General features: G+C 59.4%; 47 protein-coding genes and 1 pseudogene. 24 read left to right on the forward strand and 24 right to left on the reverse strand.

Translation table 11 applies throughout. The features are described 5' to 3' along the window. Positions 1–269 precede the first annotated feature (269 nt). From HMPREF2847_RS04975 to HMPREF2847_RS05000, 6 genes are all read right to left on the reverse strand, one after another. Positions 270–2162, reverse strand: coding sequence for a heavy metal translocating P-type ATPase (locus HMPREF2847_RS04975; RefSeq protein WP_048733751.1), 1893 nt, complete (start codon positions 2160–2162; stop codon positions 270–272). Then, positions 2159–2518 carry a Cd(II)/Pb(II)-sensing metalloregulatory transcriptional regulator CmtR gene (locus HMPREF2847_RS04980; RefSeq protein WP_070851718.1) on the reverse strand — a complete coding sequence of 120 codons (360 nt, stop codon included), beginning with the start codon at positions 2516–2518 and terminating at the stop codon, positions 2159–2161. The genes HMPREF2847_RS04975 and HMPREF2847_RS04980 overlap by 4 nt, the downstream gene beginning before the upstream one ends. Before the next feature lie 82 nt (positions 2519–2600). Beyond that, entirely contained in the window at positions 2601–3668 is a 1068-nt protein-coding gene (locus HMPREF2847_RS04985; protein WP_070851719.1) for an LLM class flavin-dependent oxidoreductase, read from the reverse strand. Between the two features lie 314 nt (positions 3669–3982). Next, positions 3983–4525, reverse strand: coding sequence for a DUF488 domain-containing protein (locus tag HMPREF2847_RS04990; protein ID WP_042389435.1), 543 nt, complete (start codon positions 4523–4525; stop codon positions 3983–3985). A 189-nt stretch (positions 4526–4714) separates the two neighbouring features. Beyond that, entirely contained in the window at positions 4715–6427 is a 1713-nt protein-coding gene (locus HMPREF2847_RS04995; protein WP_070851720.1) for a SulP family inorganic anion transporter, read from the reverse strand. A 283-nt stretch (positions 6428–6710) separates the two neighbouring features. Then, complete coding sequence (locus HMPREF2847_RS05000) at positions 6711–7019, reverse strand: hypothetical protein (RefSeq protein ID WP_070851721.1); 309 nt, start codon at positions 7017–7019, stop codon at positions 6711–6713. A gap of 194 nt (positions 7020–7213) precedes the next feature. Between HMPREF2847_RS05000 and HMPREF2847_RS11945 the strand changes: the two are divergent. Then, positions 7214–7309, forward strand: a pseudogene (locus HMPREF2847_RS11945) (YtoQ family protein); the annotation flags it as partial. Between the two features lie 19 nt (positions 7310–7328). Here the strand turns inward: HMPREF2847_RS11945 and HMPREF2847_RS05005 are convergent. Then, on the reverse strand, positions 7329–7652 hold the full coding sequence (locus HMPREF2847_RS05005; RefSeq protein WP_070560080.1) for an amphi-Trp domain-containing protein: 324 nt from the start codon (positions 7650–7652) through the stop codon (positions 7329–7331). Positions 7653–7975: 323 nt separating this feature from the next. On the opposite strand from HMPREF2847_RS05005, the gene HMPREF2847_RS05010 reads away from it, so the two are divergent. Beyond that, positions 7976–8470 carry a 2'-5' RNA ligase family protein gene (locus HMPREF2847_RS05010; RefSeq protein ID WP_070559755.1) on the forward strand — a complete coding sequence of 165 codons (495 nt, stop codon included), beginning with the start codon at positions 7976–7978 and terminating at the stop codon, positions 8468–8470. A gap of 98 nt (positions 8471–8568) precedes the next feature. Here HMPREF2847_RS05010 and HMPREF2847_RS05015 read toward each other — a convergent pair whose 3' ends face one another. The 5 genes from HMPREF2847_RS05015 to HMPREF2847_RS05035 all read right to left on the reverse strand — a co-directional run bounded on the left by HMPREF2847_RS05015 (position 8569) and on the right by HMPREF2847_RS05035 (position 13934). Further along, on the reverse strand, positions 8569–9453 hold the full coding sequence (locus tag HMPREF2847_RS05015; protein ID WP_070851722.1) for a hypothetical protein: 885 nt from the start codon (positions 9451–9453) through the stop codon (positions 8569–8571). A 146-nt stretch (positions 9454–9599) separates the two neighbouring features. Continuing rightward, positions 9600–10739, reverse strand: coding sequence for an MFS transporter (locus HMPREF2847_RS05020; protein ID WP_049189373.1), 1140 nt, complete (start codon positions 10737–10739; stop codon positions 9600–9602). Between the two features lie 153 nt (positions 10740–10892). Then, positions 10893–11417, reverse strand: coding sequence for a CBS domain-containing protein (locus HMPREF2847_RS05025; protein ID WP_070851723.1), 525 nt, complete (start codon positions 11415–11417; stop codon positions 10893–10895). Positions 11418–11712: 295 nt separating this feature from the next. After that, a complete protein-coding gene (locus tag HMPREF2847_RS05030) occupies positions 11713–12585 on the reverse strand; it encodes a patatin-like phospholipase family protein (RefSeq protein WP_070438737.1) in 873 nt (290 codons plus the stop codon). 98 nt (positions 12586–12683) lie between these two features. Continuing rightward, positions 12684–13934: a glutaminase gene (locus tag HMPREF2847_RS05035; protein WP_070438734.1), complete on the reverse strand. Its 1251-nt coding sequence runs from the start codon at positions 13932–13934 to the stop codon at positions 12684–12686. A gap of 152 nt (positions 13935–14086) precedes the next feature. On the opposite strand from HMPREF2847_RS05035, the gene HMPREF2847_RS05040 reads away from it, so the two are divergent. Both HMPREF2847_RS05040 and HMPREF2847_RS05045 read left to right on the forward strand, forming a co-directional pair. Continuing rightward, a complete protein-coding gene (locus HMPREF2847_RS05040) occupies positions 14087–15520 on the forward strand; it encodes a GuaB1 family IMP dehydrogenase-related protein (RefSeq protein ID WP_070438731.1) in 1434 nt (477 codons plus the stop codon). 80 nt (positions 15521–15600) lie between these two features. Beyond that, positions 15601–16137, forward strand: coding sequence for a YchJ family protein (locus HMPREF2847_RS05045; RefSeq protein ID WP_172954619.1), 537 nt, complete (start codon positions 15601–15603; stop codon positions 16135–16137). Here the strand turns inward: HMPREF2847_RS05045 and HMPREF2847_RS05050 are convergent. Then, positions 16134–17087, reverse strand: coding sequence for a DUF808 domain-containing protein (locus HMPREF2847_RS05050; RefSeq protein WP_069359251.1), 954 nt, complete (start codon positions 17085–17087; stop codon positions 16134–16136). The genes HMPREF2847_RS05045 and HMPREF2847_RS05050 overlap by 4 nt on opposite strands. Before the next feature lie 171 nt (positions 17088–17258). Here HMPREF2847_RS05050 and HMPREF2847_RS05055 point away from each other — a divergent pair, with 171 nt between their 5' ends. Further along, on the forward strand, positions 17259–17966 hold the full coding sequence (locus tag HMPREF2847_RS05055) for an isochorismatase family protein (RefSeq protein ID WP_016423140.1): 708 nt from the start codon (positions 17259–17261) through the stop codon (positions 17964–17966). A 62-nt stretch (positions 17967–18028) separates the two neighbouring features. On the opposite strand, the gene HMPREF2847_RS05060 is transcribed toward HMPREF2847_RS05055, so the two are convergent. Then, positions 18029–18583, reverse strand: coding sequence for a gamma carbonic anhydrase family protein (locus HMPREF2847_RS05060; protein ID WP_069359250.1), 555 nt, complete (start codon positions 18581–18583; stop codon positions 18029–18031). A 106-nt stretch (positions 18584–18689) separates the two neighbouring features. Here HMPREF2847_RS05060 and HMPREF2847_RS05065 point away from each other — a divergent pair, with 106 nt between their 5' ends. The 4 genes from HMPREF2847_RS05065 to HMPREF2847_RS05080 all read left to right on the forward strand — a co-directional run bounded on the left by HMPREF2847_RS05065 (position 18690) and on the right by HMPREF2847_RS05080 (position 22324). Next, positions 18690–19013, forward strand: coding sequence for a putative quinol monooxygenase (locus HMPREF2847_RS05065; RefSeq protein ID WP_038629105.1), 324 nt, complete (start codon positions 18690–18692; stop codon positions 19011–19013). Beyond that, complete coding sequence (locus HMPREF2847_RS05070) at positions 19013–19630, forward strand: hypothetical protein (RefSeq protein WP_048732750.1); 618 nt, start codon at positions 19013–19015, stop codon at positions 19628–19630. Before HMPREF2847_RS05065 ends, HMPREF2847_RS05070 begins: the two co-directional genes overlap by 1 nt. 188 nt (positions 19631–19818) lie before the next feature. Beyond that, the gene (locus HMPREF2847_RS05075; protein ID WP_016423138.1) at positions 19819–20685 is read left to right on the forward strand and encodes a 3-hydroxybutyryl-CoA dehydrogenase; all 867 of its coding nucleotides are present in this window, start codon (positions 19819–19821) and stop codon (positions 20683–20685) included. Positions 20686–20965: 280 nt separating this feature from the next. Further along, a complete protein-coding gene (locus HMPREF2847_RS05080) occupies positions 20966–22324 on the forward strand; it encodes an acid phosphatase (protein ID WP_049170684.1) in 1359 nt (452 codons plus the stop codon). 8 nt (positions 22325–22332) lie between these two features. Here the strand turns inward: HMPREF2847_RS05080 and HMPREF2847_RS05085 are convergent, their stop codons facing one another. The 3 genes from HMPREF2847_RS05085 to HMPREF2847_RS05095 all read right to left on the reverse strand — a co-directional run bounded on the left by HMPREF2847_RS05085 (position 22333) and on the right by HMPREF2847_RS05095 (position 27482). Beyond that, positions 22333–23484, reverse strand: coding sequence for a MalY/PatB family protein (locus HMPREF2847_RS05085; RefSeq protein ID WP_049170686.1), 1152 nt, complete (start codon positions 23482–23484; stop codon positions 22333–22335). Between the two features lie 97 nt (positions 23485–23581). After that, positions 23582–25165 (reverse strand): glycerol-3-phosphate dehydrogenase/oxidase, encoded by a 1584-nt coding sequence (locus tag HMPREF2847_RS05090; RefSeq protein WP_070549899.1) that lies wholly within the window; start codon positions 25163–25165, stop codon positions 23582–23584. 622 nt (positions 25166–25787) lie between these two features. Continuing rightward, positions 25788–27482 carry an FAD-binding oxidoreductase gene (locus HMPREF2847_RS05095; protein WP_083295724.1) on the reverse strand — a complete coding sequence of 565 codons (1695 nt, stop codon included), beginning with the start codon at positions 27480–27482 and terminating at the stop codon, positions 25788–25790. A 224-nt stretch (positions 27483–27706) separates the two neighbouring features. Here HMPREF2847_RS05095 and HMPREF2847_RS05100 point away from each other — a divergent pair, with 224 nt between their 5' ends. Then, positions 27707–28666: a diacylglycerol kinase gene (locus HMPREF2847_RS05100; RefSeq protein ID WP_049189386.1), complete on the forward strand. Its 960-nt coding sequence runs from the start codon at positions 27707–27709 to the stop codon at positions 28664–28666. 57 nt (positions 28667–28723) lie between these two features. Here the strand turns inward: HMPREF2847_RS05100 and HMPREF2847_RS05105 are convergent, their stop codons facing one another. The 6 genes from HMPREF2847_RS05105 to HMPREF2847_RS05130 all read right to left on the reverse strand — a co-directional run bounded on the left by HMPREF2847_RS05105 (position 28724) and on the right by HMPREF2847_RS05130 (position 37373). Further along, entirely contained in the window at positions 28724–30640 is a 1917-nt protein-coding gene (locus tag HMPREF2847_RS05105) for an ABC transporter ATP-binding protein (protein WP_070851724.1), read from the reverse strand. Positions 30641–30700: 60 nt separating this feature from the next. Further along, the gene (locus HMPREF2847_RS05110; protein WP_070851725.1) at positions 30701–32053 is read right to left on the reverse strand and encodes a maltokinase N-terminal cap-like domain-containing protein; all 1353 of its coding nucleotides are present in this window, start codon (positions 32051–32053) and stop codon (positions 30701–30703) included. 31 nt (positions 32054–32084) lie between these two features. Beyond that, complete coding sequence (gene treS, locus HMPREF2847_RS05115; protein WP_070851726.1) at positions 32085–33896, reverse strand: maltose alpha-D-glucosyltransferase; 1812 nt, start codon at positions 33894–33896, stop codon at positions 32085–32087. A gap of 107 nt (positions 33897–34003) precedes the next feature. Further along, positions 34004–35323, reverse strand: a complete 1320-nt coding sequence (locus HMPREF2847_RS05120) for a PH domain-containing protein (protein ID WP_168168362.1) — start codon at positions 35321–35323, stop codon at positions 34004–34006. 60 nt (positions 35324–35383) lie between these two features. After that, entirely contained in the window at positions 35384–35872 is a 489-nt protein-coding gene (locus HMPREF2847_RS05125) for a PH domain-containing protein (protein ID WP_070851728.1), read from the reverse strand. A 226-nt stretch (positions 35873–36098) separates the two neighbouring features. After that, positions 36099–37373, reverse strand: coding sequence for a carboxylesterase family protein (locus HMPREF2847_RS05130; protein ID WP_070851729.1), 1275 nt, complete (start codon positions 37371–37373; stop codon positions 36099–36101). 100 nt (positions 37374–37473) lie between these two features. Here HMPREF2847_RS05130 and HMPREF2847_RS05135 point away from each other — a divergent pair, with 100 nt between their 5' ends. Beyond that, entirely contained in the window at positions 37474–39528 is a 2055-nt protein-coding gene (locus HMPREF2847_RS05135; protein WP_070851735.1) for a M3 family metallopeptidase, read from the forward strand. Between the two features lie 75 nt (positions 39529–39603). Beyond that, the gene (locus HMPREF2847_RS05140) at positions 39604–39819 is read left to right on the forward strand and encodes a hypothetical protein (RefSeq protein ID WP_048732712.1); all 216 of its coding nucleotides are present in this window, start codon (positions 39604–39606) and stop codon (positions 39817–39819) included. A 359-nt stretch (positions 39820–40178) separates the two neighbouring features. Here the strand turns inward: HMPREF2847_RS05140 and malQ are convergent, their stop codons facing one another. Continuing rightward, positions 40179–42398 (reverse strand): 4-alpha-glucanotransferase, encoded by a 2220-nt coding sequence (gene malQ / locus HMPREF2847_RS05145; protein WP_070851730.1) that lies wholly within the window; start codon positions 42396–42398, stop codon positions 40179–40181. A 154-nt stretch (positions 42399–42552) separates the two neighbouring features. Here malQ and HMPREF2847_RS05150 point away from each other — a divergent pair, with 154 nt between their 5' ends. The 12 genes from HMPREF2847_RS05150 (at position 42553) to HMPREF2847_RS05205 (ending at position 54805) form a co-directional block, all read left to right on the forward strand. Further along, positions 42553–44385 (forward strand): AMP-dependent synthetase/ligase, encoded by a 1833-nt coding sequence (locus HMPREF2847_RS05150; protein WP_016423122.1) that lies wholly within the window; start codon positions 42553–42555, stop codon positions 44383–44385. A gap of 205 nt (positions 44386–44590) precedes the next feature. Next, positions 44591–45277 carry a hypothetical protein gene (locus tag HMPREF2847_RS05155; protein WP_016423121.1) on the forward strand — a complete coding sequence of 229 codons (687 nt, stop codon included), beginning with the start codon at positions 44591–44593 and terminating at the stop codon, positions 45275–45277. Beyond that, entirely contained in the window at positions 45274–46437 is a 1164-nt protein-coding gene (gene hemW, locus HMPREF2847_RS05160; protein ID WP_070851731.1) for a radical SAM family heme chaperone HemW, read from the forward strand. The genes HMPREF2847_RS05155 and hemW overlap by 4 nt, the downstream gene beginning before the upstream one ends. A gap of 9 nt (positions 46438–46446) precedes the next feature. Further along, positions 46447–47484 (forward strand): heat-inducible transcriptional repressor HrcA, encoded by a 1038-nt coding sequence (gene hrcA / locus HMPREF2847_RS05165; protein WP_070851732.1) that lies wholly within the window; start codon positions 46447–46449, stop codon positions 47482–47484. A gap of 2 nt (positions 47485–47486) precedes the next feature. Beyond that, entirely contained in the window at positions 47487–48617 is a 1131-nt protein-coding gene (gene dnaJ, locus HMPREF2847_RS05170) for a molecular chaperone DnaJ (RefSeq protein WP_016423118.1), read from the forward strand. 41 nt (positions 48618–48658) lie between these two features. Further along, a complete protein-coding gene (locus HMPREF2847_RS05175) occupies positions 48659–49438 on the forward strand; it encodes a 16S rRNA (uracil(1498)-N(3))-methyltransferase (RefSeq protein WP_069359237.1) in 780 nt (259 codons plus the stop codon). 12 nt (positions 49439–49450) lie between these two features. Then, a complete protein-coding gene (locus HMPREF2847_RS05180; protein ID WP_070549896.1) occupies positions 49451–50479 on the forward strand; it encodes a PhoH family protein in 1029 nt (342 codons plus the stop codon). A gap of 16 nt (positions 50480–50495) precedes the next feature. Then, the gene (ybeY, locus tag HMPREF2847_RS05185; RefSeq protein WP_005511056.1) at positions 50496–51029 is read left to right on the forward strand and encodes an rRNA maturation RNase YbeY; all 534 of its coding nucleotides are present in this window, start codon (positions 50496–50498) and stop codon (positions 51027–51029) included. Then, positions 51026–52354 (forward strand): hemolysin family protein, encoded by a 1329-nt coding sequence (locus HMPREF2847_RS05190; RefSeq protein ID WP_070851733.1) that lies wholly within the window; start codon positions 51026–51028, stop codon positions 52352–52354. Before ybeY ends, HMPREF2847_RS05190 begins: the two co-directional genes overlap by 4 nt. Positions 52355–52358: 4 nt before the next feature. Continuing rightward, positions 52359–53300, forward strand: coding sequence for a GTPase Era (gene era / locus HMPREF2847_RS05195; protein WP_052155617.1), 942 nt, complete (start codon positions 52359–52361; stop codon positions 53298–53300). A gap of 4 nt (positions 53301–53304) precedes the next feature. Then, entirely contained in the window at positions 53305–54054 is a 750-nt protein-coding gene (gene recO, locus HMPREF2847_RS05200; protein ID WP_070851734.1) for a DNA repair protein RecO, read from the forward strand. 28 nt (positions 54055–54082) lie between these two features. Next, on the forward strand, positions 54083–54805 hold the full coding sequence (locus HMPREF2847_RS05205) for an isoprenyl transferase (RefSeq protein WP_016423112.1): 723 nt from the start codon (positions 54083–54085) through the stop codon (positions 54803–54805). The last annotated feature ends 48 nt before the right edge of the window (positions 54806–54853 follow it).

A 54853-nucleotide genomic window follows, 5' to 3' on the forward strand; every position in this document is an offset into this window, starting at 1 on the left:
CCATTATCGGGGACACTCACAAGGTAACGGGGAGGAGGTTGAAGAGCGCTGTCTCTAACTCCGGTTTTCGTTCGGCCTCGGTCCATTCCGCTACCTCGTGTGAAGAATTTGCAAGTGGTATCGGGCCGTTGAACTATTAGGTTCACCCACAGTTCCCGTGCCTGCACGCATCGAGAAGGACCAGGTGGTGAACTCGAATGACTCGCCTGGTCCAACGTGTGTGTGCTCGGCGCGTGGTTTAACCCTTATAAGACTTGCCGGTCACAGCCTCAGCGCTTCGCTCGCGCAGCCCGCAGGCCGTTCAAGATCACGATAACTTCAGCGACCTCGTGAACCAATACGACGGCGGCCAGACCCAGCACGCCGCTGATCGCCAGCGGCATCAACACGATGATGATGGCCAGAGACAGCACGATGTTCTGGTTAATAATCCTGCTGCCTCGACGGGCGTGCTGCAGCGCCTGCGGGATCAACCGGAGGTCGTGGCCGGTGAAGGCGACGTCAGCGGACTCGATTGCGGCGTCAGAGCCGGTCGCTCCCATTGCTATGCCCACCGTCGCGCCCGCCAGCGCAGGAGCGTCGTTGATGCCGTCGCCAATCATCGCCGTCGGCGTCTTGGAGGAGAGCTCGGCGACGATGCTTGCCTTGTCCTCTGGACGCAGCTCGGCGCGCACGTCGTCGATTCCGGCGATTTCAGCCAGCGCCCGGGCGGTGCGAGTGTTGTCGCCGGTGAGCATGCTCACTTCCACGCCGTTGGCGTGCAGGGCCTGCACAGCTTCGGGCACCTCGGGCCGCAGTTCGTCGCGGACCCCGATCGCCCCGGCGAGGGCGTCATCGACGGTGACAAGGACGCAGGTTTGACCCTCGGACTCCATGCGCTCAACGTCTGCCTTCAGTGGCCCGGCGTCGATCCACCGGGGACTGCCCACAAGTACCCGTCGACCTTCGACGGTGCCGCCGATGCCATGCCCGGCTTCCTCGCTGATGTCCAAGGCAGCGGGCGCTTCGGGCACCGCTGCCGCGATCGCCGCAGCGAGGGGGTGCGTCGATTGCTGCTCAACTGCCGCCGCGAAAGCAAGCACCTGCGCCGGATCGAATCCGTCTGCCGGGACCACGTCGGTAACCTCGGGCTGGTTGCGGGTAAGGGTTCCGGTCTTGTCCACCGCCAGGTGATGGATGCCGCCGAGTCGCTCGAACGCCGCGCCGGATTTGATGACCACGCCGAACTGGCTGGCCGCGCCGATCGCGGCCACGACCGTCAGCGGCACGGAGATTGCCAGTGCACACGGCGATGCTGCGACCAGGACCACCAACGCGCGGGTGATCCACGTCTCGGGGTCGCCCAGCAGCGAGCCAATCATGCCGACCAGCACCGCCAGGATCATCACCCCGGGCACTAGGGGTTGGGCAATCCGGTCGGCGATCCGGGCGCGGTCGCCCTTTTCCGCCTGCGCCTGCTCGACCAGGTCCACGAGTGTGGTCAGCGAGTTGTCCGTTCCAGCTGCGGTCGTCTCGACCTCCAGCACGCCGGCGGAGTTGATTGCTCCCGCGGGCACCTCGTCGCCGGGCGCAACCTCCTCCGGAATGGATTCTCCGGTGACCGCTGAGGTGTCAAGGCTGGAGCGCCCAGACCGAATGATGCCATCCGTGGCAATCCGCTCTCCGGGGCGCACGAGCATCAGCTCGCCAGCCGCGAGGTCCTTCGCTGCGACCTCAACCGCCGTACCGTCGCGCAGCACGGTCGCGGTTTGCGGTACCAGCTTCAACAGTGCCCGCAGTCCGCCTTGGGCCCGGTCCATCGCCTTGTCTTCCAGTGCCTCGGCGATCGAGTACAGGAACGCTAGCGCCGCGGCCTCTCCGACGTAACCGAGGATTACCGCGCCGACCGCGCTGATCGTCATCAGCAAGCCAATGCCGAGCTTGCGCTTTGTGACAAGGTTCCGGATAGCGCTGGGCGCGAACGTATACGCCCCTAGCAACAGGCCGATCCAGAACAGGACTGTCGCGGGTGTCTCTAGCCCGGACCAATCCAGCGCCAGGCCTATACCGAGGGCTACGCCGGAGAAGATCGGCAGTAGCAACTCGGGGTCCTTCCACCATGGCCGATCGAGATCTTCGATCTCCGTGGCTGGTTCGTGTTCGCATCCACATGCTGAACTCATGCGTCCGCTCCTTTCCCGTCGCAGCCGGGCACCGAGCACTCAGGGTCGATGCACGGGGCGTTTGCGTCGACAGCCAACGTCGCGTTCACTAGCGCGTTGAGCGCTGTCGCAAGGTGCGGATCGGCGATTTCGTAGCGTGTCTTGCGGCCCTCCGGCTCGGCGACGACGATGCCGCAGTCACGCAAGCAGGTCAGGTGGTTCGAGACGTTCGAGCGGGTCAGGTCCAGGTCGCGCGAAAGCATGGCCGGGTAGCTCGGGCCGTCGAGTAGGGTGATCAGGATTCTGGAGCGCGTCGGATCCGCCATGGCCCGGCCGAGCCGGTTCATGACGTCGAGGCGTGAAGCAATAGTCAGCATATGCTGAACTATACAGCAATTACTGAACTTTTCAACACGCACTGAACTGACATTGAAGCGAAGAGCTTGCGAACTGGAGGAATTAGTCGATGGGATAGCCGGTAACTGGGCCTTCGTGATTCGGCTGCCAACCCAACGCGGGGGCGACATGCGTGGCGAAGTTGTCCAAGATCTTCACGTTGACGTCGACGCCCATCCCAGTGGGGATGGTGATGAGCAGGGTGTCGGCGGACATGACGGCGGCGTCGGCTTTGAGTTGCTCAATGAGTTTGTCCGGCTCGGCGGCGTAGGTGCGGCCGAAGGTGGAGGCGCCGACGTCGGGAAGCATGCCCACCTGATCGGAGCCGGAGGCCTGCATGCCGAACAACTGCATGTCCGCGCCGTCGACGATGGGGAAGACGGAGCGGGACACCGACACACGCGGCGTCCAATCGTGGCCCGCCTTCTTCCACGCGGCGCGGTAGCGGCTGATCTGATCCGCCTGGATTTCGCCCAGAATCTCGGCGGTGGTCTCGGAGACCAGGGTGGAGGACATCAGGTTGAGCCCGTCCTTGGCGGTTTGCTCGGCAGAAGCGTGGGTGCCGGAGCCGTAGAAAATGTGCTTACGCAGCTCGGGCACCATGGGGAAGACCGGCAGGGCGGAGCCGGGTTGGAACATGTTGGGGTACTGCCGGTCTAGCGGTGCGGCGGTGGCGAATCCGTTGCCGTCCACTGCAGCCATGAACGCCTCGAGGTGGGCTCGCGCCACGTCCGCGCCGTTGGGCGCTTTACCCTTGTAGCCGAAGGCCTCCCAGCCGCGGTCAGCCACCTCTGGGGCGCCGCGCGAGACGCCCAGGGCCACGCGGCCACCGGAAATTTGGTACAGCGACGCGGCCTCTTCGGCGAGGTAGAGCGGGTTTTCATAGCGCATGTCGATGACACCGGTGCCCATCTCGATGTGTTTGGTGGTGGCCGCGACAGCACCCAGCAGCGGCATCGGGGCGGAGGCCTGCGGCACGAAGTGGTGGACTCGGAAGGACGCGTTGTTCACGCCGATTTCGTCCGCAGCCTGGGTGATCTCCAGATGAGTCTTGGCGATCTTTTCCGCAGATGGCCCGCGCTGGCCACCGAAGGCGTAATGCCCGAAGCTTAAGAATCCGAACGCTTTCATTGGATACCACTCCTTTTCATGGTGCTAACGAGAAAGTAACTTTGCAACGAGATACCGTGGACTTTAAGCTCGACGTCTAGGTCCGTGGCAAGACGGTAGATCGATTTTTCGATTCGGCGCTTTGGGGCGCTACCGGAGTCCCCGGTGGTCTTCTTAGATTGAGCGGTTCAGATTTCCTAACCTAAAGCTCGTTTGAGCGTGCTATCCGCTGGTGCGCCTCCGATACTGCTGCTCATAAGGTGGCGGGCGCTCCATGAATACAAAGCGTAGGTCAGGCCGAGGAGGATGCAGCCCCCTGGGCTCTGGTGTATGCGCTAGCCCCGCTCGGGGTAGCGCACGAGGAGATCGTTGCCGATGACTGCGCCGTCGTTGAGCGTTGCCTCGCTCACCTTCGCCCCGGCTGCACCCAGGCCCATAATGTGGCCAACCTCGTCACCGTGGGCGATGAGGTGGTCGGCGATGATACGCCGGTGGCAGCGCCACCACACCGCCTCGGAGCACATGATCGCGGTGGGAGTTTCGGCTGCGTTCGCCCGTAGCTGCGAGATCGCGTCGGAGAACTCCTCGCCCAGCGCATGGTCGGCGTAATTGTGGAAACTGCGGTTACGCCAGTTGCCGTTAACCTCAAACGGCACCGAGTGGGACACGTTGCGCCGTCCGGTTAGGCCCTCGCTTCTGCTGTAAGTGATGCCACATGTGGGAAGGTGTTCGGCAAGGTGGTCGCCGTTGAACCACGGGTACTTCCTGGACCCGGGCAGCTTGCGCACATCCACGATGGATGCCACACCGGCCGCCTTGATCATTTCAGCGAAGTCCTCGAACTCGAGGTTGGAGTGGCCCACGGTGAAAATGCGCATGTCACCAATGCTACGCGCCAAGCGATTACACTCACATCGGCTTCACGAATGAGAAGGTGACTTTGCAACGACACGTCGTGGAGTTTAAGTGCAACGTGTAAAGGTTTTTCAAGCGTCGCGCGATGGGGATGTGGACCCACGATTGCAGGGTCGACTGCGACGGAGTGACCATTGTCTGGCTCAGCCAAGCTATTGACTCTGCGATGCCGCGGGTGCGCCATCAGACTCTTCATGCTGAATGCGCGAGGCATGCAGTCGGGCGTGGGCGATGGCGTCGAGAGTGTTGTCGAAGACGTGATTCTCGTGCGCAAGCTGGTCGAATACGCCGAGTTCGCGCAACACCGGAATATGTTCGGGCTTCGTGGCTGCGAGCAAGACCCTGGTACCGCGGCGTTCGAGGCGCCCAATCGTGTCGGCGAGCATCTGGGCGCCGGTGGCGTCGATCGTCGTAACGTAGCGCATGCGGAGCACGACAACCTTGACCGACGAGACATCAGCGAGCTCGAGGAGGAAATCGTGCGCTGCACCAAAGAAGAGGGGGCCTTCCATACGGAAGGCGGCGATGTGCTCGTCGAGAAGCTCACGCTCCTTGTCGCGGTGGTCTCCCTCGTCTAGCGGGGCGGCCTCTAATACCGCCGTGCGGGCGGTATCGCGCAGTGCGAAGAAGCCCGCCATAACGAGGCCGATGAGCACGGCGACGACAAGATCGAACACGACGGTGGCGGCAGCCGTGATGAGCAGGGTCGCCCCGTCGCCCTTGGTGGCGCGTATCACCGAGCGGAGGTTCCGCGGGTGGATCATCTGAATCGCAGTGGCGATGAGCACGCCGGCGAGCGCGGCGAGAGGAATCTCGCCCACCCACCGAGCCGCGACGAGTACGGCGACGAGCAGGAGCAGCGAATGGAACACCGCTGCCAGGCGTGTGCCTGCGCCTGCCCGCACATTGACGGCAGTTCGGGCGATCGCGGCGGTCGCGGGAATCCCGCCGAACAGGGGCGCGACGACGTTGGCCACGCCCTGTCCGAAGAGCTCGCGGTCGGGATCGTGCCGGTCGCCAACAGTCATTGCGTCGGCAACCGTCGCAGATAGTAACGATTCCAACGCGCCGAGAGCTGCGACGGCGACTGCTGCCAACAGAAGCGAATCCAGGTGCTCCCACGGGATCTGTGGCCAGCGCGGGGCAGGCAACGTCGACGGGATGTACCCGATTGTCTTCAGGCCGCTGTCTGCCAGCATGTTGATGGCCGTCGCGGCAGCTACCAACACCAGCGCCGCGGGGAAGCCGCTACGAACGCGCGCAGCAAGCACGATTCCAGCCGCCACCGCAATGGTCATCACCGGCGCCTGCCATGCCGGAGCATCTAACCAAGCTTTGATCGAGCCCCACGCCAACCCGAGGACTTTCTCGCCGTCCACGTCAACGCCGAGTGCTGCGGGCAGCTGTTGGAGGCCGATGATTAACGCAATACCGGCGGTGAAACCTTCGACGACAGGTAACGGCATGTACTTCATCGCGCGGCCAGCGCCGGTGAACGCCAGCAAGAGCAGCATGAGCCCCGCCAGCACGCCGACGACGAGCACCCCATCGGCACCATGGTTGGCCACGATGGGGATTAACACGACGGTCATTGCGCCGGTCGGGCCGCTTACCTGGACATTGCTACCGCCGAAGACTGCGGCCAGGATACCCGCGACGATGGCCGTCGTAATTCCGGCCGCCGCGCCGACACCGGACGCAACGCCGAAGCCGAGTGCGAGGGGGAGGGCGACGAGGGCCACCATGAGGCCTGCCGAGAGGTCGCGCCCGATTGTCGCGCGGGACCAGTCCGAGCGGCGCGGTGCGAAACGCAGGGCACGGGACCGGATGCCCACCGTAGAGGCGGCGGAGGAGGGGCGGGTCATACTACTTTCTTGCTCCTTCAGGGCTCAATGACACTCAAAGGATACACAAGGTGCCATCCTCCGACGGTCACATTCCCGGTTCTGGCCGAGGCCTCATGTCGGGGGAATAAAACTTCCTGACCTGGCGGGAGTTCGCTGGAGCGTTGTCGCGGTGCTTGGAGTGACGTGCGTGAGCCGGTGTCCGAAGAGCAGGTAGCCCAGGAGAACCGGTACCAGTGTCATACAGAGCGCGACACCACTGCTCATGGGTCGGGCCTGACGGCGGGCTGGGGGCGAGGGCCGGCTACCGGATCCGGGCTTTCGCAGTGACGAGCAGCAGGGCGGCATGGTCGACTTCGCCGTTTTTGATCTCGCGATTGAGCTTGTGTAGCACCACGGGGCAGCGCAGGCAGCGGATGCCGGATTTGCAGCACTTCTTCTTCGGTGTCATCGCAGCCAGTTTGAAGGGGTCCTTGCCGGCGAGCTTTTTCGCGGCTTTGGCCTCGGCCTTCGAGTATTCGGGCAGACGTAGCGAGGTCGTTGCCGCAGCCTTTTTCGCGGCTTTGGCGGCGTCCTTCTTCTTGCCCTTGTCGCCTTTCTTGCCCTTGGCCATGCGCGTTCCCTTCGTCGCGAATTTTCCTGAATTAGGTTAGCGTCACCTCATGCGATGTGGGGAGGCGTGGGTGCCTGACGGGTGTAATTGGGTGTTGCTTGACGACGGCTCGCTTGTCGGCCAGTGTCGCAGCGGTAAATGACGGCCAAAGGACGCAAAATCGACCAAAACGACTCAGGTCTGTTTACTGTGACCTGCGGAAATGGCGAGCGGTAGTGAGTTGTTTCGGCGACCAGTACAAGCAGTGGAACGCAGCCTTCGATGCAGGTTACTGTGCTGCGCGGAACAAACTGGACAGCAACAAGCCTGCTAGGAGATTGCGAAGCCAGATGCTGGTCCTGGCTTTTCGACGGGCTCGCCAGCCTCGTCGACCATCCAGTCAATTTCCAGCTCCAGCTCGCGCTCAATACCAGCACGCTTTCGAGAGTCGACAACTTCCATCGTGGTATTAAACGATGTCGGCATGGTCATCGTCACCGCGGACTCGCCAGTGCCGAGAGTCATTTCCCCGGCACGGATGCGAGCTGCCAGCGTCTCCAATAAATCAGCGAGCTCATCGCGGCTGAAGCTTGCCTTGCTCTTCACCAACTTTTGATTCTTCGGAGGCGTAGTCTTTTTAGGTTTCGGTGCCATGTCTTTACTTACCTTTCCAGCCGTGTCGGGATTTGTGCAGCGTGGAGAATTGGCCGTCACTCCGCACTGTCTTTGAAGATGGTCTAGAGAGCTTTCAGGGAGCCTGTCCATCCCCATTATCCCAATGAAAAGGTGTTTTTAACAGGAGAAATAATAAGAGGCTAGAAATTCCTATAGGTAGGTTATGAATTGTGGAAAATCCTTACGCTATGCTCTGGAGTGCAAGGTCCTGAGTGCCTTAGGTGAAGAGCTCTAGTAATGGCGCTCTTCGTCAGTGCTTCAAGTGAGGCGACCGACAGCAATAGGGGAGGAGTAAACGTCACATGGTGTCACCCGACAACATCCTGATGTACCTTCTGCCTGAGCAAGAGACGCAAGTAAAAGAAATCTTTGCACAACTCGCAGAGAGTGGCTTTCCGCAGCAAAATCAAACGCCGCACATCACGGTCACTTTCGCGCCGACCATGCGCCCAGCGGCAATTCAACGAGCAGCCGAAATTCTCCCGCCGCTTATGCCAGCGGAGTTTCGCAGAGTGGGAACGGTCATCTTCGGCACCAAGAGTAAGCAGACTGTTGCCTGGTTGCTGGAAACCAGCGACGAGCTGGAAGAAGCTGCTCGCGAAATCAGTCGTCTCAATCCCGACGGTCGTGGGGACCGCTGGATTCCGCACCTTACGATGGGGCTGAGAATTCCACGGGATATTGTGCCGGACTACGTGCACGCACTTGACGAAATAACGAACCCGCACTTTAGAACTCTCAACGCGCCACGAGCTGCATTCTGGAGTCCCAAAGTGCAGGAATTAACGGAGTTCTAGGGAGACTCCAGTACTTGTGTGCTGCTGTTCCTCAGCGATTGCGTCCCGCTATGTCGCAAAAACTGTGGTTTCAGAAAACAGTAGGCTAAGAACAAAAACTAAGCAGCATCCATAATTTTCTTCGCCTGTGCAATGAATACGTCTAACGCACGCTTCTTTGCTGCTTCCTTAGACTCCGGAGCTGCCTCTGGAATCTGCATGGGATCCGTCGTGTTTTCCATGTTGCCAGTTGGTACATCCGGAATCGGGGCAGCGGACACCATCACCATCACGCCATTGACAACGCCGACAATGTCGTAGCTGGTGGCATCAGTATTAGTGCCACCGGAGCTAATGTCCACAACTGTCGCGTGTGCAGTGAGCTCATCTGGCTTGACGGAAAGATCCGGCTCCCACTTTTCCCGGTGCATTTTCATGGTGGTTGTCATATCCATGTCATTGAGCATCTCCTGCGCCTCAGGAGGAAGTTCCTGGCCTTCCATGGATTCGTTTACGAGGTCGGAAGCATCCATCGAAGCGGTCACCTCAGAGCACTTGTTAAGAACATCTGTGTACTCCTGGTAGGTCTGAGGGTTCTTCAATACTGAGACAGCGATGGTGACCTTTTCCGCGTCCAAATTAGCGAAAGAACTGACAGCTCGCTCCAATTCTTCCGTTGGCTTGATGAAAGTGGCACATTCGGCCGGCTCTATATCTAAAGAATCCTCCGAAAACATCTCCATTGCGTCCTTGTACCCATTAATCCTGTTGTTGGAGAAGTCCACACCTTGAACTTCATTAGTGAGCAGGAGCTGATCTTCGGATGCAGCTGGAGCTGACCCGTCTGCCTTCGTCATCTTGCTGGTCGACTCTTTGCCTGCCTCGCCACCGGCATTGTTGCTTTCTTCTCCCGAGCCGCATGCGGTGAGCAGGGCGGCGCTTGTACAACCTGCGACGACGGTTGTCGCAATTTTCTTCCACATTCCAGAGCTGCGCTGCTTCATGATTCCTCATTCCATCGAGCTGAATTTCAACAACCTATGCAACCTGATCAGATGTCCTGAGCCGGAGCCAATCTTTTGTGAAAGAAAGAATACAAGAGCTCGCCTCAGCACGCTTCCCAATATCAAGAATTTCAGTCGCGTCTGCTTCACGACGCTCCGTCGGACCTCACCGCAGACTGTGCAACCTTTGCCACGGGGTACGTGGATACCAACGCAATAATCGCACCGAAGATGAAAACGGGCACGAAACCGAATTTCGGTGCCGCGAAAGAAATAACAAAAGGAGCGAAGAAACCAACATAGGTCAGCGAATAGTAGATAGCAGTCGCAGCGCCCAGCTCGGCTGGCGGTGCGATAATTTGCACTTCGCGGAGGCCGGAGACCATCATTACGCCGTACGCAGCACCGAGGGCCAGAGCAGCGGGGAAAACGCTCCACACATTCTGGGTGAGTACGACGATGAGGCTGAGCAGCATTCCGACCGTCGTTAAGCCAAGACCGAAAATAGCTGGCGGGATAAAGCTGCTGGAACTGATGCGAGTGACCAGTGGTTGCACCAAAACGCCGGTGCCCATCGTGATACAGGCGATGAGCCCGGCGAAGGCGATGGGGTAGCGGGATTCGGCGATTGTTGGCAGGACGACGAAGGATGTGCACGCAGCGCCGAAGACCCACGGTGCCCAAGCGGCGACTGCCCACAGGAACCTCGGGCTAAGCGTGGCGGAGGAGAAGAACCGTTGCGGAGAGTCGCTGTGCGCTGCGTTTGGAAGTCCTCCGGAAGCGTTCCATGTTATTGGTGCGATAAAAAGCAGCAGTGCGAGATGAACAAGATAGGGGATGACATCAGGGCGCGGGGTGAATTCTGCGACCAACCCGGAAGCCAGGGGGCCGAGGGAGAATCCGGCGGAGAGTGCAACGGTTGCGCGCCGGGCAGAAATTTGAGGTGCGACGGGCGCAATTTCTTTGATCCACGAGGCACCGGCGGCCATTACCATGCCCATCGAAATGCCGATGATAAGACGTCCTACCAGAAGTGATGGGAAGTGGAACCAGATGCCGGTGAGTAGGACGGCTGAGCCAACGGCAGAGGTTATGAGTGCAGGCCGGATGATGGCGCGACGGCCGAGCCGGTCGGAAAGTGGGCCGCAGATGAGTAGCGCGGGGATGAGTCCTGCGACGTAGATGGCGAAGAGAAAGGTGACCTGGGACTGGTTGAGAGCATCGGTTATTCGATACGCGGGCAGGAGTGGTGCGAAGAGGTTGGCTCCAAACGCAACCGCGAACATGCCCAGGGCTACCCGAATCCAGTCTCGTATCACGGTTGCCTCCTGAGGGCTCTCATCTGTGGGGATAGAACAGTGTGGTAACAACAATAGGCCAGCTAGCAAACGCTAGCTGGCCTATTGAGTTACTCGGGTCGTCTACCCAAGTTAGTCGCCCTAGTTATTGGCGGCGCCGAAAAACGCGGTAATCGGCGAGAAGAATCCCTTGGACTTCTTTGACTTCTTAGCTGCCTTTGTCCTGCCAAGAATGCGCTCAGAGATGTGGTCGGTGAGGACACCTACCAGCTTGCCGCTGCGGACGACGGGCAGCTCGCTGAGCGGCCCGTCAATAAGCTGGCGAGCCCTGATTGCAGCTGGATCCTCGGGCTTGACAAAGACCTTCACCGGGGCGCCGACGGTGTTCATGTAGGCATCGCGGTCGGCGTACTCACGGAGTTCCTTCAGCGTAATATCGCTGGTCAGGTAGCCTTCATCGTCGACGAGGAAGACACAGGTATCGTCATCGAGACCAGCAAATTCGGCTGCGTAGGTGCTCAGTGCCTCACCGACCGTGATGTCCTCCGGCAGCGCAATGTAAGAATCCGTCATGTGCATGCTTACGGTGTCAGGCAGGAGGCTGTACGGGCTGATTGAAGACTTCGGCTTGAAGAAGTTGGCGATGGTGTTCTGTGTCTGTGTCATTGTGGATCCTTTTCCAGGTATCCCAGCTCCTTTGCTAGGAGGGAATTTCTGTTGATTGAAAAATTATGGCTCCCCGCCTAAGAGTGTTGGCAATGTAATGCCGTAACTAAAGGTGGCCACTTGAGATGGACCCTTGCTTCGAGAGTCTTTCGAAACTCTCGATAAAGTGCAGGGCAGCGGCCTATGTGGATATAGGAGCCTTACCTAACGAGGTTGTTCGCTACGCAAAGGTTAACACAAGGTTACGTACACAGTAAAGAGGAATGAACGAAAAGCTTCCTAAAGGTGGCGGGAGTTATAAGCCCATGAACTCTCGAATTGCTGGCCATTCGGCATCGGCTTGCGCCCGGCCGAGCTCGTAGTTGTGCAGCAGCTTCGACCGCCTCCGCTCCGCCTTTGTGATGCTCATGTTATTGGCGTAGAAAACATATGCTTGGCCTTTTCGTTCAAGCTCAGCAGCCCAATCGAGAGAAGCGTTGTAGCGCTCGTGTCTAGTGATAAGCAGCTCAGCCACCACCGGGTTACTGCGGAAAATCTGGCGCAGTAGCTGTGGGCGCTTAGGGGCGGTGCGACGGAATCCTTTCGGGCGAGTCAGGACGATGAGGAACTTCTTGAAACCATCTGCTTCGGCGGCATTAATGGGAATGCCACCTGATGATCCCAGTGCACCGTCGACGAACGGAACGCCATCAATATAGGGCATACGCATGACACCCGGAATCGTCGAACTGGCGCGAGTGTACTTCATCAGCGTAGGTAGATCTGGGATATCGTCCGGCCCCCAGTTGATGGTCTCGCCCGTATCCGCTCGGACAGCAGAAATCCGGTAGGGAGTTGGATTGTTCTTAAAAGTCTCGTAATCCAGGGGCATGGCGCCGTCGGGAAGTCCCGCGTCTTCGTAGATGTACTCGGCATCGAAATAGCCCCGCCCGCGCAACATTGGGCGCCAGCCACTGCTGTTCGGCTGTGCGATGAAGTCAGTGAAGCTATTTATAGAGCGCTGGATATCCCGGGAAAGGTAATTGACCACGTGAGAGGCGCCGGCGCTTACGCCACCGACCCAGCCGACATCGATGCTCTCGCGAAGTAGCCGCTCGACGAAAGGTGCCGTGTAACTATTGCGAGTCCCTCCGCCCTCGAAGACTAATGCCACATCGCTGACCTGCATTTACATCCCTCCGGTTGTTCTCGCGCTGCTGCCTTTCGAGCGTTACGATCGTTCAAGACTACCCGAACGTCACCATATTGGATTTCGGTTAGCGTAGTTTACGGCGCATCTTGGAGGATGACCGGCAGCAGCCCCTCTCCCATATCTGGGTTCGGCAGTACGCCCTCCGGGTCGTAGAACAAGATCTCCTTGCCCTCGTGGCTCAGACGTCGCATCGCTTCCAGAATCAACGTGCGTCCCACCGGGTTGACAATGCCAACGCGGCTGACGTCGAAGACAACTTCGCTTTCCGACGGTGTGGAAGTCGCCAACCTGTTGAGAACAATCTCGGCCGCAGTGAAGTTGACGGGGCCCTGAATCTCGATGATCGAGCGGCCATTGCTGACGCGTGTACCGCGCAGCGCACGCGAACCAATCGCATCGGCATCCATGAGATGAAGACCCAAATCTTCGGAGAGCTTCCGGAAGATGGCAATGCTGCGGACGCTATTGCCGTGGTCGTTCAATCGCGGCGAAAAGGCTGCGAGCCCCGCCTGTCCAGGCAGCGCTCCCAGCAAGCCGCCGGCGACACCGCTCTTGGCGGGAATCCCGACGTCGGTAAACCATTCACCGGCCTCGTCGTACATGCCGGCAATAGCCATCACGGACAAGACTCTGCGAACAACCGAGCGGCCGAGCACAGTCTGATTGGTAACCGGGTTAACGCCACCGTTGGCCAACACTGCGGTCATCATGGCGACATCGCGAGTGTTGACCAGCACGGAGCACTGTGCGGTGTAGCCGCGGACAGCATCGTGGGGCGTGGTTTCGATGAAACCGTAAGCTGCCAGCATATGTGCGATGGACATGTTTCGATGGGCAGTGTCCATTTCGCATTCATAGGCATCGTAGTCAACGCGAAGCTTACGGCCAGCCAAAGTCGAGAGAAGCTCCACCATGTGCTTCGTGCGAGTCTTCCAGTTGGCACCTGGCTGGCATACGAACTGGTTGATGGCCAGTGCGCCGACATTAATCATCGGATTTTTTGGTCGGTGCGTGCCCTGCTCCAGCGACAGCTCGTTGAAAGCCTCACCGGAAGGTTCGGTGCCCACAATGCTGTCGATTTTGTCTGTGCCGTGCTCGGTGATGGCTGCGGCATAAGCGAAGGGCTTGGACATCGACTGAATGGTGAATTCAGTATCGGTGTCGCCAGCGGTATAGGTGCGCCCTGACACGGTGGTCATAGCAAGCGCGAGGCGGTCGGGATTAGCTTGGGCAAGGGTGGGAATATAGTCCGCTACCTCGCCAGACTCATCGGGGCGGACGGATTCGACGATTTCGGACAAGTAATCTTTGATCGGCGTTTTCATCAGATTCTGCTAAGCATCTTTCCTGGGCTGAAAAATCCCGGTTGAGTCAATGGAGTCCCGTTCGAACCTACACCAGGCGAGGTCAGCCACTGATGCTCACCTCTGTGCACTCTCACCGTGCGCGCCGGAAAAATCGGCATATCCTGGGGTGTGTGAAATTCCTCAACAATCAGTCCGCGCCCTACGAGTTGACCTACAGCGATGTCTTCATGGTGCCGTCAAAGTCATCCGTCGGCTCTCGCATGGGTGTCGATTTAGCCACCGATGATGGCACCGGCACAACCATTCCGATTGTCGTCTCCAATATGACGGCCATCTCCGGTCGCCGGATGGCCGAAACCACCGCTCGCCGAGGCGGAATTGCCATCCTGCCGCAGGACGTCCCAGCTGACATTGCTGCTGAGACCATCCGCAAGGTCAAGTCCGCTGGGTTGGTTTTCGACACTCCAATCGTCGTCAAGCCTCACCACACCGCGGGGTATGCGCGCCATCTTCTGCCGAAGCGCGCGCACGGTGCGGCAGTGGTGGTGGAAGACAACAAACCGGTTGGTCTGATTACCGGCCGTGATCTGGCGGGCGTTGACAACTTTGCGCAGGTGGGGACGCTCATGTCCACTTCGCTATTTACGCTTCCGGCCGATATTGAGCCCCGTGACGCTTTCGACCAGCTCACCGCATCCGGGCGCAAACTCGCTCCGGTGGTGGATGCCGATGGCGCGCTGGTGGGTATCCTCACGCGTAAAGGCGCGCTGCGGGCGACGCTTTACAAGCCGGCTGTCGACGCGGAGGGCAAGCTGCGCGTCGGTGCGGCGCTTGGCATCAACGGTGATGTTGAAGGGCGCGCGAAGACACTGCTCGACGCAGGTGCCGACGTGCTCGTTGTCGATACCGCCCACGGTCATCAGGAATCGATGCTCCGTGCTTTACGACGAGTCCGCGCGCTCAACCCACCTGTGCCAATTGCCGCTGGCAATGTCGTGACCGCCAATGGTGTTCGCGACCTAGCGGAGGCGGGAGCCGACATTATTAAGGTCGGCGTCGGTCCGGGTGCGATGTGCACAACCCGAATGCAGACCGGAGTTGGGCGTCCACAGTTTTCTGCCGTGCTCGAATGCGCTGCAGCTGCCCGTGAATGCGGCGTGCATGTCTGGGCTGATGGTGGAGTGAAGGATCCTCGCGATGTTGCGCTTGCGTTGGCTGCGGGTGCGTCCAACGTGATGATTGGTTCGTGGTTTGCCGGTACCTTCGAGTCCCCAGGTGATGTCCAAAAGGACGTCGACGGGCGCATGTTCAAGGAGTCGTTTGGCATGGCTTCACACCGTGCGGTGGAGAGCCGAAATGCACAGGTAGAGGCCTTTGAGAAGGCCCGGCGCGAGATGTTCGAAGAGGGCATCTCGACTGCGAAAATCTACCTGGAGCCAGGCCGCGAAGGCGTGGAGGACCAGATCGATCGCATTATCTCGGGCGTACGTTCTTCGTTCACATACGCGGGTTCGGCCACCATCGAGCAGTTCGCTGAGCGGGCAGTGGTGGGAATTCAATCCGCTGCGGGCTTTGCGGAAGGAATGCCGAGGGCGACGCGGTAGCCGTCGTCAAGCCTCTCGGGGCTAAGCCGACTAGCGGTGCTGCGGGCCAATTGGTAGGTATGTAAAGACGTTGTTAGGACGTGTTTAGTACCACGTGCAAGATTGGGGAGGGGCTGGCGATTATGGGTCGGCAGGTAAGAGAAAACAGTGCTGTAACGGAGTCTGGATTGGTAGCAGGAAACGGTGCTAGAGCAGGAAGCGGGAACGCATTTTTCGCCCGCGCCCGCGTTACTGATTCCGATTTGTGCCCGTGTGGTGGGGGACTCTACGGGCAGTGCTGTGGCCCGCTGCACCGCGGTGAGCGGGAGGCGGTGACCGCAGCTGAGCTGATGGCAGCGAGGTACAGCGCTTACGCTGCCCACGAGGCGGATTACATCTGGCGGACGTGGCATCCGCGCTACCGCCCGGAAGTTATCAATGTCGATGACGGTGTGGAATGGGAAGGACTCACCATCATCAACGCTGTCGATGGCGGCGAGGATGACCGCGAAGGCATCGTGGAATTTGAAGCGGCTTTTCATGACCATGACGGTGTCGGTACGATGCACGAGCGTTCCCGTTTTGTTCGGCGTGCGCGACGTTGGGTCTACGTCGACGGCGAGGTCACGTACTCCTAAGCATCAGACTTGTTGTGCTTGCCGTGGCCGAATGGCAGCACGGCGACAATCGCCACAATGATTGCACCCCAGATGGTGCCGAAAATCAGTGAGCCGGTGGTATTGGCCAACCAGCCGAGGAAGCCGCCGGTAAACAGCTGCTCAAGGTTGTGGACCAGCTGGTAGGGGAGATGCCAGCCCAGCTCGTCGAGGCCGACCACCATGATGTGGCCACCGACCCACAACATGGCAAACGTGCCGATAATGCCGATCGTGTTCAGAACGATTGGCATGGCTTTGACCAGTGCCGTACCAAACTTGCTGATACCGGCTGACTTCTTGGACTGCAGGTGCAGGCCAATGTCATCAATCTTGACCAAGAGGCCCACCACGCCGTAGACCGCAAGCGTGATGATGAGTGCGACCACAATAAGAATCAGCGCGCGATTGAGCAGCGGCTGATCAGCGACCTCATTGAGAGAAATCACCATGATTTCCGCAGAGAGAATCAAGTCTGTGAAAATTGCAGACTTCACCAGCGAATCTTCATTCTGTGGTGTGCGGTTGGTCGCCGCCTCTATCCGCTCCTGCTCAGTCTGATCGGGAGAGATTCGGTGCTTAATCTTCTCCCAGACCTTTTCCATGCCCTCAAAGCACAGGTAGGAGCCACCGAGCATCAAAATCGGCGTCAGCGCCCAGGGCAGAAACTGACTTAGCAGCAATGCAATCGGCAGAATAATGACAATTTTATTGACCAAGGAGCCCTTGGCGATACGCCAAATAATCGGCAGCTCGCGTTTCGGCGAGACACCCTCGACGAATTTAGGTGTCACCGCAGCGTCGTCAACCACAACACCGGCGGCTTTAGCGCTAGCTTTGCCGGCCGCAGCCGCAATATCGTCTGTTGTTGCCGCTGCAGCACGTGCAATCGTGGCAACGTCGTCAAGCAGCGCGACAAGTCCGCCTGCCATAAAAACCTCCCGTATTGGAGGACGCGACCAGGAGCCGTCGTCGTACCAAAGAATTACCGGAGCAATTTTAACCGCTTTCCCGGATTGACTCTGTGTTGTCGGTAGGGCGTCGATGTCCGGTCGATAGTTCACGTGCTCCTCTGAACGTGGGCACGTGGCAAGATATAGGCCATGAACGCTTCCTTCTCCGAAATCTACCGACAGGTCAATGCGGACAACTCGGACAACGCTGGCACCGAGGCAGACACCAGCAATGACGCCCACTCCGAGGAACAGCAGCGCCCGGCGCGTCCCCGCATGGCACTGGTAGTCGTCGACGCTCAGAATGATTTTTCCGCGGGTGGCGCACTTGCCGTCGACGGTGCTGAGGCAGCGTACACCGCTACATATCTGCATGTTGCGGGCACAGCTAACAAGTACTCGGTTCTTGCGACCACCCGTGACAATCACATCGACCCAGGCACGCACTTCTCTGAAACCCCGGATTTCGTCGATACCTGGCCGAAACACTGTGTTGCAGGTACCCCGGGCGCAGAGATTCACCCCGGCATGCAGCGCGCCATCGCGTTTTTTGAGCAGCTCAACCCCGCTGCTGTGCGTATCGATGTCACAAAAGGGGAGTACGCCGCCGCCTACTCCGGTTTCGAGGGAACAACGGAGGCTGGCGTTTCGCTTGCCGACGCTCTCCGCGCCTCTGACATCGAAGAAATCGATGTGGTGGGAGTTGCGACTGACCACTGCGTCCGCGCCACAGTGCTCGATGGCCTCAAGGAGGGCTTTTCCGTTCGTGTTCTGAGTAATCAGGTCGCGGCGGTGGACCCGGAGCGCGGCAAGGCTGCACTAGCGGAATTGGCCGCGGCGGGTGCGACTGTGGTGTAGTGCGGCGACGTTAAGCGTCAAATAATCCGCCTAGCCGCTTAACTAGGCGCCTCGGCAGCCGCCTAGTTAAAAGTCACCATATCCAGGTCGACCTCGCGGAGGTGGCGGTGGTTGGACGCTGTTTCCACATAACGCCCTGCATGGGCGATGAAGCCCTCTGCTTCCTCGGCGGAGAGTTCACGACGCACCTTGGCGGGAACGCCTGCAGCCAGCGACCTGGGGGCGATAATCTGATCTTCCAACACCACGGCACCTGCAGCAATGAGGCTGCCAGCGCCGATACGGGAACGCGAAAGCAGGGTGGACTTCATGCCGATGAGGCAACCATTTTCAACCGTGGTGCCGTGGACCAAGGCCATGTGTCCGACGGTGACATCATCGCCGAGAATTGTGGGCACACCTCGGTCGACATGGACTGTGGAGTTGTCCTGAATATTGGTGCGCTGGCCGATGCGGATCGGTGCGACGTCTCCTCGGAGAACAGAACCGTAGAACACGGAGCTATCCGCACCGATTTCGACATCACCGATAATGACCGCGCCGGGCGCAATCCAGGCGCTGGAATGAATGCGTGGGGTCTTATCTTGGTAGGTGAGAATGAGCGGAGTGTTCATCATACAAACCAATATAACTGTCACCTGAGGTCAGCGTAAGAAAAATTCTCAGCGAAACTCTATTCGTCGAAGGGTGCAATTCTGCTTGGACGCGCCTACAGTGGGCGACATGATTTTTATCGTTGTGAATTACCAAGTTAAGCCGGAATTTGCCGACGAATGGATGGACCACGTCGCTGAGTTCACCGCTGCCACCCGCGCAGAGGCTGGCAACAAGTGGTTTGAATGGTCCCGCAGCGTAGAAGACCCCAACCAGTACATCCTCGTCGAGGCATTCGATGATGACGCTGGTGAAGCCCACGTCAATTCCGAGCACTTCGCCAAGGGCCTGGAGGCGATGAAGCCGCTGCTCGCTGAGACCCCGAAGATTGTCTCGCAGGTACTGCCAGATAAGCAGGACTGGGATCGCATGGGCGAGCTGCAGGTCGACTAATGTCCTCAGACACCATTCGCGATAGCGCAGCCGCTTCCAGCAGTGACACCTATTCTCTGATTGGGCGTGGCCTGCGTATTGGCTCCGCTGTGCTGGCCTCTGCTCTCGTCGTTGGTCTCAGTGCTTGTGGGGATAGCGATGAGGCAGCCCTGGAGGGTAGCCAAAATCAGTCAAGCCAGGAGCAGAGTGCTGTTGCCTCCACTGCCGCCATTCGGGATAACTTGGCTCAGCTGGCGGCAGATACTGCGGCGCTGAAGAAAGCATCGCAGACACTAATTGCAAAGGAATCGGTCTCGGAAGAGACTCGAAAGATTGCGCAGCAGGCGGAGCCAATCTTTGCTGAAGAGGAAGCGCAGCTAGTCAAGACTCTCGGCGTCGATGTTGATCCGTCGGAGACCAAGCTCGACACCGCCACCATGACTCGCCTCGAGAACGAGGAGGGGCCACACGCAGATATGGCTTATCTGACGTTGATGGAAGGCAGCCTGGATAAGATGCTCGGACAGTGGGAAGAGCTGGAAAAGCATGGCGGAAACGACCTGCAAGAGTTGGCACGCTCTTCTCAGCAGCAGCTGGAAGATATTCAGCAGGCGCTGGAAAAACGTATGCAGTACTAGCCGCTGCCCAAAGCTCGTGGGGGGGGGAAATTCAAGTAAAAAGTCCTGCAAAGCGTGCCCGGGGAACCGGGGAAGTGAGTAGCGTGTAAATAAAGCCAGTGCGCTGTGATCGTCGTCAAGCGAATGCGCACTCGGATGAAGCACAATGCTGGCTAATAACCCAGAGTAGAAGGTAGGAAAACACGCCAATGGCAAATAGTATCTCGCGAGTAGGTATCGTCGGCGCCGGTCAGATGGGCTCCGGAATTATTGAGGTCTGTGCGAAGGCCGGTAGCGATGTCAAGGTCTGGGAGGCCAAGGAGGAGTTCCTTGAGTCCGGTCGCGCCCGTATTGAAAAGTCGCTGGATAAGGCCGTTTCCCGTGGCAAGCTAGAGCAGTCTGCACGTGATGAGATTCTGGGGCGTATTAGCTTCACCACCAAGCTGGAAGACTTCGCTGACCGTGAGCTGGTCATCGAGGCCATCGTGGAGAACCCAGAAGTAAAGGCCAGCGTATTCTCGCAGCTCGATGAAATTGTTGAGTCGGAAGATGCCATCCTGGCTTCCAACACCTCCTCGCTGCCGATTCAGTCCATTGCTGCAGCTACCAAGCGCCCGGAGCGCGTCATGGGTCTGCACTTCTTCAACCCGGTTCCGGTTCTGCCTCTGGTAGAGCATGTCGTTACTCTGACGACCGGTGATGTTCAGTCGGAGCGTGCGTACGAGTACGCTTCCGAGGCGCTGGGCAAGACCGTCATTCGCGCTAAGGATCGCTCGGGCTTCATTGTTAACGCCCTGCTGGTTCCGTACATCCTCGGCGCTATTCGCATGCTGCAGGACGGCATTGCTACTGCAGAAGACATCGATGCCGGAATGGTCAATGGCTGTGCGCACCCGATGGGTCCGCTGACTCTGGCCGACATGGTTGGTCTGGACACCATCAAGTTCATTGCCGATGCCATGTTCGATGAGTACAAGGAGCCGACTTACGCGGCACCTCCACTGCTCAAGCGCATGGTTGAGGCGGGTCACTTCGGCCGCAAGTCCGGCCGTGGCTTCTACGACTACTCCAAGTAGTCCACGCTTTTAGCCCCGTTTGGGGCGAGTATTGAGTTCTTACCGGTTGACGGGCGTTTCTCCCGCCAACCGGTTTCTTTTATGCATTTATCAGTGAAAACCCGGAGTCTGATGGGGACAGCTCCCACAATCGGCGCTAGCATTTTGAAAACTTGTTTCTTTTCAACGCGCCGAAACCTCACAGTGCGCTTAACATAAGTGAAGATTTTGTCAGACCTTGGCTTATAGAGCACTTCACAACTGGTGCCTCCCACGCAGCAATCTGGAAAGGAATGCTTCAGTGTCTTCTTTGAAGCCGCACAAGCGCACTGCAACACGTACTCGCGTCGGCGCTGCTACCGCAGCAATGGCAGTTGTAATGGGGCTTACACCGGCAACGGCCGTGGCAGCTCCGGTCAACCCGTTGGCCGAGCTCGGCAACCGCCTGGACTCTGTTTCTGATCTTCCAGCTAATGTGGCAGCTCCAGAGGGAATCAAGCTCCCCGGCGGTGGCTTCGAGGTCCCGGATTCCATCTCGCTGCCGTCATCTTCCGGTGAAAACACCGACCCGAATGCGCCGAAGCCAACCTCGTACCGCCCGGACCAGATTGCACGTGCGTACCCGTCGGATGCCGCCACCGATAACTGGTTCTACTTCTACGTTGTGCATCCTTTCGTGGAGCTGGAGAAGAACCACCCAGAGGTTATGGACCAGAACCTCGAAACGGTCGTCCGCATTAACAACGCTGCCAAGAATGACCCGCAGGCACAGGAACTCGCTCTTGATGACGACTACCTGGACCCACTGGCCAATATTTCCACTGCTTTCGGTGCAAACCTGGGCCAGCACTTCCGTGATGCCTATGACGAGGATCGCCTGCCGAAGGTAAAGGCCCTGCTGTCCGGCAACCTTGCTCGCGGCGGCGGTCTGGTCAGCTCGACCTTCTTCGAGAAGTACGTCTACGGCTACGATCGCCCGTTTGTGGTGGCGCCGGAGCGCATCGAGCGCTACTACCGCGAAGGTCAGGACGACCCGTACTCGACCACCCCGTCCTACCCGTCGGGCCACACCAACAAGGCTGCATGGACTTCAACCATGCTGGCCATGATGCTGCCGGAGGTTGCACCGCAGATTCAGGCGCGTGCGTCCGAGGCTGGTCATTCTCGCCTTGTCATGGGCGTCCACTACCCGCTGGACGTTATGGGCGGCCGCATGATGGGCAACCAGGCCGCAGCTGATCGTTGGGCAGACCCAGAGTTCCGCCCACTCATCGAAGAAGCCATGGATGAGCTGCGTACGGAGCTCGAGTACCGCTGTGGCGACACCATCGCCAACTGCGTTGCCAAGGACACTCCGTACATGAGCACCGCAGCTGCCGTTCAGCAGTACACCGAACGCATGACCTACGACTTCAAGCAGGTTGGCCCGGCTAACGAGCCAGTTGTTGTTCCGAAGCGGTACGCAGGTTTGCTGGAGACCCGCTTCCCGCAGCTGACTGAGGAACAGCGCAGCTCCGTCCTCGCTCAGACCGCAATCCCATCCGGCTACCCGCTCGATCGCACTGACGGTGAGGGCCAGCACGTTCGCATGAACCTGGCTCGCGCTCTGGCCGCCAACGTTGTTGTCAACGCCGACGGCAGCGTCACTGTCACCAACTAAAACGTCAACTACAAGCGCAGGGCCGCGTCAAGACGGTCCAGGGCCTCACCGAGGATTTCCGGGGAGGTCGCAAAGTTAAGCCGCACATGCCCAGCCCCGCCTTCGCCGAATGCGAAGCCGGGGTTGAGTGCTATTTTGGCGTTTTCAACCAGCCACGCAGCTGGGTCCTCACTGGCAACACCAGGCACGTCACCCAAGTCCAACCACGCCAAAAATGATGCTTGCGGTGGGGTAAAGCGAGCCTGCGGCGCAATAGTGGACAAACGTGTTCGCAGAGTCTCACGGTTGGTGCGCAGGACATCGACAAAATTGTCCAGCCAGGGCACGCCATCGCGGTAGGCGGCGGTGGCCGCGGCGACACCAAGAATAGAAGCGCCTTCGCGAACAATGAAGGGCAGCTCCAGCCAGGTTTTGGCATCTTCGTCGTTAAAGATGATCTGCGCACACTTGAGGCCGGCGGTATTCCAGCCCTTCGAGGTAGCAGTCACCGTGATAGTCACGGCCGCCGCGGTATCCGACACCGACGCGGTTGGAGTGTGAGTGCCATCTAGAACAACTGGGCCGTGAATCTCGTCTGAGATAACGCGCGCACCAAAGCGAGCGGCTAAATCAGTAATCTCACGAAGTTTTTCGGGTGAGTAGGTAAAGCCGAGAGGGTTATTCGGGTTACACAAGATCAGGCAACCGGCACCGTCGGTGAAGGCGCGTTCGAGGGCGCCGAGATCCGGGCCGTCGGCAAGCGTGGGGATGCACACCGTCTCCCGTCCCAGCGCGGGACCTACCTGGAAGAACGGCATGTAGGCGGGAGTGGGGACGACAATTGCGGAATCGGGGCGGGTGAAGCGTTCAACTGCGAGCGTGACTCCGCGGACGACGTCGGCGACTGCAAAGATATTGTCTGGGTTCGGACGCCAACCGTAGCGCGCTGCAGAGAAGTCCGCGGTTGCGGTCGTAAGCGCGGTGATGTCCTGCGAGAGGTATCCGAACTGTTCGCGCTGACACGCCTCGTCGATCGCGGCACTGACGGCAGGGCAGGTTGTGGCATCGGATTCGGCGACCCACAGTGGCAGCACGTCCGGTGAATATGCGGTCCATTTGACCGTCCTGCGGGAGCGGAGTTCATCGAGGGAGGGGAAAGTGACAGCGTTATTTACACTCATAGTTCCCGTGTATACAGAAAAAGCGGGAAGTCCGAAGACTCCCCGCTTTATCCAGTAGCTACGGCCACATCAGAAGCAGCCGCGGCAATGGCCAGCGCTAGGCTAGCCTCAGTGCCTCCTCAGCAGCTGGCAGTGCAGCTTCGCGATCAGCTTTGACCAGCCCCAACCGTGTGCGGCGATCGAGAATATCGTCGACGCTGAGAGCTCCCTCGTGCGTCACATGCCAGGCGAACTCGGCGCGGGTGACATCGAGACCCTCCGCTACCGGGTCGAGCGGTCGGTCGAGCGGACAGGATTCGATGACCTCGAAGGATTCGGCACCGTAGCGGTTAAACAGCGGCATCGGGATACGGCCGGCAGCGGCAGCGGTGCGAGCGCGGTCGAGCTCCTTCGGCTCGGAGCCCAGCACAGGGATGGTGCGGGTGGAGCACAGAGCAAGCGAAACACCGAGCTTTTCCGCAACCTTGTCCACGGTTTGCTCAGCCATAAGACGGTACTCGGTGAGCTTGCCACCAGTAATGGAAATCAGGCCGTTCGGGGCCTCCAACAAGGCGTGCTCGCGGGAGAGGTCAGCGGTGTGTGCCTCGCCGGCGTCGATGAGCGGACGCAGGCCGGCGAAAGCACCGATGACATCGTCACGAGTGAGCGGAACCTCGAGTGCCTGGTTGATGACATCGAGCAGAAAAACGATGTCATCCTCCGGCACTTCCGGCTCGTCCGGAATCGGGCCCGGTGCATCCTCATCGGTCAGGCCAATGTAGACGCGGTTGTGCTCTGCGGGAAGGACAAAACAGAAACGGTTGGTGTGACCAGGAACCGGTACCGTGAGAGAGCCGGTAGGGTTGCCTAGCTTCGCGGCGTCAAGAACCAGGTGCGTGCCGCGAGATGGGCGAATCTTGATGTTCGTCGCTAGGTCTGCGGCCCACACACCAGTGGCATTGACCACAGCGTGAGCCGGCAGCTCGAAGGAATCGCCAGTGAGCTCGTCGATTAGTGTGGCGCTCGTTCCAGAGGCGTTCTCGCAGCGCACCCGGGTCAGAATAGTTGCACCGTAGCTAGCGGCGGTTCGAGCGATAGCGGTGACCAAGCGTGCGTCGTCACGCAGCTGACCGTCGTAGTTGACGTAGCCGAATTTCACGTCGCGCTTACGGACGGTCGGCGAAAGCTGGCTGACTCGGCGGGAACTGACAGTGCGGGACAACGGCAGGGTAGTGGCGGAGGTACCAGCGATAATGCGTAGAAAGTCACCGGCCAAGAAGCCTAAACGCGGCAAAACCCGGGTCAACGGTGCAAATTTGTCCATTACCGGTACAACCTGTGGCAGGTTATGCACCAGGTGCGGAGCGGTGACGTCGAGCAGCGCACCACGTTCAATAGCTGAGCGGCGAGCGATACCGACATTGCCACTGGCAAGGTAGCGCAGTCCGCCGTGGGCGAGCTTCGATGACCAACGAGAGGTGCCGAAAGCGAGGTCCTTCGATTCGACGAGAACGGTTTTCAAACCCCTCGACGCCGCATCTAAAGCGATGCCGACACCAGTGATACCGGCGCCGATGACCAGCAGATCTGGGATGTCGCCCTTAGCGGTTTCTTCGCGTAGACGATTCAAGTCCGCTTGCCGACGAGCCTTGTTCAAAACCGCAGCTGAGCGATCGCGCTGAGGAGCGTGCGTGGCAGTCATAGTCTTTCTTCCTCGACTTTCCCGAAGACGGTGATAGTGATGAAACTATCTGGCGTAAGTGATGAAGTTGTGGAGTGCGTAGTGAGTGTGAACTATTTCGGGCGTACCCCATTGCAAGGCGCTTAGAAATAGACTAAGTTGTTCATTATCAACGACCGGCACGGATATTGATTCAAGAGATCTTTCTTAGTTGCGAATCATTTCCCGGGATTACAAGGAAGGAGACACCTCGATGGCTATGCACCCAGCGTCCAACCGCTCTGAGTCCATGAACCGAGCTTTCGCTGCTATTGCACCATCGCTGCAGATGTGTTGCTGCTGTCTCCAGTCCGTGCCACCCCAGACAGGTCGTAACTAGAAAAGCGCGCTTAGGCATTTAAAACGCCACGCTGTTTGCGGTCGCACGGACGAAATCGCAGCGATTGAGCCGACCATCCCACTATCCGGGCATCTTCGCTTGGGATCCCAGGAAGAAGCGACAGCGACAATGACCGCAGCACTTGAATCTTTTACCCTTGACGATTACGTTTCACTGTTTATTTATGACGGCCCAACGTCGCCGGAAATCTACGCCAGCGAACTGGTCAGTCTAGCTCGCTAGCCGAAGCCGGCGGCAACAGGGTTAAATCATGTTGCCGTCGTAACGCTCTTCCAAGGAGCGCGGACCGGTAGCCAACTTGCCCGGGTTGAGGATGCCAGCAGGGTCGAGTTCGTCCTTAATTGCACGCATAACCTTGGCGAACAACTCGGTGTTCTCCTCGTAGTACTGCGGGCTGTGATCCTGGCCAATGCCATGGTGGTGCGTGATGGTGCCGCCAAAGTTCATCATGGCCTCCGACGCCGCGGTCTTGATGTCCATCCACTGCTGGAGAATCTCGCCCTCGGTCTCGCGGAAGAAGTACGTGAAGTACAGCGAGCAGCCGGATTCGTACATGTGCGAGATGTGGCAGAAGACGTACACCGGGGTGCCGTGCTTCTCGCCAGCGGCTTCCATTGCGGAGGCGATTTCGCGGCGCAGTGTAGCGGCGTTATCCCAGGTGGTGGCGGTCTCCAGGGTGTCGACGCCGACGCGGCGAGTCATCATGACATCGCGCAGGTACGGCGAGGAGAAGCGGTGGTTAACCCAAGCCATGCCCGGGATGGAGCCCATGCGGACGCACTTCTTGGTCAGCAGGCGGGCGGCCAGGCGCTCACGGGTGACGCGGGCGCCGACCGGATCAGTCTGTGCGAAGCCAAAAATCACCATGCACGGAGTGTCGATGCCACGTAGCTTCAGGTACTTTGTGACCTTCTCGGACATGCTGGCAGAGCCAAGCTGAGTGAGGCCGAACAGCGTCTCCTTCTCGTCGGAGATGCGCGCTAGGTGCGGGATATTGCCGCTCTGCTCCAGCTTACGCAGCTCCTCGGCGGCTTCCTCAAAGGAGTTGAAGAAGTAGGTGTCGAAGAGCATCTCCTTTTGTGGACGCTGATTCAGGGCAATCGTCACATGCGTGATGATGCCGAGGGTGCCCTCCGAGCCCAGGAAAAGCTCACGCGGGTTCGGGCCGGATGCTGACGACGGCATGTCGCGGAATTCCATGGTGCCGGCTGGCGTGACGACGCGCATGCCAATCACGTTGCGGTCGATACGACCGTAACCAGAGGATTCCTGGCCTGCCGAGCGGCAGGAAACCCAACCGCCGACAGTGGAATACTCGAAGGACTGCGGGAAGTGACCAGCGGTGAAGCCGGCCTTGGACAGCTCCTTTTCCAGGTCGGGGCCGAAAACGCCGGTCTGGGCGGTGACAGTGCCAGCGACTTTGTCGATGTCGATGATCTTGTTAAAGGCGGTCATGGACACTGCGATGGCCTTACCCATGCCTCCGTCAACAGCCTCCACACCGCCGACGACCGAGGTGCCACCACCGAAGGGGACGACTGCAATCTTGCGCTCAGCGCATACCTTGAACAGGTCCTCGATATGCTTTTCAGTTTTCGGTAGCACTACAGCATCTGGGGCGACATCGAGCTTGGCTGCGCGAAGGCGAACCAGGTCGGGGTAGGAGCGTCCGACCGCGTGCTTGACGCGGGTGTCGTGGTCGGTGGCGACGGCATCCGCGCCGACAACAGCGCCCAGGGCTTCGATATCCTCGGCGCTGAGGCGACTATTGGGGATGGTGACGTCGGCGATGTTGCGCGGCGGGTTGTTTGCGTCCAACGACATACCGATTTCGCGTTGCAGTAGCTTCTCGCTGGCCGTGGTGATTGGCTTGTCGTTGCCGTCAACACCCCAGCCCCACCAGCGCATGCGGTACGGAATCGTGAGCTTGTTAGACATCCTGAGCTTCTCCTTGGGCATCGGTGCTGCGAGTCTGAACTGCGGAATTATATGTAACTTGCGCGGAAGCACATCTTTACATCTTTTATTATAGCGGTATTACGTTACGTTTTCTCAAAAAATGTCAATCAATCTTGGTAAGCTTTAGTTAGATGCATTAACGCACTCCCATAAAGGCCAGTATTGACCGGTCAAAAGCCCACGTAAAAGTAGGTATTTCTTCGATGAACGCTAACGACAAGAATCTCAACTACCCGCTGGGAACAACCGAGATTCGTACCCTTGCTCTGGTCACTAACCCCCACGCGGGTCATGGCGCCTCGCAGATTGCGTCCGCCCGGGCGAGCCGGGTGTTCGCGGATCGCGGCATCGATGTCATCGCTCTCCAAGGTGCTAACCCCGACGACGCCCGCAAGCTCATTCGTGAGGTCATCGCCGACGGCCGAATTGATGCCCTGGCAGTCTGTGGTGGCGACGGCATGATTAACCTCGCACTGCAGGAGCAGGCACAGACCGGCATCCCCCTCGGTATTATCCCGGCCGGTACCGGAAACGACCACGGTCGCGAATACAATCTGCCGCGTGGCAATGCTCGCGATGCCGCTCACGTTATCGCCGATGGCTTCTGGACGACCACTGACCTCGGCCGCATCACCAATGAGGCGGGGGAGCAGCGCTGGTTCGGCACTATCATGTGTGCCGGCTTCGACTCGATTGTCTCCGACCGCGTCAATCAGATGACCTGGCCGCATGGCCGCAACCGCTACAACCTGGCTATCGTCCGCGAGTTCTTGGCTTTCCACTCGCTGCCATTCCGCATCACGCTGGATGACGATCGGGTTCTCGAAGATCCAATCACGCTGGCCGCCTTCGGTAACACCCGTTCTTATGGCGGTGGTATGAAGATTTGCCCGTCCGCAGACCACTCCGACGGACTGATGGACATCACTGTCATCGGCAAGGCCGGACGGATCAAGGCCGCCCTTGCTTTCAAGTCCGTATTCGACGGCACCGTTGAAAAAATCGGTGAGGTCAGCACCTATCGCGCTAAGAAGGCTTACGTGGAATATATCGGCCCACCACGCCAGATGAATGCCTACGCTGACGGCGACCTCATGTTCCCGATGCCAGTCACGGTGGAAATCGTCCCAGGCGCTGGCCGCTACATCGTTCCCCGTCCGTAAAAGAACGCAAGGGGGTTCTCGTCGTCAAGCTTTTCCCGCATGCTTGACGACGTCGCGTTACCCCTTGATTCCGTAGCTCTTCAGGCGCAGACGATCCGCCGCAGAAGCCGAGGCCGTCAGGCGCAGCAGCTCGGCGTAGATACCGTCAGTCTGTGCCAATTCGGCGGGTGCGCCCACCTCGTCGACGTGACCGTCACGCAGCGTAACGATGGTGTCCACATCGGAAATCGTGGACAGGCGGTGGGCGATGATAACCGTGGTGCGCCCCTCCATCAGCTTGTCCAAGCCACGCTGAACTTCGCGTTCTGCCTTGGTGTCCAGCGCCGAAGTGGCCTCGTCCAGGATGAGCAGGGGAGCATCCTTCAAAATTGCGCGCGCAATAGCGATGCGCTGCTTCTGGCCACCCGAGAGCTTCAGCCCGCGCTCACCAATAGTGGTGTCGTAGCCGTCGGCGAAGCTGCGAATGAAGTTGTCGGCATTGGCCTTTTTGGCCGCAGCGATGACTTCCTCATCGGTAGCGTTGGGTTTGCCGTAGGCGATGTTCTCTCGAATCGTGCCGGAGAACAGCGAGGAGTCCTGGAACACGACGGCAGAGCCGGCGCGCAGAGTGGAACCGGAAACCTCGGAGACATCCGACCCCAGAACGCTTAAGCGGCCTGCGGTCGGGGCATAAAAGCCGAGCAGCAGGTTGACGATGGTGGACTTGCCGCCACCCGATTCGCCGACCAAAGCGACTTTTTGGCCTGAATACGCCTGGAAGCTGACGTTGGAGAGCACCGGCTTGTCCTCTTCGTAGGCGAAGTCCACTGCATCGAAGTCGACAATGGGAGCGCCGGCAGCCTCCTGCTCGGCTGCGCGTTCCAGGGAGGAGCGGTAGGCGCTGTCGCTAGCGGCGTTGGCTGAGATGGAACCAACAGATGCGGGGGCGAAGTCGCCGTTATTCGCGGTCGCCGCATTGAGGAGCTCCGGCTGCGTGCGAGCCTCTGGGGTAAGTTCCATGACCTTGAAGTAGTCCCGGGAACCGGCGACTGCGCGCTGGGCAGCGTCGACCAAGAAGCTCATCATGGTCACCGGTTGGCGCGCCATATTAATCAGCTGAATGAGCATGACCATGGTGCCGATGGAGAATTCGCCCGACAGCGTGCGCAGGAAAAGCAGCAGGTAGATACCTGCGAAGATGACGTTCAAAATGCCGCCGCGCAGGGCATCCATGCGGTGCCACCACGTTGACTGCTCGTGGGTCAGGGAGATGGTGCGGCGGAAACGGGAACCAAAGAAAGCGATTTCGCGCAGCTCCGCGGTGAAGGATCGAACAACCTTGACCTGGCCGATGACCTCGGCAAAACGGCCACCGGCGATATCGATTTGTTCGTTTTTCTTGGCTTCAACCTTTTGCCAGCGTCTCGACGTCAACGCGGTGAGCAGGGTGTAGACCGGGAAAACGATAATCAGCAGCACGGCCAGCGGCCAGTAGTACCAAGCAGTGATGGCCAGCACTGCACCGACGGTCAACAACATCGGGAAGAAGTTGTTGGAAAACGCCTGGAGGAATTGCGTGATATTGGTAATCGAGCGTTCCAGGCGGGCGATAATTGTGCCGGTGACCTGGCTGTCGAAATAGCGCTGCGGCAGAGACAGCAGCTTTGCATAGTAACGGGTCGACAGAATCTCGCGCATGCGCGCAGTCATCACATCGCCCAGGTAACCACCGATGTTATGCACGATGGTTTGCGTCAGATCGGCAATCAGCAGTCCGATGACCAGCCAAATCACGGTGCGAGTGGTGTTGGACATCGCCGCTTGGCTCAAGCCTTCATCGCTGGACACCGCGCCGACGATGGCGTCGGTGGCATCGCGGATGAGGAAGGGGCTAATCAACGACGCGGCGGCGGTGGCCAGCGAACAGATGATGACCCCGATATAGAAAGGCCAGAGCACTCGCGTGGTGGATAGGATTCTGCTGAGCAGACGCACGAAAGACCTCTATCTTGCGGGATGATGACTCCCCGCTATGAAATTACTGCGACAAGAGCCCTATCCTAACAGCGAGCGCACAGCACCAAGCGGCAGCGGCAGCCAGTTGGGACGGTTCTGGGCTTCGTAAAGGCACTCATAGATGGCCTTATCCAGAACAAACGCTTCCAACAGCACCGGGTCGCTGCTGTCGCCATAGCCTTCCAAGAAGGCATCGATATTGCGGCGAGCCCACTGCTCAACACGCTCGGTCGCTGCCTCGGTGTCCTCACGTCCCGTCAGCAGCGGGTAGTGAGCGGCGTAATCGAAGGATCGAATCATGCCGGCGATATCGCGCAGGCGGTGGTCCGGCAGACGGCGCTCCTCCCACGGGCGCGACGGCTCGCCTTCGAAGTCAATCAAGCGCCATGAGCTTGGAGTGCGCAATACCTGCCCCAAGTGCAGATCACCGTGGATTCGCTGGACGACGGCACCACCTTCCGGTACCGCAGCCTCTGCGCGATCGAAGATAGCCTGCGCCTTATCTTTGACCTCCGCAATTTGTGGCACCACACCAGCGACGAAGTTCAGGCGAGCACGCAGGGGAGCCACCAACTCCGCACCGGTCAGGCGATTCTTCACCGCGACAGCGGCGGCGAGGCTGCTGTGCACCGAGGCCACTGCTTCGCCGAGCGCACGGGCTTCGGAGGTAAAGTCGGTGCCCAAATCTTCCAGCGGGGTCTGGGCGTCGCGGATGGCGTCGCGGACTGCGCCGAGAGCCAGCTCCCAGCCATCGACCGAGTTCGGTGCGAATTCCTGCAGCATGGCGGTGGTGTAGGCGTCCTCGCCAATGGTGGTCTCTACCCAGGAGTAGAGCTCAGGGACGAACTTGCAATCCGCCTGGGCTAGTGCGGCCAGCAGCTCCACATCGGCATTAGTGCCGGGGTAGAGGCGACGGAAGAACTTGCACATCACGCGGTCGTCGAAAATGACCGAGGTATTCGACTGTTCTACTCCCATAGGGCGGCCGGATTCCGGTCGGGGCTGCTCAGAGCCCGGCACACGCCGCAGTTCCATGCGGCCGAGCTTGCCTTCGTCGGAAAGCTTCTGGCCGAGTGCCGTGATGGCGTCCGAATCAATCAGAGCGTCGTAGCCGACGACGCCGTCGGCGCGAACCAGTAGGGACTGTTCGTGGCCCTCAGGGACGTCCTGCGCCCAAGCGATGGGCAGCTGATAGGTCGGTGCGGAATGGGCGGTGTGCACCCTCACCAATGCGATATCGACATCGGGACTGTTGGGATTGTCGCGCAGTACGGGGTCAAGCGCGAGGATCTCGACGTGGTCGATGTCAGAGACCTTGTCAGCGAAAAAGCGCATCCTGACCAGTGTGTCTGCCAGCTCTTCGGCAATGAAATCGGCGGTGGGAATAGTCATTTCAGTTCATTCGCCTTTCGGGACTTAAAGATCACTCTCTATTATCGGCGTTTGTGACGGCATCGGCATTGGCATCGGTGGCGGTGCCAGAGTGCTCGCGTGATGACGTCACCGGCGCGTCCGATATCGCCTGTGCAACCGGGATTGTCGGCGCGGACATTGAGACGCTCGATTCGGCGTTTGTCTCCGGCGGAAGCTGGATTTCGAACCAGTAGAAACCGTGGCCAGGAAGCGTGATCTGGTAGGAATCGGTGCCAATCGTGGGGAAGGGAACCGAACCAGTGAGCTCTACCGGGGTGGAACCGGCGAACTCGGACAGATCTAGTGAGACGGCCGCGGGATAGGAGGACAGGTTGTTGACGCACAGCAGTACTTCGTCGCCGAATGTGCGCAAATAAGTCAGAACAGAGGCCGTGTCGCTATTCAGCTCGCGGAAGTCACCGAGGCCAAAAGCCTCATAGCGCTTGCGAACCTGAATCAGTCGACGCACCCAATTCAACAGGGAGTTGGAGTAGCTCGCCTGGTTTTCGACATTGACCGCCTGGTAGCCGTAGGTCGCATCCTGAATGGTCGGCAGATAGAGCCGACCGGGGTCGGCCTTGGAGAACCCGGCGTTGCGGTCGGGCGACCACTGCATCGGTGTGCGCACGCCATCCCGGTCGCCGAGCCAGATGTTGTCGCCCATACCGATTTCATCGCCGTAGTAGAGCACCGGCGAACCCGGTAGGGACAACAACAGGGCGTTGAAAAGCTCGAGTTGGGTGCGGTCATTTTGCAGCAATGGCGCTAGCCGACGGCGAATGCCGATGTTGGCCTTCATCCGCGGATCGTGGGCATACTCGGCGTACATGTAGTCGCGCTCTGCATCAGTGACCATTTCCAACGTCAGCTCATCGTGGTTGCGCAGGAAAATACCCCACTGAGCAGAAGAGGGAATCTCTGGCGTGGACTCCAGGATCTCCGAGATGGGAAAGCGGGACTGCTTGCGCACCGCCATGAAAATGCGTGGCATAAGCGGGAAGTGGAAAGCCATGTGGCATTCGTCGCCACCGACCTCCGGGTCGCCGAAGTATTCCACCACATCGGAGGGCCACTGGTTGGCCTCCGCCAGCAGGACGCGACCCGGGTATTCCTCGTCCATGACCTTGCGGCAGCGCTTCAGAAAAGCGTGGGTCTCGGGCAGGTTCTCGCAGTTAGTACCCTCGCGTTCAAACAGGTAGGGAACAGCGTCGAGGCGGAAGCCATCAATGCCGAGATCCGACCAGAAGCGCAGCACATCGAGCATTGCTTCCTGCACCGCCGGATTGTCATAGTTCAAATCTGGCTGGTGGGAGAAGAAGCGGTGCCAGTAGTACTGACCACGCACTGGGTCGTAGGTCCAGTTGGAATCCTCGGTATCCACGAAAATAATGCGTGCGCCCGAGTAGGTGTCCGGGTCATCGGTCCAGACATAAAAGTCGCCGTAGGGGCCATCGGGGTCAGTGCGCGACTGCTGGAACCACTCATGGCTATCGGAGGTGTGGTTCATCACCAGGTCAGTAATAACGCGGATACCGCGCGCATGGGCCTCGTCGAGAAGCACCTTGAAATCCTCGACCGTGCCAAACTCGTCGAGAACGGCGCGGAAGTCGCGGATATCGTAACCGCCGTCGCGCAGCGGGGAGTCGTAGAAAGGCGGCAGCCAGAGGCAGTCGACACCCAGCCATTGCAGATAATCGAGCTTTTCCGTCAGCCCTTTGAGGTCGCCGGAGCCGTTGTTGTCGGAGTCAAAGAAGGCTCGGACGAGCACCTCATAGAACACCGCGCTGCGGTACCACTCGTAATCTTTCTTGGCGATAGTCATGCATCCCAGCGTAATGACTATGCCGCTAGCCTGCAGAGGGAGTTTTCCTGCGAGATCCCACAAAACCGCGCGAGTCGGCGGTCCTGGGAGACCTCATGAAACACCTTTTAAACAGCCTTGTGTTCCTGAATCAGCGCGGCGAGTTGATACGCATCAGCCAGCGCCAACTCCGTTGCCACCGGTGTGACAGTTCCTGGCACCATGTCGATTCGCACGTTCGCCACGCCCGCTGGTTTCTTCAGCGGAGAAATGGTTAGTGTATGCCCCTGGATGCGCTGCCAGGGGACTATGAACCGCGTATGCCAGAACCGACCCTTGGTCACCAACAGCCCTCGCCGCGTGGCAGTGACCTTCTGGAACTTCCAGTCAATGGGGCTGAGCCACCATGCCGTGCGTGGAGTCTGCCAGGAGCCCAGCAGGTCATCGGCAGAGGACGGTCCCGCAATCTCAGTCATCAGGTAATCGACAATCGCGTCCGTCTCCGGTGCCGGTGCCACTGGCACCAGTGTGTTGTTCGACTGTGTGCTGTCCAGGCCGTACCCCGCCACGGAGACATCCGCACGGGACCATCTCCACGGACGCCACCAGAGCGGTTGCACCACTTTGAAGCCATGAATGCGATCAATGGGAATGGTTTGAGCGCGTGTCGACAACAGCCCGGCGGTAATTGCCAGACGCCTGCTTTCCGACGACACCTTCAGCGTGAAATCCCACGACTGATTTAGTACTCCGAAAAGGCCGAGCGCGAAACTGCCAATCACAATCAGAGTAGTGATGGTTACTCCGCTGAGGATTTCCACGATGAAGTCGGTAAACAGCGCAGAGACAACGGCGAGGAGGATGAGAGCTATGCCGACGAAAAGACCGGGTCCAATGGCCACGGATGCGACCAACCGTCCGACATCGACCGGGCCAAAAATAGTTTTCGCGTCGGACATGCGGGAGGACATGTGGGCACTGGAGTCTTGAGCAGCGGCGGGGCTGTCGCCGTCGTAAAGCGAATGTGCCAGTTCGGTGTCCAGCTTTTCTACCTCGCCCAACACGTCAGCGCGGAACTGTTCGCATTGCGGGGGAGTGAGGTATTTGATCGTGAAGTGCGAATCGGAGCCGCCGGCTGTTTCAATGACAATTTCCGCGAGCCCGAAAATGCGCGCCAACAATGGTTGGTTGATATCCACCGCCTGCACGCGGTCGAGCCGTGCCGCGCGTCGAGAACGCAGTAGCCATCCGGAGCCGTAGCGAACCTCATCGTCGGTGAGTTCGTAGAACGTATACCGCCAGGACAACCACGAGAAAAATGCAATCAGGCCGATAATTATGGCGACCGCACCGGTACCGATAAGCAGACCGAGCCATGCCCAGTCGTAGAGCTGAGTCACGACAGCAACGGCCAATTGCCACTGATTCGCGACTGCGAATGCAGTCACAGCAGCGATTGTGGCGAAGCTTTTGAGCAGCGGGGATAGTGGATGAACTCTATGCCTCATTTAAAGACCCGCCATCCGGTCGTGGGCGCGCTGAGATAGACGGGCGCGCAGGACGAGAGCTTCTTCGCGTGGCAGACCGTGGACGGCGGCATCCGAGCTCGCCGATGCTGTGTTGAGCTTCAGCGTTGCCAGTCCAAACAGGCGAAGCAGCGGTCCTTCATCGATGTCGATGAACTGGATTCGTCCGTAAGGGACAATAGTGACCGAGCGCCACCAGCGTCCGGACGCAACGATGAAGTCGTTATCCCCTTCGAGGTATCGGTGGGCACGAACTCGGCGGCCGATGAGCCAGTAGATATATGCGAAGTAGAGCACGCAGGCGAGGACTCCCAACCACATCCACGGAGTCCACACCACCGCGGCTACGGCAGCTGCAACCGTGATAACTAGCAGGGGAGCAGCGTGCGCGATTCGCTTCACCTTAGCCAGCGCGGGGTCGACCGGCTGCAGCGCAGAGTTTTCGGGGACTAGTAAATCAAGTGGCTCCATGGTTGACAGTTAAACACAATTGGTAAAGCTTGCGCCCAACCAGGTGCTTCGGTAAGAACGGTGGCTATGGACCGCAGGAAACTCATTGCAGTACTCATCACGCTAATTACCATTTTGGTCTGCGTGGAGATTTACCAGTACATGCAGACTCTGCCGAGCTAAATAGCAGCGCTAACCAGTGCGGCCAATGGCAAGCCTTACCCCGCCTCATGCGCCTAATCCCGCTTTATGCGCCAAAGAGCTGGCGCGGAGCCGCCCACGCATCGATGGCAATGCCCTCGACTGCCTGGGCGTCAGCGCCGGCAAAGGTAGTCACCTTGCGGTCATCGTTGTAGCGGGGCATGCGTGAGGTGCCTTCGCGGATGAACTCGACCGCCACTTGGTGGAATGGATGGTTGGGCTCTTTCATACCGAAGAAGCGTGCAATATCGATGCAGTGCGGAGCACCACTGGTGCGGCCAGCAGGTGCGTAGCCCAACCCTTCTCCCGGTTCGAATTGTGCCGCCCACACATCTAACCCAGCTGCCACGGACCGTTCGGCGACTTTAACAGCGTAAGAACGAATCGCGGAGTCAGAAATGACATTTCCCATCGGACGCTCGGCATAAGCGTCGGTCGGAAATTCGCCGCGGCCGCGATGCCCCTTGGCATAGCGCCGAGCCATCCACTCCCGCATGGGCAACTTGTCCATCGCCACAACCGGCGGTTCTGAGAAGAACTCTTCGCTGGTGGCGGTCACCATCGTGGGCAGTGTGGGAGCAAAGCTGTCAAAGCGAGGCCCAATTGCCGGATCCGAAGGCGAGGATGCCGAAACCAATTTCTGGGCCCGAGCGACCCTGCGTTCGTCGGCACGCGAAAAGACCTCGGTGGACGGCGCACGTCCCACACCGATGCCCGCCAACGTGCGGCGGAGGCGCGAGCCGGACAGCAGCGAGAAGGCCGGCGACATGGCGATGGTGCGCTGAATCTGACCGCGCGTGCGTTCGTCGGCCGCGAGGGTGAGCGCCAGCGCCGCACCCGCCGATTGCCCCGAGATAGTGATGTTGTCGATATCGCCGCCGAAGGCAGGCGCGTTCCGACGGGCCCACTGCAGCCCCAGATACAAATCATCAATGGCCCGGTAGGTCTCTGTTTGACTGTCGCGCCAGAATCCCTCCAGTCCCTTGCGGTATCCGAGCGAAACGGTGATGATGCCGGCCTGCGCAAAAGCCGTCGCGTCCGTCCAGGGCTCGGAGGGATGCCCAAACTCGTAGCTACCACCGTGAATCCACAGCAATACGGGGTAGGAAGCGTCCGCGGGCCCAGCCGGTGCGGTGACGGTGAGAACTAACTCGCGCTCGGGCTCACAGCGCCGAGTGCCTGACTGTGGGCCGTCGGCCACTGGTGCCGACGCGGCAAACGGAGCAGCATCTGCGTAATCGATATTGAAAACTTGTATTGCGCCATCGTGAATCCGGCCGGTCAGTTGCCCGCAGGGAGCGGAAATAGTCGTTTCTATCATGGCGGAAAACGCCTCCTCGTCACTGTTGGTCCTGCCAGAAGGGCGGGGAGCCTGTGGTAGTCGCGCTCGCGTTTTCGAGCACGCTACAGTTGAATTCACTATGACCAATGATGCACGAAATCCACTGTTGACACCGTCGGAATTGTTCTGCGAATTGCCAGATTTTGCGGCAATCGATGACAGCCACGTCCGCGAGGCGTTTAGCGAAGCAATGCGCAGCCATGCACGCGAGATTGACGCGATCGCCACGTCGTCGGAGGCACCGACCTTTGTTAACACCATCGAGGCAATGGAGAAGGCGGGCCAAGATCTGGACCGCGTCGCTGCTTATTTCTTCAACGTTGCCGGCACGGACGCCACCGATGTCCGCATGGAAATTGAAGCCGAGATTGCCCCGCAGCTCACAGCACACCTGGATCAGATTCGCATGCGCAGTGACCTGTGGCAGCGCATCAATGCCATTGACAGCGTTGAGGATGCCGCCAACCCGGAAGAAGCGAAGCTGCTGCTGAAGAAGGTCCGCGAGGACTTCCAGCGCGCCGGTGCGGACCTCAGCGACGAGGACAAAACCGAGCTTAGCCGCATTAATTCCCGCCTCTCTGAGCTTTCCACCGCCTTCGGCGAAAACCTGCTGAAGGACACCGTTGCGCGCGCCGTGGAAATCTACGACCGCGAGGAGCTCGCCGGGCTTTCCGACGATGCCATTGCGGCCTTCGCCGCCTACGCGAAAAAGGCAGACACCGATGCGCCGTGGCTGATTCCACTGGACCTACCATCAACTCCTGCACAGCTGGCTGACCTCGATAATCCGGCTACTCGTGCCAAGCTCTACGAAGCCTCACTGGGACGTGCGGGTGCTGCCTCCGGCAAGTTCGACAACTCCGACATTGTGCTGGAAATGGCACGCCTGCGCGCCCGCCGCGCCAAGCTGCTCGGTTACGACACGCATGCGGATTACGTCATTGCCAAGGAGACGGCAACCACCGCAGAGGCTGCTCGAAAGCTCATTGCAGACCTGGCGCCAGCTGCCATTGCCAATGCTGAAGGTGAGTACAAGCGGGTCGCTGATTTGGCTGGCGATGAGACGGTCACGGGCGCTGACTGGCCGTACTGGGAGCGCCGTCGTAAAGCGGAGGAATTCGCAGTCGACACGGAGGAGCTCAAGAACTACTTCGAGCTGCACCGTGTCATCGAAGACGGTGTGTTCTACGCTGCCCGCAAGCTTTACGGCATCGAAGTAGTCAAGCGCGAGGATCTGCAGGGATACGCGCCGGGCACGACTGTGTGGGAGGTCCGCCAGGGCGGAGGGGAGACCATCGGCCTGATTATCACGGACTATTTCTCGCGTCCGACCAAGCGCGGTGGTGCGTGGATGAGCTCGTTTAGGAATCAGTCCCGTCTGCTGGGCCGCCTGCCGGTCGTGGTCAACGTGATGAACATTGCCGAAACCGAGCCGGGAACCCCGGTGCTGCTGACACTCGACGAGGTCACCACTGCTTTCCACGAGTTCGGGCACGCCCTCCACGGTCTGCTTTCCGACGTCACGTACCCGACCTTCTCGGGCACTAACGTCCCGCGCGACTTTGTGGAATTCCCCTCTCAGATCAACGAGAACTGGGCACTTGAGCCATCCATTCTGACCAACTACGCCGTCCACGTTCGTACCGGTGAGCCGATCCCAGCAGAGCTAGTCGAGTCGGTGAAGAAGGCCCGCACCGCTGGTGAGGGATTTGCCACGGTTGAGTACCTCGCAGCGTGCGCCATCGACCTGGCCTGGCACAGCCTCACCGAGGAGGAAGCGGCTCAGGTCACCGATGTCGACGCTTTCGAATCGGAAGCACTCGCCGAACTCGGCCTCGATGTTCCCCACCTGGCCCCGCGTTACCGCTCCCGCTACTTCAACCACATCTTCGCTGGCGGTTACTCGGCGGGCTATTACTCCTACCTGTGGGCAGAGGTGCTCGATGCGGACGGTTTCGGTTGGTTCACCGACAACGGCGGTGCCACAATCAGCGGCGGCAGCCACTTCCGTGAAGAGATCCTCTCCCGTGGTGGCGCCATCGACTTCATGGCTGCGTACCGCGCTTTCCGAGGCCGCGATAAGGACATCCAGCCGCTCCTCGAACGCCGCGGGCTGTCGGGCACTGATGCCTAGCTTCATGCTTTACGACGAGCCCCGCGACCGCCGCCCACTGGTTATTCCGGTCACCGGCAGGGTAGGTTGACACTCATGGCAGAAGCATTCGACAGGGTAGGGCAGTGGCTTATTCAATTGCCACTGCTTGCGCAGGTCAGCGCGCTATGCGTGGTTCTGCTGGTAGTCGGAGGTTTTGTTGCTTTCGTTCTCGTTGGTGCAATCGATGTCGTCAGCGGTCGTCTGTGGCAGTGGTCGGTGCGCCGGCGGGAGCGTTCGCAGGAGCGTCGAGGAGCGGGCAGCGACAGCTAGCCGATGCGGTAGTGGCCTGCGGATAGCTCACTGGGAGGCCCGAAGAATTGAGCTGGGACAAGCCCCCGTTTAAGTATTGGGTCGCTATCGCTGCCCTAAGGTATGTCTTAAAGTATTAGGAAATTTGCCCAACAGGCTAGAGTTGGGTAGTTCGCAAATATTTCGCAGTAGGGAGCTGAGTTAGCATGCATCGGTCGAGGCACTCGAAGGTCCTACTTGCCCTAATCGTTTTGCTTCTTCTCATCCTCATCGCTGGTGCAGTCACCGATTTCCAGTTTTAGCCTCGGTTTTAGTACCGGGCACATAACCTGAAAAATCGGTGAACGGCAACAATGAGGGATTAGGCGCTCACGAACCAATTAACGCTTGAATCCGGGGAAGCGAGGCAGGTCCTCGACAAGCACGGCCTTGCCCTCGGCATCGGTTAGCGGAATGCACCAGTTCGGGTACTGGTCGTGGGTCGTGCCCGGCTGGTTCTGGGTACGACGATCGCCGACCATGTCCACCAGGGCCTCACACTTCAGCGCGGATGGCGTCTGGTCGAGGAAGCGGTGCAGGCCCGTGACCAGTGCGTCAATTGGTGGCAGATTATCGCGGGTAAGGGACTGAACATCCATGTCCGCGGCAGCCGTGTCACCAAAGCAGCCAGCTTCTTTGGCAGCGCCCAAAACCTTTCGAATCCACTCGAAGTCCCGGCGGTCTTCCTCCGCGACGTCGGAAAGCAATAGCCCCAGGCGTTCCCGTAGCTTGATGTGCTCGCCTGCGAGGTAGCCTGCCGTCGGCGGCAAATCGTGCGTGGTGACGGAGGACAGGCACAGGCTGCGGTAGGCGCTCGGTGGTTTCGGCTGGTTGCCCTCGGATTCAAACCACACAATCGAGGTGCCCATGATGCCCCGCGAGGCCAGGTAGTCCTGCACCCACGGCTCGAAGGTGCCCAGGTCTTCGCCTACGACGACGGCCCCAGCGAGCTCGGCCTCAAGTGCGAGAATGCCGACCATGGCCTCGTGGTCGAAGTACAGGTAGGTGCCATTGACGGGGGACTCCATCCGCGGCATGACCCAGAGGCGGAACATACCCAGCACGTGGTCAACACGAATGCCACCTGCGTGGCGCAGGATTGTGCGCAGTATGTCACGCCAGGGGCGGTAGCCGGCCTCGGCGAGCTTGTGCGGGTTCCACGGTGGCTGCGACCAGTCTTGGCCGCGCTGGTTAAAACCGTCTGGCGGTGCGCCAACAGAGATAGCAGGGGCGAGCCAATCAGCGAGGTTCTCGGCATCCGCACCGCCAGGGTGTACGCCGACGGCAAGATCGGCCATGATGCCGATGCGCATACCCGCATCCAGGGCTGCTTCTTGTGCTTGGCCGAGCTGCTGATCGAGAATCCACTGTACCCAGAGGTGGAACTGGAAGATTTCCTCCCGCAGAGATTCGACACTGGCGTGGTTGCCCAACGGTGGAACCAACTCGATATCGTTCTCGGCTACGGCACCAGAATCGGAAGTGGCAGCGCGTGCAGCATCGCGGGCAGCAGCGCGATCCGCGAGCTCGCGCTCGGTGCACCACGACGCGTAGTCGTAAATGCCACGGCCCTCGGCCTCCAGCCAACGGTCAAATTCCGCCTGGCGTGCGCTGGACAGGGGGATCTTGTGAATTGCCCGCAATACCTTGAGCTTTGCAGCGTAGATGGGGTTGCGGTCAATCTCATCAGGGCTGTGATTGAGCTGGTGGAAAGAGTTCGCTAGCGCACGGGCTTCATCGGCCTCGTCCTTGTCCAGGTACCCGAACTCGTCGATAAGCTCTGGGCGCGCGTACAGCGGATTGACATAGCGGCGCGTGGTGGGCAGGTACGGCGAGTCTTCTACCGGAGGCAGTGGCTCTGCGGCGTGCAACGGATTGATGAGGACGAAATCAGAGCCCGCGTGCTCTGCACTGACCTGTGCCAAGTCGCCGAGGGTAGCGAAATCGCCGATACCCCAGCTGCGGCTGGAGCGTACCGAGTACAGCTGTGCCATGACGCCATGCGCAGGATTCTGCACGTACTTGTCGGCAGTGGCGAGACGGTTGGGGGTTACGGCCACATCGCACTCAGCGACGTTGTCGTCGTTGACTGCGCGCAAGCGATGCCAACCAAGTGGCAGATCCTCTGGAATTGCGAAGGCGGCTTCTCCCATCAACACATCGCCGACTTGGCGTGGCGGAACCAAGTGGTGCACCTGAGCGCAGGGCCATTCTGCGCCGTCCTCCAGTTTCACAGTCACGCTGACATTGCTGCCGTGCGGTACGTGAACCAGAACTCGGTGGAAGATGCCCTGGCGGGTAACTACCACGGGCGGGAGAAGGCGAGACCACTGCGTATCTGCCCACTCGCGACGGGCGTCGTTGATTTCGGCATCGCTGGGATCTGGGCCCAGATCGATGTCGAGAGCAGCGAGAGTTTTTAGCACTGTCTCACGAGAGACGTGCACGAGTTGGCCCTCGGTGGAGTAGTAGGAAACCCCAACTCCGACATCTTTAGCGAGGTCGGCGAGTGGAGAGGAAAGGGGAGGATTGGAAGCTGCCTGTGTCACCCTTTCCATCATGCCAGTTTAGAAAAACTTTGCCAGTAGTAAGGTAAATCACTTCGTTATCGAAATATTTACTGAAATCACAACGGCGCAGGGTTTGATGTTCTAAGTTGATTCCTAACGAAACCAACGACGGACAGAACTACCGAAAGTAGGGGTTTGTAACTCGATGCGTGAATATACTACCGAGGCGAAATACGTCATCGGCGAGGACGAAACGATTATTACCTCGCTGCAGGAGCTGGTGCAGAAGCGCCCGAAGCTGGTGCTTTTCACCCGCCCCAAGAACTTTGAGTGGGTAAATGTCACTGCTCAGGAGTTCTATGACGAGGCAAAGGGCGTCGCTAAGGGGCTAATTGCCAACGGTGTTCAGCCGGGCGACCGCGTAGCGCTGCTCAGTGAGACTCGCTACGAGTGGAACCTGATCAATACCGCTATCTGGATGGCAGGCGCTGCTGTTGTCCCGATTTACGGCTCTTCTTCGTCTGGCCAGATTCGTTGGATTATTGAAAACTCCGGTGCTGTTTTCGCATTTACCGAGTCGCGTGAGCACACCGACCGCATGAAGCCTCTGCTGGTCGAAAAGGGCACCGAGAACCCGGAGGGCGAGTCCCAGCTGCGTCGTGTACTGGAGATTAACGCTTCCGCTACTGACACCATTAGCTACGAAGGCCGTGACATTGACGGCGACGAGGTCGAGCGCCGCATCAAGGACACCAAGGCCGACGACCTGGCAACCGTGATCTATACCTCCGGTACCACTGGTCGTCCGAAGGGCTGCGTGCTCCTGCACAGCAACTGGCTGGCGGAGGCCCGCGCCATCCTCACCAACGAGATTGGCCTGATTGCCCGGCCGGGTAACCGCATTCTGACCTTCCTGCCGTTGGCGCACGTGTTGGCTCACGCAGTGTCCCTGGCTTCGATGATTTCCGGTGCTACCCAGTCTCACTGGGCTGATACCAAGACCGTCACCCTGGAGTTCCAGCGTTCCCGTCCGCACATGATTCTCGGTGTGCCGCGCGTGTTCGAGAAGGTTCGTGACTCCGCCTACGCCTCCGCTAAGGAGAAGGGCGCATTCGGTCTGGCCATGTTCGAGCGTGCTGAGGCCACCGCCATCGAGTACTCCAAGGCTCTGGATACTCCGGCAGGTCCGTCGCGTGTCTTGAAGCTGCGTCGCCAGCTCTACGATCGCCTGCTGTTCTCGAAAATTCGCGCAGCTATGGGTGAGGCCGTGCAGTACACCATTTCCGGTGGTTCGGCTCTGTCCTCTGACCTCGGGCACTTCTTCCGTGGTCTCGGTGTGCCTGTCTACGAAGGCTACGGTCTGACTGAGTCCACGGCTGCCGTCACCGTGAACAACCCGAGCGAGCAAATCATTGGTACCGTTGGTCGTCCGGTCGGTGGTTGCTCGGCCGCTATCGCTGATGATGGCGAAGTTCTGCTCCGTGGTCCGGTTGTGTTCGACCGCTACTGGAAGAACGAAGAGGCTACCAAGGAAGCCTTCATCGACGGCGAATGGTTTAAGACTGGTGACCTCGGTGAGCTGACCGAAGAAGGCCACCTGAAGATCACCGGCCGCAAGAAGGACCTCATTGTCACCGCTGGTGGTAAGAATGTCGCGCCGGGCCCGATGGAAGACCGCATGCGTGCGCACCCGCTGGTGTCCCAGGCAGTCGTCATCGGCGATGGTCGTCCGTTCGTCTCCGTGTTGGTCACTCTCGATGAGGAGGCACTGGAGAAGTGGAAGATTGAGCACTCCGTCCCCGAGCACACCTCGATCCGTGAACTCGCTGCCTCCAGCGCAGTTTTGCGCGCCGAGATTCAGGACGCCGTCAACTCCGCTAACGAGCTGGTTTCTCACGCAGAGGCCATTAAGAAGTTCCATATTCTGGACAGTGACTTCACCGAGGAAAGCGGCGAGCTGACCCCGACCATGAAGGTCAAGCGCAACATTGTCATGGACAACTACTCGCGTGACATTGAGGCTCTCTACCAGCGTTAATTCACGGTCTACCCGCTGCCGATAGAAAACGGCAGCGTGTTGTTACCGCGCTAGCGCCCCTCACCCCATTAAGGTGAGGGGCGCTAGAAATTTTTAAGGAGTTTTCAGTTTTCGAAAGTCGGCATTCGTCAATGTTCGTCGATATTCGAAAGCGGAAGACTGCAATGATGTCACCGGCGCCGAAGATGTCGTGGGAGGGCGGGCAATGATTAACCACTTCGATGCTCGGCTACGCCTGCGCGAAGTGACCCAAGAGCTCTACGACATTGGTGACGAAGTTGCCGAACACATCGAGCACCTTGCTCAGGCGGTTGCTGATGTAGATCGTGAGCTGGTGGACGAATGCGTCCTCGAGCTCGCTGACATCGTCGACGAGGCCGTTGAGGACTGCCGCCCTCTGATTGGTGAGCTTGATGGTCTACGCCAAGCGTTTACCTCCGGCATTCGCTCGGGGCGCATCGGTACTCTTTCCTCCGCTTCGACACCGCGGCGACACCCACATCCGGCACCGAAGTCGCCGGATGTGCAGTCACTGTCGCTCATTCCGGCTCCTTTGAAGCATCCGGTTGCAGTCCCTACGGTCACGCAGGCAATGATTGCTCGCTCCGATGCCGTGGCTTCTTACCTGGAGGAACTCGCCGACTGGGTTTCCGCCGAAAACATCCGAGGCGTGGAAAAGCTCGGTAGTGTGGTGCTTCCGCAGCTTTACGCACAGTCTGGCCGCCGTGCACTGTCCGCTGCCGCCGCTTGGTGTGTTGCTGTTCCCGAGACTCATCCGGCAGTTGCCAATGCGCTGCGCGGCCGTAGGCCTCCGGAGTTCCTGATGGAACGTGCCCGCATCGATGAAATTGTCCGCCGCGTGAAGCAACGTCGAGCCAAGGAGCATGCGTGAGCGAAGCCTCCGCACACACCGATTCCTTCGGTGTCTACTTACACGTCCCATTCTGTGCCACCCGTTGTGGCTACTGTGATTTCAACACGTACACGCCAGGTCAGCTGGGCAGTGGCGCAACGCAGGGAGACTACCTCGATGCCATCGTGGCTGAGCTCGAGATGGCCGTCGTAAAGCACCCCGAACTAGCGCGTGGTGCCGATACCGTATTCGTCGGCGGGGGTACGCCGTCGATGTTGGGGGCGAGTGGTCTTCGTCGCCTGCTCGACGGTGTGCGCAACAGCTTTGGGCTTGCCGACGACGCCGAGGTCACCACCGAGTCGAATCCCGAGTCGACCTCCCCGGAGTTTTTCGAAGGCTTGGCCGAGGCAGGGTTTACCCGGGTGAGTCTGGGCATGCAGTCGGCTGTGCCGCATGTGCTGGCCACTCTGGATCGTACGCACACGCCGGGGCGTCCCGCGGCGGCAGTGGCGGAGGCACGCGCTGCCGGTTTTGAGCACATCAACCTCGACGTTATTTATGGCACGCCAGGGGAGTCGATGTCGGACCTCGATACGACGCTGGAGGCGGTACTGGCCACCGATGTCGACCATGTTTCGGCGTACTCGCTGATCGTCGAACCGGGTACTGCGATGGCGCGTAAGGTTCGTCGCGGTGAGCTGCCGATGCCTGACGACGACGATCTCGCCGACCGCTACGAGCGCATCGATGCCGCACTGAGTCAAGCCGGTTTCTCCTGGTACGAGGTGTCCAACTGGGCGAAACCGGGCGGCCAATGTCGTCACAATATGCTCTACTGGCGCGATGGAAATTGGTGGGGTGCGGGCCCCGGTGCCCATTCGCATCTGGATGGCACGAGGTTTTACAACGTCAAGCATCCGGCTCGCTACGCGGCGACCATTTCCGGCGGAGAGTTGCCGATTAAGGATTCAGAAAGGCTTACGGCCGAGGATCGGCACACTGAGAAGATTATGCTGGGCCTCCGCTTGGCCGAGGGTATCGATGCCAATCTGCTCGGTGAGGATGAGCTGGGCAAGGCACGTCGGCAAGCGGAAGCGGGCATGGTGGAGTTTGTTTCCGTCGATTGTGGCCAGCGGATTCAGCTGACCAATCGCGGTCGTTTGCTGGCCGACGCAATAATTGTTGACATCCTTAGTTAAACTATCCGCATGTCATCTCAGACGGATAAGCGCAGGCAGGAAGTTCTTCGGGCAATTGTCTCGGATTACGTAGCTTCCCAGGAGCCAGTCGGCTCGAAGGCTCTGGTGGAGCGCCACAATCTGGGTGTGTCCTCGGCGACCATTAGAAATGACATGGCGGTGCTGGAGGCCGAGGGGTATATCCAGCAGGAACATGCATCGTCCGGACGTATCCCGACTGAGAAGGGCTACCGCCTTTTTGTGGACAATCTTTCGCAGATTAAGCCGCTGTCCCGGGCTGAGCGCCGAGCTATCCTCGAGTTCCTCGAAGGCGGCGTCGATCTGGAGGACGTGCTGCGCCGCAGTGTGCAGCTGCTGGCCCAGCTAACTCGTCAGGTCGCAGTGGTGCAGGTGCCGACGCTGGAGGTCTCCCGCGTCCGGCACTGCGAGGTCGTACAGCTCACCGACGCGCGATTGTTGCTGGTAGTCATCACTGACACCGGGCGCGTGGAACAGCGCAATGTTGAGCTGCCAGCACCGATGGATCCCGATCTCGTGCCGCTCTTGCGTGAGCATTTCAACCGCGCAATGTCGGGGCACACGCTTGCCGACGCGTCGATTGCGATCTCCGATCTTGCGGCTAACGCCCCGCGTGATTTGCGGGATGTGCTTATTCGCTGCTCGACGGTGCTGGTGGAGTCGCTGATTGAAAAGCCGAATGACAGACTCATCCTGGCCGGAGCGTCGAATTTGACCCGTGGTAATATGGCCGGTCGCTTACCTTCTACGTTGCCCATGGTTCTTGAAGCTCTCGAAGAACAGGTGGTCGTACTGAAACTGCTGTCGGCCGCGCAGGATTTGCACCACGTTCGCGTTTCCATCGGTGAGGAAAACGAGGACGAGGAGCTGCGCGCTACCTCAGTTGTTTCAACTGGCTATGGCACCGGCACCGAAATTTTGGGTGGCATGGGCGTAGTTGGCCCCACATTTATGGATTATCCGGGAACAATTTCCTCGGTTGCTGCTGTTGCACAGTACGTTGGCCGGGTATTGAAAGGAAGTAGCTAAAGTTGGCACGCGACTATTACGGCATCCTCGGAGTGGAGAAGGACGCTACGGACGCTGAGATTAAGAAGGCGTACCGAAAGCTGGCGCTCAAGTACCACCCAGACCGTAATCCGGGTGATGAAGAAGCTGCGGAGAAGTTCCGTGAGGCCTCTGAGGCGAACGAGGTCCTGCTGGATCCTGAAAAGCGCCGGATTGTGGATATGGGAGGAGATCCTCTCAATCCGCAGGCCGGTATGCCAGGCGGTGGCTTCGGCGGTTTCGGCGGCGGCGGAGTCGGCGATATCTTCGAAGCATTTTTCGGCGGTGCCGGCGGGACCCGCCAGCGCCGCTCGCGTGTGCAGCCAGGTGCAGATGCGCTGCTGCGTATTTCGCTGGGCCTCGATGAGGCATTCACCGGTGTCCGCAAGCCCATCACGGTGGACACCGCGGTGCTGTGTGAGCAGTGCGAGGGAACTGGCTCGAAGTCCAAGTCCAAGCCGAAGATGTGTACCAGCTGTGATGGTACTGGCGAGATTCAGCAGGTCCAGCGTTCCTTCCTGGGCAATGTGATGACCTCGCGGCCGTGCCCGACTTGTGAGGGCACCGGCGAAATTATCCCCGATCCGTGTAACAACTGCGGTGGCGACGGCCGCGTGCGCGCTCGCCGTGATCTGACGGTAAACGTTCCGGCAGGTATCTCTGATGGCATGCGTATTCGCATGGCAGGTCAGGGCGAGGTCGGTCCGGGCGGTGGCCCGGCGGGTGACCTCTACGTGGAAGTTGCCATGGACCCGCACCCGGTATTCGAGCGTGAGGGCGATGACCTGCACTTTAACGTCCAGGTGCCCATGGCTGATGCCGCACTTGGTACCGAGTTTGAGGTCGACGACCTACTCGGCGAGCCAATGACCATCAAGGTTGATTCGGGCACCCAGCCGGCAGAGCAGATTCGCCTGTCGGGCAAGGGTATGCCACATCTGCGCGGCGAGGGCAACGGCGACGTGGTCGCACACGTCGATGTCACGGTGCCGACGAAGCTGGACCGCAAGTCCCGCGAGCTGCTGGAGAAGCTACGCGAGCACCGCGATGATGATGCCAAGGTGTCAGACTCGAGTGAGCGCAACGGTTTCTTCTCCCGTTTCCGCCGCCGTTAAAACAGCCACCCAAAGCCCCCTCCAGTGAGTGTGAAACACGCATGAGTTTGCCCGTATTCCTCGGTGAGTTCACCGAGCTGCCGCGCCCGGAAGAAATCATTCGAATCCTCGGGTCGGAGGCAAAACACATCAGCGTTCGCAGGCTGAAGGAGGGCTCGGAGATCCTTCTTGCCAATGGTGCGGACAAGGTGGTGCGAGCACAGCTCATGCACGTAGACCCTCGTGAGGTTCACGTTCGTGTGGTTGCCGCTGAGGAACGTCCACGTCCGCGCCCGCACGTCACTGTGGTGCAGGCGCTGCCGAAGTCGGATCGTGCTGAGCTTGCGGTCGATTTGATGACCGAGGCCGGGGTCGATGAGATTATCCCCTGGGCGGCCGTGAATTGTGTGGCCCGATGGCAGGGTACCGCGAAGGTCACTAAGGCCCGCGCCAAGTGGCAGTCGGCTGCGCGCGAGGCAGCCAAGCAGGCTCGTCGTGCATGGATTCCGCCGGTCGCTGACCTGCATAGCTCCGCTGATATTGAGCAACTCATCCGGGAAACCACGTCAGCAGGTGGTGTGGCAGCAGTTTTGCACGAGGAGGAAACAGCTCCGTTCGTGGACTTCGCCGCGCAGGCAGCAAACGCTGACAAGGTTCTTTTCATCGTCGGCCCAGAAGGGGGAGTCAGCCCTGGGGAACTCGAGGCCTTCCGCGCCGCAGGTGCTAGCTCGGTAGTACTCGGCCCGACAGTTCTCCGCAGCGCCCTCGCGGGAGCTGCTGCTCTTTGCGCACTGGGCCCGTTGACAAAGCGCTGGGGCGGCGCACCCACGCCTGGTCAGTAGGATAGACGCATAATGACAAAGTATTCAGTAACTGCTCGTACCACTGCCGTCGTCGAGCTCGATGACAATCTCGCGCCGATTGTGGTCGGTCATGCGGATCAGAACCTACGTCTGCTGGAATCTCTGCTGGCAGCGGATATTCATGTCCGCGGCGGAGTTGTGACAATCAAGGGTGCTCCGGCGGATGTTTCGTTGGCTGTCCGCGCGTTCAAGGAGCTAGAGGCAATGGCCCGTCGTGGGCACGAGCTCTCCCCGGAGTCGGTGCGGCACGCGGTGGGCATTGTGGATCGCGGGGAGAAGTCCGCCAGCGAGGTGCTCGGTGGCGGCATCGTGACACATCGTGGCAAGACCGTGCGTCCCAAGACCGAGGGACAAAAGAACTACGTCGATGCCATCGACCGCTATAACGTTGTTTTCGGTATCGGCCCCGCCGGTACGGGCAAGACCTTCTTGGCCATGGCCAAGGCGGTTGCTGCACTGAAGAATAAGCAGGTAGAACGCATTATTCTGACTCGCCCCGCAGTGGAGGCGGGTGAGAACCTGGGCTTCCTGCCGGGTACTCTGCACGAGAAGATTGACCCCTACCTGCGCCCATTGCACGATGCGATGCGCGAAATGCTTGAGCCAGAGCTGATTCCAAAGCTGATGGAAACTGGGGTAGTGGAGGTCGCACCGCTGGCGTACATGCGCGGTCGTACCTTGAACAATGCGTTCATCATTCTCGACGAAGCACAGAACACTACTCCGGCGCAGATGAAAATGTTCCTCACCCGCCTGGGCTTCGGTTCGAAGATGGTCATCACCGGTGACGCCAGCCAGGTCGACCTGCCTCGAGGGCAGAAGTCCGGTCTAGCTGTCGCCCGTGAGGTGCTGCGCAGTGTGCCGGGAATCGCTTTTCCGGCGCTGGCGGCTGCGGATGTGGTGCGCAACCCGCTGGTAACCGCAATTGTCGAGGCCTACGATGACTACGATGCCTATAACGAAGGTATTGAACAGGGCGCCGAGTCCCCACAAAAGCGACAGTCCGCCACAAAGCGATAAAGGACGCTGAAATTACATGAGCATTGAAGTTTTCAACGAGTCCGGTCAGGGCGTCAATGAAGAGTCGCTTATCGACGTTGCCCGTTATGCGCTGGGCCGCCTGGACGTGCATCCGGCAGCTGAGCTGAGCATTCACATTGTCGACTTGAAGACGATCGAAGACCTCCATGTGCGCTGGCTGGATCTGCCGGGGCCGACTGATGTGATGAGCTTCCCGATGGATGAGCTCACTCCTGGCTCTGGCCGACCAGATGCAGCTAGCCCAGGGCCTGCGATGCTGGGCGACATTGTGTTGTGCCCGGAGTTTGCCGCGGGGCAGGCGGAGCGTGCAGGCCATCCGCTGAGCCACGAGTTGGTACTGCTCACCGTGCACGGCGTACTGCACCTGTTGGGTTATGACCATGTCACGGCGGAGGAAGAGCGCCAGATGTTCTCCCTGCAGAATGGCCTGTTGGCGGATTGGTACGACGACATCGATCGTCGTGGCGTGAGCTTTTCCGAAAAACCAATTAACCCCAATGCGTTCCCGGAGCGTTCTAACGAGCGATGATCACTTTGATAATTGTCGCCGTTGTGGCGATGATCTGCGCTGGCGGACTTAACACAGTCGAAACTGCGGTCGCAGGCATTTCCCGTGCGCGCGTGGCAGAGCTGCAGCGTGACGAGGTCGCAGGTGCTAATGCGCTTCTCAAGGTCGTAGAAAATCGCGCTCGGCACGTCAATGTGCTGGTGATTTTGCGTACGCTGTGCGAGTCAATCGGTGCAGTGACGCTTGCGGCAGTTTGTCTTAAGCTTTTCGAGCCGGAGCGCTGGGCCATTGTGGCTGCAGTGGTGTTGTTGGCTCTGTTCACCTTCCTGGTCCTCGGGGTGTTTTCCCGCACGATGGGTCGGAAGAATCCGTACTCGATTTCCCTCGCCACCGCGGTCGTTCTGAGTTTTATGGCCAAGGTGTTGGGGCCACTGGAAAAGTTGCTGATTTGGTTCGGCAACATCATCACCCCTGGTGGTGGCTTCCGCGATGGCCCGTTCGCCACTGAAGTCGAGTTGCGCGAGATGGTCGATATCGCCCAGGAGCGCGGCATTGTGGAGCACGATGAGCGCCGCATGATTCAGTCTGTGTTCGATCTCGCGGAAACGTCGGCACGCGTTGTTATGGTTCCGCGCCCAGAGATGGTGTGGATTGAGGCGGATAAGCACTGTGGTCAGGCAGTGGCCCTATGCGTGAAGTCGGGTCACTCGCGACTGCCGGTGATTGGCGAGAGCGTTGAGGACATCGTCGGCGTCATTTACTTGAAGGACATTGTCCAGCAGACGTACTCGCGTACTGATGGCGGTCGCGGTGTTCGCGTCTCCGAGGTCATGCGTGACTGCGTTTTTGTGCCCGATTCCAAGCCACTGGATGACCTGCTCGATGAAATGCAGCGCACCCGCAATCACATCGCCATTCTCATCGACGAATATGGATCGGTCGCCGGTCTTATCTCTATTGAGGACATCCTCGAGGAGATTGTCGGTGAGATTGCTGACGAATACGACGAGGCCGAGCAGGCCCCCATCGAACCACTGGGGGATGCCTCCTACCGCGTGCAGGCGCGCCTCAGCTTGGGCGAGCTCATAGAGCTTTACGACGAAGCCCACGGGCGCCAACTCGTCTTCGATGACGAGGTCACCGAAGAGGTGGATACGGTCTCCGGTCTGTTGGCATATGAGCTTGGACGTGTGCCACTGCCCGGTTCGTACGTAGAATATGCAGGACTGAAGTTTACCGCCGAGGGCTCGCGTGACCGTCGTGGTCGTATGCGGGTACGCACTGTGGTGGTGGAGCCGACTGCGGAGTTTTACTCCGAGGAAGAAGATACTGATGGGCAATCTTGATGACATGCTGGCCAATGCTGGACTTGGCGGAGATGCTGATGATTACAGTGCGCCGGAGGGCTTTCGCTCTGGGTTCGTCTCTATCGTGGGGCGTCCGAATACCGGTAAGTCGACGCTGACCAATTCCCTGGTGGGCGAGAAGATCGCTATTACCGCTAACCAGCCGGAAACCACGCGTCATCCAGTCCGAGGTGTAGTCCACCGCGAGAACTGTCAGATTGTTGTCGTGGATACGCCAGGTCTGCACAAGCCACGCACGCTGCTCGGTGAGCGCCTGAATGACATGGTTCAGGAGACCTACTCCGATGTGGACTTGGTCGCGATGGTCGTGCCTGCCGACGAGAAAATTGGCCCCGGTGACCGCTGGATTTACGAGAACGTCTCCAAAGGTTGCAAGAACATCATGGGCATTGTGTCCAAGGTGGATAAGGTCTCGCGCGACACGATTATCGAGCGCCTGATTGAGCTGCAGGAGTTGCTCGGTCCGGATGCTGAGCTGGTGCCACTGTCGTCGAAGTCCGGCGAGAACATCAACACGCTGATTGATGTCATGGCTTCCCAGTTGCCGGAGGGACCGCGACTGTACCCAAAGGGTCACATCACCGATGAGGATCTGCACACTCGGATGGCAGAGCTCATCCGCGAGGCGGCCCTCGGCGGTCTGCGCGATGAGTTGCCGCACTCTGTGGCAGTCCAGATTGATGAGGTGCTACCAAGCCAGGACCGCGAAGGCGTCCTGGACGTCCACGCCGTTATCTATGTCGAGCGTTCGGGGCAGAAGTCCATTCTCATGGGGCGCGACGGTCGACGCATGGGCACCACCATTCACAAGGCTCGTAAGGAACTCATCGCGTTGCTTGGCCAGAATGTTTACCTTGACTTGCGCGTGAAAGTGTTGAAGGACTGGCAGTCGGACCCGAAGCAGCTGGGCAAGTTGGGATTCTAAAAAATTGGTCGAGCCGTATCGCGACCGTGCGCTGGTCGTACGCCGCTACGACCTCGGCGAAGCCGACCGCATCATCGTCCTTTTCACCCGCGACCACGGCCTAGTCCGCGGTGTCGCCAAAGGCGTGCGGCGCGCGAAGAGCCGCTTCGGCTCCCGCCTGTCACCATTCGTCGACGTGGATGTCAACATCTACCCACGCCGAGGACTGTCCACTATCGCCGGCGCAGATACCGTGCGCACGTGGGCAGCACCGCTTGTCGACGACTATGCGCGCTACACCTGTGCGTGTGCAGTCCTGGACGTCGCCGAACGCATTGTCGGCGAGGAGCAAGTGCCGGCTCCCGAATTGTGGGATCTCACCACCCAATCGCTCGACGACGTTGCGGCCGGTCACCATCGCCCCGATTTGTTGCTGACCTCCTACATCCTGCGGGCAATGGCACAGGCCGGTTGGCAGCCAAGCCTCTTTGAGTGCGCAGGCTGCGGCAAAGCCGGGCCTCATCATGCGTTTTCTCCCGCACTGGGTGGAGCAGTGTGCACTAACTGCAGGCCACCGGGCGCAGATACTCCGCCGACCGAGGTTCTGCATCTGATGTGGCAGCTTGCTCATGAGCAATGGGCGGGCATCGATACGTCGTCAAGCGAGTTTGAGGGGCGGATGGCGACGGCGCGTACCCTAACGGCGAAGTACCTGCAGTACTACCTGGGCCGCCGGGTGCCGGCGCTGGAACATGTGGATGCTTTTTGGCAGTAAGCAGTAGCGGTGGGGCACAATAGGAAGCGTGTTGAATCCTCCTGTACCGCAGCAATTCGTGCCCAATCACATCGCGCTCGTGATGGACGGCAATGGTAGATGGGCCGAACAGCGTGGGCTCAAACGCACCGAGGGGCACAAGCGTGGTGAGGCCGTGCTGATGGAGTGCGTCGATGCTTGTTTGGAGATGGGCGTCAAGCACCTGTCGGCTTACGCATTTTCCACTGAGAATTGGCGCCGTTCGGTCGATGAGGTCCGATTCCTTATGGGCTTTAATCGCGATGTGCTGCGCCGACGTCGTGATGAGTTGGATTCGAAGAACGTTCGCGTGCGTTGGGCAGGGCGTCGCCCGCGACTGTGGCGCTCGGTTATTAAGGAACTTGAGATTGCCGAGGAGCAGACGAAGGACAATGACGCGCTAACTCTGTATATGTGCGTCAACTACGGTGGTCGCGCTGAAATTGTTGATGCTGCTAGAGAGATTGCTCGTCAGGCAGCAGCGGGGGAGCTCAGCGAATATGACTTGACCGAGAAGTCTTTCGCACAGTTCCTGGATGAGCCGACTATGCCGGATGTTGATCTGTTCCTGCGTCCATCGGGCGAGCAGCGCACGTCCAACTTCTTAATCTGGCAGTCCGCCTATGCGGAGATGGTCTATCAGGACAAGCTTTTCCCGGATTTCGGTCGGGATGACATGCGCGCCGCAGTGGTGGAGTACGCCAAGCGCGACCGTAGGTTCGGCAAGGCCTAGAGCCGATATTTTTTAGGGGGGTGTCCCTATGTTTTTGTCAAGTGCCAG

Origin of the sequence: Corynebacterium sp. HMSC074C03 (assembly GCF_001838285.1) — a bacterium.
GTDB lineage: Bacteria > Actinomycetota > Actinomycetes > Mycobacteriales > Mycobacteriaceae > Corynebacterium > Corynebacterium amycolatum.

Excerpts from the sequence above, each read along its gene's own strand:
- HMPREF2847_RS04975 (WP_048733751.1), bottom strand. The coding sequence starts at position 2,162 with ATGAGTTCAGCATGTGGATGCGAACACGAACCAGCCACGGAGATCGAA.
- HMPREF2847_RS04980 (WP_070851718.1), bottom strand. The coding sequence starts at position 2,518 with ATGCTGACTATTGCTTCACGCCTCGACGTCATGAACCGGCTCGGCCGG.
- HMPREF2847_RS04985 (WP_070851719.1), bottom strand. The coding sequence starts at position 3,668 with ATGAAAGCGTTCGGATTCTTAAGCTTCGGGCATTACGCCTTCGGTGGC.
- HMPREF2847_RS04990 (WP_042389435.1), bottom strand. The coding sequence starts at position 4,525 with ATGCGCATTTTCACCGTGGGCCACTCCAACCTCGAGTTCGAGGACTTC.
- HMPREF2847_RS04995 (WP_070851720.1), bottom strand. The coding sequence starts at position 6,427 with ATGACCCGCCCCTCCTCCGCCGCCTCTACGGTGGGCATCCGGTCCCGT.
- HMPREF2847_RS05000 (WP_070851721.1), bottom strand. The coding sequence starts at position 7,019 with ATGGCCAAGGGCAAGAAAGGCGACAAGGGCAAGAAGAAGGACGCCGCC.
- HMPREF2847_RS05005 (WP_070560080.1), bottom strand. The coding sequence starts at position 7,652 with ATGGCACCGAAACCTAAAAAGACTACGCCTCCGAAGAATCAAAAGTTG.
- HMPREF2847_RS05010 (WP_070559755.1), top strand. The coding sequence starts at position 7,976 with ATGGTGTCACCCGACAACATCCTGATGTACCTTCTGCCTGAGCAAGAG.
- HMPREF2847_RS05015 (WP_070851722.1), bottom strand. The coding sequence starts at position 9,453 with ATGAAGCAGCGCAGCTCTGGAATGTGGAAGAAAATTGCGACAACCGTC.
- HMPREF2847_RS05020 (WP_049189373.1), bottom strand. The coding sequence starts at position 10,739 with ATGTTCGCGGTTGCGTTTGGAGCCAACCTCTTCGCACCACTCCTGCCC.
- HMPREF2847_RS05025 (WP_070851723.1), bottom strand. The coding sequence starts at position 11,417 with ATGACACAGACACAGAACACCATCGCCAACTTCTTCAAGCCGAAGTCT.
- HMPREF2847_RS05030 (WP_070438737.1), bottom strand. The coding sequence starts at position 12,585 with ATGCAGGTCAGCGATGTGGCATTAGTCTTCGAGGGCGGAGGGACTCGC.
- HMPREF2847_RS05035 (WP_070438734.1), bottom strand. The coding sequence starts at position 13,934 with ATGAAAACGCCGATCAAAGATTACTTGTCCGAAATCGTCGAATCCGTC.
- HMPREF2847_RS05050 (WP_069359251.1), bottom strand. The coding sequence starts at position 17,087 with ATGGCAGGCGGACTTGTCGCGCTGCTTGACGACGTTGCCACGATTGCA.
- HMPREF2847_RS05055 (WP_016423140.1), top strand. The coding sequence starts at position 17,259 with ATGAACGCTTCCTTCTCCGAAATCTACCGACAGGTCAATGCGGACAAC.
- HMPREF2847_RS05060 (WP_069359250.1), bottom strand. The coding sequence starts at position 18,583 with ATGATGAACACTCCGCTCATTCTCACCTACCAAGATAAGACCCCACGC.
- HMPREF2847_RS05065 (WP_038629105.1), top strand. The coding sequence starts at position 18,690 with ATGATTTTTATCGTTGTGAATTACCAAGTTAAGCCGGAATTTGCCGAC.
- HMPREF2847_RS05070 (WP_048732750.1), top strand. The coding sequence starts at position 19,013 with ATGTCCTCAGACACCATTCGCGATAGCGCAGCCGCTTCCAGCAGTGAC.
- HMPREF2847_RS05075 (WP_016423138.1), top strand. The coding sequence starts at position 19,819 with ATGGCAAATAGTATCTCGCGAGTAGGTATCGTCGGCGCCGGTCAGATG.
- HMPREF2847_RS05085 (WP_049170686.1), bottom strand. The coding sequence starts at position 23,484 with ATGAGTGTAAATAACGCTGTCACTTTCCCCTCCCTCGATGAACTCCGC.
- HMPREF2847_RS05090 (WP_070549899.1), bottom strand. The coding sequence starts at position 25,165 with ATGACTGCCACGCACGCTCCTCAGCGCGATCGCTCAGCTGCGGTTTTG.
- HMPREF2847_RS05095 (WP_083295724.1), bottom strand. The coding sequence starts at position 27,482 with ATGTCTAACAAGCTCACGATTCCGTACCGCATGCGCTGGTGGGGCTGG.
- HMPREF2847_RS05100 (WP_049189386.1), top strand. The coding sequence starts at position 27,707 with ATGAACGCTAACGACAAGAATCTCAACTACCCGCTGGGAACAACCGAG.
- HMPREF2847_RS05110 (WP_070851725.1), bottom strand. The coding sequence starts at position 32,053 with ATGACTATTCCCACCGCCGATTTCATTGCCGAAGAGCTGGCAGACACA.
- treS (WP_070851726.1), bottom strand. The coding sequence starts at position 33,896 with ATGACTATCGCCAAGAAAGATTACGAGTGGTACCGCAGCGCGGTGTTC.
- HMPREF2847_RS05125 (WP_070851728.1), bottom strand. The coding sequence starts at position 35,872 with ATGGAGCCACTTGATTTACTAGTCCCCGAAAACTCTGCGCTGCAGCCG.
- HMPREF2847_RS05130 (WP_070851729.1), bottom strand. The coding sequence starts at position 37,373 with ATGATAGAAACGACTATTTCCGCTCCCTGCGGGCAACTGACCGGCCGG.
- HMPREF2847_RS05135 (WP_070851735.1), top strand. The coding sequence starts at position 37,474 with ATGACCAATGATGCACGAAATCCACTGTTGACACCGTCGGAATTGTTC.
- HMPREF2847_RS05140 (WP_048732712.1), top strand. The coding sequence starts at position 39,604 with ATGGCAGAAGCATTCGACAGGGTAGGGCAGTGGCTTATTCAATTGCCA.
- malQ (WP_070851730.1), bottom strand. The coding sequence starts at position 42,398 with ATGATGGAAAGGGTGACACAGGCAGCTTCCAATCCTCCCCTTTCCTCT.
- HMPREF2847_RS05150 (WP_016423122.1), top strand. The coding sequence starts at position 42,553 with ATGCGTGAATATACTACCGAGGCGAAATACGTCATCGGCGAGGACGAA.
- HMPREF2847_RS05155 (WP_016423121.1), top strand. The coding sequence starts at position 44,591 with ATGATTAACCACTTCGATGCTCGGCTACGCCTGCGCGAAGTGACCCAA.
- hrcA (WP_070851732.1), top strand. The coding sequence starts at position 46,447 with ATGTCATCTCAGACGGATAAGCGCAGGCAGGAAGTTCTTCGGGCAATT.
- HMPREF2847_RS05175 (WP_069359237.1), top strand. The coding sequence starts at position 48,659 with ATGAGTTTGCCCGTATTCCTCGGTGAGTTCACCGAGCTGCCGCGCCCG.
- HMPREF2847_RS05180 (WP_070549896.1), top strand. The coding sequence starts at position 49,451 with ATGACAAAGTATTCAGTAACTGCTCGTACCACTGCCGTCGTCGAGCTC.
- ybeY (WP_005511056.1), top strand. The coding sequence starts at position 50,496 with ATGAGCATTGAAGTTTTCAACGAGTCCGGTCAGGGCGTCAATGAAGAG.
- HMPREF2847_RS05190 (WP_070851733.1), top strand. The coding sequence starts at position 51,026 with ATGATCACTTTGATAATTGTCGCCGTTGTGGCGATGATCTGCGCTGGC.
- era (WP_052155617.1), top strand. The coding sequence starts at position 52,359 with ATGCTGGCCAATGCTGGACTTGGCGGAGATGCTGATGATTACAGTGCG.